The organism is Stenotrophomonas sp. 62841_Sma (assembly GCF_056482945.1).
Genome location: NZ_CM151224.1, coordinates 1378154 through 1434840, shown reverse-complemented (window position 1 = coordinate 1434840; position 56687 = coordinate 1378154). Strand labels below are relative to the sequence as shown.

The window sequence follows — 56687 nt, the reverse complement described above, 5'->3', positions numbered from 1 at the left end:
TCAATCAGGGCAAGCCGGCCATCCGCCAGCAGCCGGACGAATGGCCGGTGTACACCCGCGACGGCAAGCTGTCGGCGCAGTTCGAGCATACGGTGGCGGTCACCCGCACCGGCGTGCGGGTGCTGACCCTGCGCCCCGGCGAGACGCCGTTGTGCGCGGTGGATGCCGCCTAGAGTGGCCGTTGCTGCATCCCGGTACCCTCGTGCACGGCGCGCTTCCGTGCCGTCAGCGGTTCGCGTACCCGCTGTGCCACATAGCCGACGCTGGCTGCGAGAATGAAGGTGTAACCAAGGAGTTCGGTGGTCTCCTCGATGGTGTTCTTGAACACGCGGATGTACTGGTCACCCAGCAGTCCGGTCCACAACGACGTCATGCCGATCAGACGCGAATAGAACAGCAGCAGAACCAGGCCGATCGTCATCACGGTACCCGGCCGGGATACGAGAAAACGCACCAGCGCCGGCATGGCCCGGCGCCAGTCGCGGCTGGCCCAGGCCAGTGAGCCGATGATCAGCACGGCCACCGGGTACTTCCAGAAGCCGTGTGCGATCAGGTCCAGCGCCTCATCCATTTCACGCAGGAGCATGCAGGCGAACAGCGCGGCCGCCAGAACGGCAAAGGCCCGATCATCGGCACGTCGCAATGCAAGCCGGACGAAGGCAGCCACGCTGGCGACCAGGAAGCCTTCCTGGGTCAGTTCGACCAGCGACCACTCGCCGACTGCATTGCCCAGCCAATGGATGTCGAGCCAGGCCAACGCAGGCGGAAGCGCCATCATCAGGCCGAACAGGAAGGTGCGCCCCAGGTGGGACAGGAGCAGCTGTAGATTGTCTTTCATGCAACACCGATGCCGCGCCGTGGCGGTCGTACAACGAGAACACAGGCGACCGGGGGGCTGCCGAACGACGGCATGCGCGGCGGGGTCGCGACCAGGCGCGCATTATCCGCGCTGTATCCGGCCACGTGAACCGTACCGGTGGAACACATACGCAACACCGGCGTACGTCACGCACTCATGGCGATAAAGGACGCAGCAGCAACAACGTCGCCAGGCAGAACATGAAGATCGCCACGCCTGCATCCAGCACACGCCAGGCGCCCGGCCTGCGGAACACCGGCTGCAACAGGCGCGCGCCATAGCCCAGCGTGCAGAACCAGGCCACGCTGGCCAGGCACGCACCGGCGGCGAAGGCCCAGCGCAGATCGCCCGGATAGCGCGTGGACAGGCTGCCCAGCAGCACCACCGTATCCAGATAGACGTGCGGGTTGAGCAGGGTGAAGGCCAGGCAGGTCAGCAGCACCTGGCGCCCACTGCCGCCCCGTGCCTCGGCGGCGGCCAGCGCACTGCCACCGCGCCACGCGCGCAGCCCCGCCTGCAGGCCATACCAGAGCAGGAAGGCCGCACCACCAAAGCGCAGCACCTGCAGCAGCAACGGCCACTGCAGCACCAGCGCGCCCATGCCGCCGACACCGGCCAGTATCAACGCGATGTCCGCACCTGCGCAGGCCAGCACCACCCTCCCCACATGACGCTGCTGCAGGCCCTGGCGCAGCACGAAGGCATTCTGCGCGCCGATGGCGATGATCAGGCCGGCACCTGCGAACAGGCCGGCGGCGGTAGCGGCAATCCACATCAGGACGGGCCAGGCAGCGGGGGGACGCGCAGGGTGCGGCCAACGGCCATGTTTAGACAAACTGATTTTTCTTTATCCTGTGCAGGAAAACTGAAGAGGCACCGGCATGGACCTGGTACACCCGCAACTGGCCGCGTTTGCCGCGGTGCTGGAGGAAGGCAGCTTCGAGGCTGCGGCACGCCGCCTGTCGATCAGCCCATCGGCCCTGTCGCAGCGGATCAAGGCTCTGGAGGACAGGCTCGGGCAGGTCCTGGTGGTGCGCCAGGCACCGTGCCGACCGACCGCCGCGGGTGAAGCGCTGCTGCGCCGGGTTCGACCGATGCAGGCACTGGAAGCCGAGGCGCTGGCCGAGCTGCTGCCCGAGCGTGGCAGCGACGCTGCGCGCACGCCGATCCCGCTGGCTGTCAACGACGACTCGCTCGATACCTGGTTCGTACCGGCCATCGCCGACCTGCACCAGCGCCACGGTTACCTGTTCGACCTGCGCATGGATGATCAGGACCACACCCTTCAGCTGCTGCGCGATGGCAGCGTACTCGGCGCGGTCACTGCCGAAAGCCAACCGGTGAAGGGCTGCAACGTGCACCCGCTCGGCGCGATGCGCTACCACGCCATCGCCTCGCCCGGCTTCGCCCGCCAGTACTTCAGCGACGGCATGCAGGCCGCAGCCCTGGCGCGCGCACCGATGCTGGTGTTCAACCGCAAAGATGAACTTCAATGGCGCTTCGTGCGGCGCCTGACCCGCGCGCGACTGCAGCCGCCGCTACACTACCTGCCCTCCTCCACCGGTTTCGTCGAAGCCGCCGCGTGCGGACTCGGCTGGGGCATGGCCCCGGAAACCCTGGTCGCGCCCGCCGTGCGCGCCGGCCGCGTGGTGGTACTGGAACCCCGCCGCTGGCTCGACGTGCCGCTGTACTGGCAGCATGCCGCCGTGCGCTCAAGCACGCTGCAGCACATCACCCAGGCGCTGCGCACTGCGGCCAGCGGCACCCTTCGTTGAGGACAAACCGATGATCGCAGACCCGGGCTTCACGCCGCGCGCACTACCGTTTGCGCACTTCTTCACCACTGGGACGGCATGGGCGTGATCGGCCGACGTACAAGGATGCACGGCGCGAGGGCCGCGCTGGCGCTGGCAGCCTGCCTGCCACTGGCTGCAGCGGCGCAGACTCTCACCGATGCACCCGCATTGGACTGGGAACAGGCGCGGCAGCGGCTGGAGCAGGTCTCCGATGCACTGGCCGCCGCCGACGCAGCGGTGCGCAACAAGCAGGACCTGCAGGACGCCACGCGCCTGCTGCGCCTGCCGGAGATTACCGGCGAAGTGCGCCGGCTGCAGTTCCAGAAGACCCTCACCCTGCCACTGGGTTCGCTGGCGCCTGTCGCCGAGGCCTATGGCATCGACTCGCCGCTGTCATTCACCGAACGCGACTGGCGTACCCGGCCCGTGGTCACCGCGGTGCTGCCGCTGTACACCGGCGGCGTGATTCCGGCCGCGCAACGCGCGGCCAGCGCTGCCCACGAGCAGGCCAGTGCCGAGCGCGAAGCGCAGCGGCAATCGCTGACCGTGCAGCTGGCCCAGGCCTATTTCGGCCAGCGCCTGGCCGAGCAGGGGGTAGATGTGCGCCGCGACGTACGCGATGGCCTCAACCGCCACCTGTCCGACGCAGAGAAGCTGGAACGCGAGGGCTTCGCCACCCGCGCCCAGCGCCTGCAGGCCACCGTGGCCCGCGACAAGGCCGAGCGCGAATACCAGAAAACGGTGAACGACCTGGCCACGCTGAAGGCGGCGCTGGCCACGCTGCTGCGCAGTGGTGGCGAGGTACAGCCGGTGTCGCCGCTGTTCGTGCAGCGCGTGCCATTGGAACCGGTCGCCAGCTTCGAGCGCACTGCGCAGGCGCGCCAGCCGCAGATCGCACGCCTGCGGGCGATGGTGGCGCAGGCCGAACAGGGCGTGCGCGTGCAGCAGGCCAAGCTGAAGCCACAGATCTTCGCCTTCGGCCAGTACGACTTCCGCCGCCGCGACGAGATGCTGACCGATCCGGACTGGGCGTTCGGCATCGGCCTGAAGTACACCTTCCTGTCGCCGAACTCGCGGCCGGCGCAGATCAGCGCCGCGCGTGCACAGCAGGAACAGGCCGAAGCGGGCCTGCGCGAGGCCGAGAACCAGGTCGCACTGGGCGTGCGCAAGGCCTGGAACGAGCTGGAAACCGCACGCCAGCAGTACGTGCTGCTCGACAGCAGCATCGCCCAGGCACAGGAAAACCTGCGCCTGCAGGAGCTGGCGTTCCGCGAAGGCCAGGCCACCTCGCTGGATGTGATCGACGCGCGGCTCGGCCTCGGCGGCGCCCGCGTCGAGCGCGCACAGGCCGCCTACCAATACGATATTGCGCTGGCACAGTTGCTGGAGGTCAGTGGACAGATGGACCGTTTCGAAGAGTTCCGGCGGCGTGCGGACGAGGTGATCGACCATGAGTGATGTGCTGCACGACGATGCAACGACGCCCCCGGCCAAGCGCCGCCTGGGCCCGATCCTGATAGTGGTGCTGCTGGTCGTGGTGGTGCTCGGCCTGTGGCTGGCCTGGCGCAGCCCGGCCGACCAGATCCAGGGCATGGCCGATGCCGACACCATCAACGTGGCCGCCAAGATCACCGCGCGCGTGGCCGAACTGAAGGTGCGCGAGGGCGACCGCGTGCAGCCCGGGCAGGTGCTGTTCCTGCTCGACAGCCCCGAAGTGGCCGCCAAGGAACAGCAGGCGCACGGCGCATTGGCCGCGGCGCAGGCGGTGGCCGACAAGGCCGACGAAGGTGCGCGCAGCGAAGACATCCGCGCCGCCGAAGCCAACTGGAAGCGGGCTGAAGCCGGTGCGACGCTGGCTGAAGCCACCTACCAGCGCGTGCAGAACCTGTTCAACGAAGGGGTGATGACCCGGCAGAAGCGCGATGAAGCGCATGCCCAGGCCACCAGTTCGCGCGAACTGGCGCGTGCCGCCCGCGCGCAGTACGACATGGCCTTGGCCGGCGCACGCGAGCAGGACAAGCGTGCCGCGCAGGGCCAGGTGCAGCAGGCACAGGGCGCGGTGGCCGAGGTCAACGCAGCGCGCGTCGAAGTGGAAGGGCGCGCGCCGGTGGCCGGCGAGATCAACAAGCGCATGGCCGACCCGGGCGAACTGGTGCCAGCGGGCTATCCGGTGTTCACCCTGGTCGACATCGACCGCATGTGGGTGGCGATGAACCTGCGCGAATCGCAGATGCAGGGCCTGAAGGTCGGCAGCAAGCTGCAGGGCAGCGTGCCGGCGCTTGGCCAGGACGGCGAGTTCGAGGTTTATTTCATCAATCCGGCCGGTGACTATGCGACCTGGCGGACCACCCGCCAGTCGTCCGGCTACGACGTCCGCAGCTTCGAGGTGCGGGTGCGCCCGGTACGCCGCATCGAGGGCTTCCGCCCCGGCATGAGCGTGCTGTTCGCATGGCCCCAGCACTGAGCCCCGACAGCAGCGGCTTCGCCGCCAGCTGGCGGCGCGAGCTGCGGTCGCTACGCGGCAACCGCGCCGACCTGCTGCTGGTCACCCTGCTGCCGCTGCTGATGCTGGCCGTGATGGCGTGGATGTTCACCCCCTCGGTGATGCGCGACATCCCGATCGCCGTGGTCGACCTCGACCACAGCAGCGACAGCCGCCTGCTGCTGCGCATGCTCGATGCCAGCCCCGGCGTGCGCATCGCCAGCCAGCCGGTGGACCTGGAAGACGCACGCTCGCAGCTGCGCAGCCTGGACGTGTTCGCCATCGTGCTGGTGCCGCGCGATGTCACCCGGCAGGCGTTGCGTGGTCGCCAGGGCACGGTGTTCGCCTATTACAACGCCACCTACATGACCACCGGCCAGTCCGCGGCGCGCGATATCGGCGACGCGGTCTCGGCCTGGAACGCACGCCTGCTGCGCGAGCGCATCGGCCTGCAGGTCGGCCCGGGCAAGCTGCGTGCGGCACCGATCGCGGTGCAGTCGGACATCCTGTACAACCCGGCGCGCAGCTACGAGCTGTTCCTGCTGCCGCTGATCTTCCCGGCGGTGTTGTCGCTGGTGCTGGCACTTGCGGTGGCCGGCAGCCTCGGCAGAGAAATCCGCGACGGCAGCCTGCCCGCCTGGCTCGGCCGCACGCCGTGGCTGGCGATTGCCGGCAAGGTCGCGCCGTACATCCTGCTGTTCTCGCTGTATGGCGCGCTCGGCATCGGCTACCTGGCCTGGCTGCGCGGTGATGGTGTGGCCGGCAGCGTGCTCCTGCTGCTGCTCGCTCAACCCCTGTTCTATCTGGCCACCGCCGCCTACGCGCTGTTCTTCGTCGGCGTCACCCGCGACATGGGTACCGCGCTGTCCGCGGTCGGCCTCAGCATCGGTACTGCACTGGCATTTTCCAGCGCCACCTTCCCGGTGCTGGACGGGCCGTTATTCACCCGCGTCTGGCATCAGCTGCTGCCGCTCAGCGCCTATATCAAGCTGCAGACCCAGCAACAGTTCATCGGTTCGCCGCTGCAGGTTTCGGTATGGCCGATGGCCACGTTGCTGCTGATGTCAGTGGTGGCTGGCGGCATCGGTGGGCTGCGCCTGATCGCCTTCGCGCGTACGCCCGAAGCCGCGCAACCGACGGGGGCCGACGCATGAGCGCACTGTGGCGCAGCCTGCGGCAGACCCTGATGGCGGTACTGTGCGACCGCTATGCGATCGTAGTGATGGTCGGCGCGGTAATCCTGTACTCGTTCTTCTACCCGGCCGCGTATCGCCACCAGGTGGCCGGCAACCTGCCGGTACTGGTGGTGGATGAAGACCACAGTGCCACCAGCCGCGAGCTGCTGCGAAAGCTCGACGCGTTGCGGGTCGCACGCGTGGTCGGGCAACCGGCGGACATCGACAGCGCGCGCCAGCAGCTGGAAGCCGGTCATGCCGAAGGCATCGTGCTGATCCCGGCCAACCTGGAGCGCGACATCCTGCGCGGCCATCCGGCCAAGCTGGTGCTGCTCGGCAACGGTGCCTACCTGGGCCGTGCCAGCTGGGTGCTGGGCAGCGTGGCCGATGCACTGAGTGCGTTCGGACGTGATGCCGTGGTCGGCCAGGCCGCCTTCATGGGCGCGCCGCAGGCACCACCGGTGACCCTGGTGCAGCGCCCGCTGTACAACACCCAGGAAGGCTATGGCAGCGCCATCGTGCCCGGCGTGGCCGAGCTGATCGTGCACCAGACCCTGCTGATGGGCATCGGCGTCCTGCTCGGCGGCCGTCGTCTCGCGCTCGGCCGCCGCCTGCGCTTCGACCTGCCGACGCTGGCCGGTATGGCACTGGGCTTCGGCCTGATCGGCCTGTTCGGCCTGTTCTATTACGCCGGCTTCACCGCCTGGGTGCAGGACTATCCGCGCGGCGGCAACCCGCTGGGCCAGCTACTGGGCGGCACCTTGTTCATCGCCGCCACCGTGGCCTTCGGCCTGTTCGTCGGCAGCTTTTTCCGCACCCGCGAACGCGCCTTCCAGTACATCATCGCCACCTCGATCCCGCTGTTCTTCCTGGCCAACCTGTCGTGGCCGGCGGTGATGACGCCACAACCGCTGGTCTGGCTGGCGCAGCTGTTGCCGACCACCTCGGGCATCAACCTGATGGTGCGCCTGAACCAGATGGACGCCCGCCTGGCCGAAGTCAGCCACGAACTGATCACCCTCACCGTCCTGCTGCTGCTCTACGGCAGCCTCGCCACCTGGCGCCTCCTCGCAAAAAAGGGGACGGAGGGGATTAAGTCGTAAGCGGCCGGGTTGGGGGATTGCGACTTAATCCCCTCCGTCCCCTTTTTCCGTAACGTTCGAGTACTGCGGCGTGTAAGGGGAAGCGGGGTCTGACTGCGATCGATCAGCGGTAGACGCGTTCGCAGCGACGTTCCACCACGCGGTCGCCGTTCTTCTGCTGGCTGTTGCCCTGAATCTGGCGACCGGCCGCACCACCTGCAACGGCGCCTGCCACGGTGGCCAGCTTCTTGCCGTTGCCGCCACCTACCTGGTTGCCGAGCAGGCCACCGATCACGGCGCCGGTAGCGGTACCCGTGATGCGGTTCGGATCGCGCGAGTTGCGCTGCACTTCCACGTTCTTGCAGACCACGCGGCTGCCGTCGTTGAACTTGCGTCCCTCATCGCGCGGGCCATAGGTCTGCGCGCCGGCCACCGACGAAGCTGCCAGCAGGGTGCCCAGCACAAGCAATCGGGTCGAGGTCTTCATGGCCATCTCCTGAGTTCCGGTATGGCGCCAGTGTCCTCCCGCGGTTGGCAACCGGAAGTGAAATGCGCGTGTCCGCCACTTCATCGGCCATGGCACGTTCAGGAAGAAAATCCGCGCCCATCGCGACCAGCCGTCGCGATGGGCGCCGTCTCCCTGCCGGCGTGCTGCCTTGCTAGAACTCTTCCCAGCCACCCGCATTGGCGGCCAGCGTCGGCTCGATCCGCGGCGACAGCACCGCGGGCCGGCGCACCGGCGCAACCGATGCCGCCACGGCTGCCAGCGCCGGGCGCACCGCGGCGGCGGCGGTCACCGCCCCCGTGCGGAACACCGAAACCGCCTCGGCCAGCAGGTTGGCCTGCTCCTCCATCGAGCGCGCTGCAGCACTGGCTTCCTCGACCAGCGCCGCATTCTGCTGCGTGGTCTCATCCATCTGCACCACCGCCTGGTTGACCTGTTCGATGCCCGAGCTCTGCTCCTGGGAGGCAGCAGAGATATCGGCCATGATGTCGGTCACGCGCTGCACCGAGGCCACGATCTCGCCCATCGTGGTGCCCGCCTGGCGGACCAGCGCCGAGCCGTCGGCGACCTTGCCGACCGAATCCTCGATCAGCCCCTTGATCTCCTTGGCCGCACCCGCCGAGCGCTGCGCCAGCGTACGCACTTCGCTGGCCACCACTGCAAAGCCCCTGCCCTGCTCGCCGGCACGCGCAGCTTCGACCGCCGCATTCAGCGCGAGGATATTGGTCTGGAAGGCGATGCCATCGATGACCGAGATGATTTCGGCGATCTTCTTCGACGATGCCTCGATGGCCGACATCGTGGTGACCACCTGGCCCACCACTTCACCGCCCTGGGAGGCAACACCATGCGCGCCGATGGCCAATTGGTTGGCCTGCCGTGCATGCTCGGCATTCTGCTTCACGGTGGAGGTCAGTTCCTCCATCGATGCTGCCGTTTCTTCCAGGTTTGCCGCCTGCTGTTCGGTACGCCGCGACAGGTCGGTGTTGCCCGAAGCGATTTCACCTGCGGCCAGATTGATGCTGGAGGCGCTGGACTGGATGCGGCCGACGATCTGCTTGAGCTGGTCGACGGTGGCATTGCAGTCATCACGCATGCGCGCGAACACGCCATGGAAATCACCCTGCATGCGCACGGTCAGGTCGCCGCGCGAGATGGCCTGCAGCAGGGTCGAGACCTGCACCAGGTTCTCGTCGGTGGTCTGCATCAGGCGATTGAGCCCGGCCACCATGTCGCGGAAATCATAGGCGAAGCGATCTTCGTCGCCGCGCAGGCTGAAGTCGCCTGCCGCAGCCGCTGTCGCCAACCGGCGGATCTCGCTGTTGATCGCCGACAGGCTGGACTTGGTTTCGTCCATCGCCTGGGTGATCGCCGCCTTCTCGCCGGGCAGCGGGTCCATGTCCACCGACAGATCGCCGCGTGCGTAGTGTTTCATCACCTCGATCAGCCGGTTCTGTACCTGCACGTGCGATCCAACCAGCGCATTGGTCTCATGCACCATGCGCCCGTAGTCACCGGGGAACGCGCTCTCGTCCATGCGGTAGCTGAGGCTGCCGGCATCGTGCTGGCGGGCCAGCTCTCCCTGTGCCGCCATCACCGACTGCAGCTGTGCCTGCATGCGCTGCATCGACTTCAGCAGCTGGGTCACCTCGTCATTGCCGGTGGCGTCGATGCTGCTGTCCAGACGGCCACTGGCGATGCCGTCGGCCAGCTTCACCGCTCCTTCCAGCGGGCGGGTCAGGCTGCGGGTGATCGCCCAGGCCGCCAATGTCCCCAGCAACAGGCTCAGTGCCCCGAACGCGATCGACAGGGTGCCGGTCCACGATTCGGTTGCGCGGTACTCTTCGCGGCTGCGTTCGGTCAGTGTTTCCTGGTGGCGCAGCAGGGCCGAAATGGATTCATTCCAGGCCGTTGCCAATCCGTGCTCGGCCAGCAGCTCCTTCGCTGCACCATCGAAATCCCCCGCCTTCATGCGCTCATGCAATTGCTGGGTTGATGCATCGGTGGCCTTGCGGGCTGCCTCGATGCGCGCGACCAGGGTATCGCCGGTAGCGTCACGCGGAATCTTGATGTACTTGGCCCAGATACCGTCATAGGTCCGCGACAACTCCTGGGCACGCTGGTAATCCTTGTCGAACTCGTCACCCCGCTTGATCACCATCAGGCGACGATGCATCAGCACCGCGTTGTTGGTATCAAGCATGTCATTCAACAGGCGCATCTTCACCATGTTGACGTCCACCACTTTCTCGAACTGGGCGGATTTCAGCTGATTCCCATACAGCACCAGGCCGACGATGGCCATGATGAACAGCAGCAGCAGACCGAAGCCGGCGCCAAGCCGGGATCCCACACGGAGATTACGTAAGGCAAGCATCTCAATTCCCTTGATCGTGGCCGTACGTTCGATGGCGGCGCAGCGGAGGGAAACTTTACGGGACTTTATATATGGACCGATCCAAATATATGGAACTGTGCAGGCAGTCAGAAAATGCGGCGACCGATAATGGCGCCATATCCTTATCGAATAGCGCTGACACGCCAGCGCCCGATGAAAATCACGCAGGATTAACACCATAATAACGCCACCCCATCCAGGGCGGCCCGGATTATCTGCGCCGGTTACAACCGTCGCCCCGGAGGGCTACAGTCTGCAGATGACACGGATCCTGCACATCGAAGGCGCGTCCATCAACGACATCGCCAGCCTCTACGTGGAAATCAATCGTGTATTCATGGCCGACGAAGACTGGCAGCTGGGCGCAAGCCTGGACGCGCTTGATGATCTGCTGCACGGGGGCTACGGCGCGCTCGCCGGTCATGCCACCGCCACGGTGGTGTGGCGCGACATCGCCCACAGCCGCGAGGCACTGGGCCGCGAGACCACGCGCGCCTGGCTGCAGTCGAAACTCGATCAGGGCGGCAGGTTCAACGGTCCGGCCATCCACGCTCAGTTGATGGCACTGTCGCTTGGCCAGGGACAGACCTACTTCGAGATCGTCATGGAGATCTTCGGCAGCCATCCGCAGATCACCCTGGTGCCAGGCTGAGCACTCTGCAGCAACCAGCCCCCATCAGCTCAAAGCTTGGCCAGGGCCTCGCCCAGCCGGCGAGGGAACGCCACTTCGCTGGCCAGGTGCCATGCGCGTGCATTGGCGCCCAGCCGGGTCCACTCGGCCTCATCCATCGCCAGCGCACGCTCGACGGCCTGTTCCAGCGCCTTCTCATCCACATGCCAGGTCCTGGACAGATGGCAGGGCTCGCCCTCGTGCGCGGCAACCAGGATGCCGCGGCTGTCGTCGATCATCTGGTTCATCGGCGCGCCATCGCAGGTGATCACCACCGCCCCGCAGCTCATCGCTTCCACCAGGTAATGGCCCCAGCCTTCGGTCTGCGACAGGCACAGGTGGAACGCATGTTCGTTCTGCAGGCGCTGCACCTCCTGGTCGGGCAGGCGCTCGCGGACGATCCGCAGGTTCGCGGCCCCGCCCTCATCTTCGTCCGAAGGGCCGCCGCGCAGGATGGTCAGCAAGGGCCACTCCGGATGGCGCTTCCAGACCTCGACCAGCGTTGCCGTGCCCTTCATGCGACTGGTACCAGCTGCATGCAGGAAGCTGCGCGGTCTGCGCGGCACCGCCGGGTCGTAGCGGTCACGGCTGCAGAAACCGACTTCCAGCGCGCGCATGCCCAGCGCATTGAAGATGCGCGTAGCGTCTTCGGTCTTGGTCAACAACGCATCGAACCGCGGCAGGATCCGCAGGCTGCGTGCGGACACCCATTCCGGATTCGGAATCAACAGATTGACCTCGGCCAGTCCGAAGCTTGCCGGCCGGACATGCTCCAGCGAGATGTTGATGTCGAACCGGGCCGGCGTGCGCCCCAGGCTCAGCCACGAGGCCAGCAGCCTGCGCAGGCGCATCCCGCGGAGCTTCCAGGCCCCCCCATTGCGCACCGCGTCCAGACGGCTGACCGTCACCGTGTGCCCGAGCTGCTGCAACGAGCGCTCGATCACCTGGATGTCATGGGACAGGCCACGCTGGTTGTCGGCGGCCAGCAGGTGGATATGCGCCATCAGGAGGGACTCCCTGGCCGGCGCAGGTCGCGCGCAGGCAAGGCGGTCGCCAGCATGAAGCCCAGCACCAGGTAGAAATAGAACGAATGCGGCATCGCCCGGTAGAACACGTTGTCCGTGAACGCCGACAGCGCATAGACGATGACCACGGCAAGTCCGGCGGTGGCGATCATCGCGGTGATGTCGTCGGCGTGGCCGATGCGCCGCACGAAATGAATGCCGGGCAGGATGAAGACCAGCAGCATGATCAGCAGCAACGGCACGCCACCGGTCACCGCCGCTTCCAGGTACTCGTTGTGCGGGTGGTTGTAGCGGAAGATCGACTCGGACACCTCGCCGCGGGCGATGCCCTCACGTGCATAGGTACCGAACTGGTTCAGGCCCACCCCTGCCACGGGATGCTCGGCGAAGGCGTCGACCGCCACGCCCCACATGGCGATGCGCTCACGGACCGAGCCGACCTCGTTTTCCTGGTTGAAACCGGAGATCTCGCCACTGACCTCACCGAAGCGCTGGATCACCTCATGGTTCAGCACCGAGGTGGCACCGACCACGCCAATGACCAGGGCACCGACGAAGGCCAGTGCCCCCCGCCAGCGCCGGGTGCGCCGGACGTGCACCGCAATCACCATCAGCATGGCGGGAATGAACGCCAGGATCGGCCCGCGGCTCTGCGCCAGGATCGAACCGTAGACGCCGACGGCGATGGCCACGCCGTGCAGCCAGCGTTCGGCCGGATGCACATTGGGCTGGATCAACCGGATGACCGAGAACAACGCCATGCACAGCGTCACCATGGTGAACTCGATGGCCGTCCATTCGCCGCCACTGAAACCGTGCGCGCGTTCAAGGCCCATCACGTGGTGCTGCACGATGCACGACCCGCCGAAGACCAGGGTGGACACGGCGAAGATCTTCCAGATCAGGCGCCAGTCCAGCGCAGTGGCGAACACGGCAGCGGTACCCAGGTAGAGCAGTGTCTGCGCCGGCAGATCCAGCTCGTTCCAGCGCAGCCCGTGCCAGAGGATGCTGTAGAAGGCATAGGCCAGGCGCAGGAAGCAGACGATCACGATGAACCGGGCGATGCGGTAGCGCAGGCGGACATCGGGCTGGCGGCGGATCAGAACCACGCCGGTGACCAGCAGGGCCAGCAGCAGCACCGCCTTCAGCAAGGTGTAGGGTGCGGAGCCGGCAAGCGGAACGATGGCGACCAGGATGCTCAGCAGGACGGTACGCCAGGTGTAACGAGGTTCGGCGGCCATGCAGGCTGCAGTCATGCTTGTTCTTTCCATCAACGCCCGCCCGGGGGATAAGTCGCCCCGGTTTCCATGGAGGCCGCTTGGCGGAAATCGCCGGGGCTGACACTACCGTGGGCCCCTGGGGAAATCAACCAAAGTGCCGGCGCAGGGGCGCAGGCGTTGGCACACGGACAGCCCCCGGGCCCAGCGCGGGTGCCGCGGATCATCGACCGCCCCAGGTCGCTACACTAATGTCCTCTCCGGCCATGCCTGCGCGTGGCCACGCCCCGACGCCCTGCCAAGACGCGAAACGCCCCAAGTGACTGATACGAAAGACAACACCAGCAACGCCAAGGCGTCCAAGGAACACACCCCGCTGATGAAGCAGTTATAGCGTGGGGCGGGAGCGACCACTTATCTCATTGTTTTATATGGCGCTTTCATGGCCGCCAGCTTCGCAGACACAATTTGGCTACCCTCTGGCTACCTACGGCAGGCATAGATCCAGCCAGTGCGCTCACTCGCACGTTGTCAGATAGCATTTGGGCCCGACCATGCGGAACACCGCCCAATCATCCACGTGGGCAGAGTGCTTCTATTTTATTAATTCAAATACACGACTTGCGCTAATTTAAAATGGTGCTAAGAGTATAAGTGTCTGATTGAAAGAGGCTCCTCCTTCCTCGACGTAAATTAGACATTACGAGACGGTCGTGTCTCCAGCCCCCTCGAAAGAGGGGGCTTTTTTGTGCGCGCAATATTCTAATAACTGCCCCTTGCGCAAACCCAATCTCCTGTTATTTGTGGATAGGTAGAACCACAAATTTAAAAGGAGGCCAGGTAATGCCAATCATTAAACCCGCAATTGCGCTATTGCTTTTTTTAGCGACATTAAGCGCAAACGCAGCAACAGCCAAAGAAGATCTCGCCTTAATTAAGCAACTGGCAATCCAGCCAATAGCCTTAGTTGACGGGAATTTATGCCACATACGCGGAGCAGTCTGGCTTGATAAGCCATTGGCCGATGTTGAAGTGGAAATACTGGACGGCAGTCGCACTTGGAAAACAAAAACAAATTCAAACGGTATTTATTCAGCCTCCATTCCTTTCGAAGGAAATGATAAGGCTCTGCTTGAGAGGCCAACCAGCCTTTCTATTCCGGGGAATGCCAGCGAAGTAAACATTTTAAAACCCACATTCCTATGCAGCAAATCCACCACAACCAACATCATGGCAAAGCCCAAAGGAGCAAATTAATGAAAAGCAAATTAAACAAATCCAGGTTAGCAATTGCGGCGATGGCACTGCTTTCAGCGGGCCTTGCCAACGCCTCATTAATTCAGATTGGCGATGGTTCCACTGCGGCGGCACAAGGCGATGTTGCTATTGGCGATTTAGCCAGTGCCACTACAGGCATGTTCCAGAGAATGACCTGGAACGGCAATTCTTGGGACATTGAAAATATTACCGCGACAGCCGTTTCAATCGGCAAGCAATCAAAAGCAATTGCAGGCGGTGTCGCAATAGGTGAGCAATCACAAGCGGCAAGCGCTTCAGTTTCAATAGGCAGCAAAGCAATTGCAACCCAGCAAGGTGGAGTTGCTGTAGGTGAAAACGCTCAAGCTAAAGATCAAAACACAATCGCCATTGGATCCAATGCAAAAGCAACCGCAAATGGAGCAGTTGCTATTGGAGCAAATACAATCGCCGATCAATACGACACCGTTGCAGTCGGTGGCGGGAAACCAGAGGGAAAAAGAATAGTAGGTGTTGCCAAGGGAGTGGGCGACTACGACGCTGTAAACGTTAAACAGCTGAATGAAACAGTCGCTGCGGGAAGTGGCAGTAACAGAATTGCTGTTAACGGCCCCGAAACAGGCGGAGCAGCACGCGCAATAGGAAGCTATGACATTGCCATTGGCGCAAATGCAGAGACTCAATTTGATAACGGCGAATACGGACCGAACATAGCAATAGGTCGAAACTCAAAGGCATTTTATGGAAGCACCGTTGTGGGAGACAATGCGTCCGCAGGTCGAAAAGGTGTTGCTATCGGTAATGGCGCTTACGCTGGAGGCGTTAACGACGGCGGCGGGGTTGCAATTGGCCGAGACGCGAGAGTTGAAAGCAATGGTGTAGTTGGTGGAAATGGCGTTGCTATCGGCCCAAACGCTTATGTTACTGGCGGTGCAACTGCGGCAATTGGTCCTGGAGCTAAAGCAGACGCCCCGGACTCAATCGCCATCGGCGGTTCAACAGGTGGAAGGGCTAACACAGTAGCCTTTGGAAATCGCCAATTAACAGGCGTAAACGCGGGCACAGCTGATACAGATGCCGTAAACCTCAAACAATTAAACGATGCCTTGGCTGGCATCCCTACAACCCCCGGAACAGGCAATCCCTATTTCGCTGCTAATGGGGATCCATCTAAAAATGATCCAGCGCTAGCTACAGGCGAAAATTCAGTAGCAGGTGGCCCATCGGCACGTGCGGCTGGAAATCAGTCTTCAGCCTACGGTTCTAATGCCAATGCCAACGGCGAGGGTTCTCTTGCGGCAGGCCACCAGGCAAACGCATATGCCGACCAATCGACTGCAGTAGGAGCATTTTCATCCGCGACAGCGAAATGCACGTCAATTGGCTATGGCGCTGAGTGCTCTGAAGACGGGACTGTATCTTTTGGCAGAGCAGGCGATGATAAGCGTCTGAAGAATGTTGCTGGCGGCATTGAAGACAACGATGCGGCTAATACCGGGCAAGTTAGAGCAGTAGATTTGCGTGTCCGTCAAACTCAAACCGCAGTGTCCAGGCAAGCCGTGTGGTTCGGCGGCGGGGCTTCATATGATCCAACAACTGGGATTTGGACCAACCCAAGCTTTGCGATGCCCAGCGGTCCTAGTTTCAATAATGTGAATGACGCTCTTGTCTACTTAGACAACCGCATTGGCGCATCCTCCCCTGGAACTGGACCTCAAGGCCCTGCAGGTGCAAACGGCGCAGATGGCCGGAGCGCCTATGATGTTGCCGTAGACAATGGTTACAGCGGCACTGAAAAGGAATGGCTTGCTTCTCTCAAAGGTGTTGACGGAAAAGATGGCGTTGGCGGTGGTAGCGGCAGCAAATCTGTCGCAGGCAAGAACATCGAAGTCAGCGAGAACCAGGATGGCACTCAAACAGTGGGTGTGGCTGACAACGTAGTCCTCAGTGAAAACGGCAGCGTCAAGATCGGCGCAACAACCGTGGACGCCAAAGGCGTCTCCATTGAAGGTGGCCCATCAATGACAAGGGATGGCATCGATGCGGGCAACCAGCGCGTCACAGGCGTAGCAGCTGGGCGCATAGAGAAAGGTTCAACGGACGCGGTGAACGGTGGCCAGATCTATGACATGCAGACCGCTCTTAATGATCGTTGGGACGAAACTAACAGGCGCATTGATCGTCAGGACCGCCGAATAGACGCGATGGGAGCTCAAGTAGCGGCCATGTCGATGATGGCGGCGGCGAACGTTCCAGCTGCCGTAGGCGAAGTCCAGGCTTCGGCAGGCATTGGTTTCAGCGGTAGTGAAGCAGCACTCGCTGTCGGCTGGAGATCACGCATTACAGAGCGCACAAGCGTGTCGGGTGGTTTTTCGTATAGCGCAAGAGGTAAAGCAATGGGTGGCGTCGGAGTGTCAATCAACTTAGGACGCTAAAGAATGTGTCGGCAGAAAAGGAGGTGATCTGTATCTCGGCAAGGGTCCTTCGGGGCCCTTGTTCGTTGAACGCACTTGCTAATTTATTTTGAATCATATTAAATCCGATTCACCCTTAAAGAGCGAAGAAGTGATGACTATAAATTTCGACAAGGACACTGTAACTGTATTGCTAAGTATTGCAACAATCCTTATAGCCTTATCGCAAATGAAGATTGCCAGTTCAAAAGCGAGGCTGGATCTGTATAACAAGCGCTTCGCCATCTACACCACAGCACTGGAATATTACCAAGCCCTGTGGGGCAAGACCGACACGCCAATCAAAGCGTGCGAAGCAAACATGATTAAAGCATTCCGTGAATCGAAGTTCTTATTCAAGAGCTCTGATGGAATTTACGAAACGCTGGAGAAGATCAAAGATGCAGGAGCCATGGCTACAGGCATAAAGGACAGAATTGAAATAATGGAAAAAGAAGCTTCTGCAGATGGACGTGTGTTAACGAAAAGTCGGGAAAACAGGTCGGCCGCACTCCAGCGCTTTGAAGACAACCTAAAGACACTTGAACAACAGCTTGAAAAATACCTGCGATTCAAGACGGCCAGCGGGTGGTCTTTTTTACCCTGGTAAACCTCATATATAGCAAAGGGACCTCAGGGTCCCTTTTTTTTATTTCCGAATAACCGCTTGCCATATCTCAGTTTCCGCTTATGTATGAGTTATCAAACATACATAAGGAGACCCATGAGCTGGAAGCGAGATCAAAAGTATCACGTAAGACCACGAACACTCTACGCCTTAATTTTTGAAAATGGACACGTCTACATCGGCCAAACAGTTGACCTGGATCAACGTCAAAAGCAGCACAGAAGTTTAAGAGGCGGATGGGAAGGCAAGCCGTTCGACGTAATCAATCTCGGCTCTGTCAACGCGACAGAGGCTCAAGCGTCGGAATACGAATATGCGTGGAGGATCAATGCAGCGAAAGCAGGTTGGAAGATCTATGCGAAGCCTCCAGGCATTACATGTGATCCCTGGAAGAGAGCAACGCGGCAGAGACAGTATTTAGCCGGAACGTTGTCCTGGCAGATACCACGCAGAAGATTCCCTTTTTTTAAGCTCGCCGCTTTGATGGCGGCAGTATCAATCGGAGCGTCCCTGCTCCTAACTTTGACCTTGTGATTTCAGGAACCAAGCCCGAACACGTTGATTGTCTTTCTCGTCTTCTGAATATTATCAATCCTTTGTCCATCCCGCTTCTTATCCAGACCATTAAATGCCTCGATAGAGCTCCGCAGCTGGCTGAGAGCAATGTGATTTTTATCAATCTGTTTTGCGTCCTTTAAAATACCCTCAGTTGTGGCATTCGCCTTCAATCGCTCCATCCCCATGCGCTCATGAATGCGCTCAATAGTTTCGGTGTCGCCATACATCGTATATTTACCCTTTGTAAGGCGAGTGAAGGCAACTAGAGCACTGTGATTATCCATCATGCCTAAATGAGCAAGATGGAAAACATCCTCTTTACCTTGCCCCTGACTATCATGAATAGTGACGGCATAGTTGTGTCGAATATTATTGAACGAGTCCGTATTGAAACTTACCAATTTCCCATCTTTGGCAGGCGTTTCAGACCTCAACCTAACAACCATGTCATAGCCGCCAGACTTGCCTTTTTCCACACTCAATAGCGTCCCTGAATCGCCATTTACAACCCCTAGGCCCTTTTCATCATTCTTCGTGAAAGCGATACGATCCCCTGGCGACAGATCAATAAAATACTTATCACTCTTATTGACAACCGATACGCTGACCGCAGAAGAATCAACAATACCAGCGGAGGCCATTGCAGATCGTATTTTTTCGTTCAAGTCTCTTACATCTTTCCGCGTGCTGCCGAGAACGAGTCTTTGATCAACACTTGCGCCAGAGGACATGTAGTCTTCAACAAGCGCGTCAATAGCCTGATCGCGCGTATCGTAATCATCAATGCAGCCCCTTGCCTCTAGAGCATCAAATATTGCTTTTCCGTGCAGTAATGTTTCGCTGCGCGACTTTTCACCCTTTTTGTGGTGTTTGATTGATCCGTCAGGTCCCCGGCTATAAAAAAGGCCCGCGATCATCCGATCTTCAGCGTTTTTCTGTCTTCTGATTTCCGTCAACTGAACATCGTCAACAGCCACCTTTGCAAGTGCCATCCCAGAACCAGCCCCAATGGGCTGAAGCTGCATTTCATCACCTTGGAGAATTACTTTAGCTCCACCTATTTGAGCGTATGAAAGCAAACGCCTTGTCTGATCAGCATCTATCATTCCCGCCTCATCAATGACCAGCACATCCTTATCAGTAAGCATCATCATATTTCTGTCAAGCAACGATAACGCCTTGGCTACTGACTTACATGGCATCCCGCTTTCAGCTTCCAACTTTGAAGCCGCCTTGTTGGATACGCAAACACCAATCATGTTGCGTCCATCCGCCTTAAATACATCGCTATAGATATCACTGACACTAGTCTTTCCTGTGCCCGCACCACCTGTAAACACTGCAACTCCACCTGATTTTGAAGTCACATGGATGACGCTATTGCGTTGTTCGCCCGTGACTGTGAAATTCTTTTTCGACTCATATGCCGCGATACATTCCTCAACTTTATTTAGAGGAATTTTCTGAAACTCCTCCTCTTGCCTTGCCGCAACTCCACTTACTATTTCCCTCTCCCACTCCACCATCCACCCTGCGGCATATCTCACCTCCGTGTTACGCCGAGAAAGTGACTCCCCGGCATCGGCAGCTGCAATCCTCTCAGGCGCGATCTCGACCAGCTGCATGCGAGATTTAAATTCCTCCACCTTCTCGATTACATCAGAAAATCGCACTTTCCCTATGTTTTCTTTTGCGATAGCCTCAATAAGATGGCACTCAGTGAACACCGAATCTTTCTTATGAAGACGCTTTAATATTTCTTCATCCTCATCAATCCTCATGTTTTTATCACCCGTAGATTTTAATTGCTGTATAGACGGCACCAGTTCTGCGCGATCCTGTTTGATCTTGTTGAAGGTTTCGGTCCACATGGCCTGCAGTTCATCGAAGGCCGGTTCATCCTTATGTCGCCGGGTTGCCAGGCAAGCTGCTTGACGATCAACCCCATGCTCTAATTCATATTTTAGAATTTCAGCGCGGCGTGTCGAATTGATCTCAATCAATTCTCGACTAATACCTGATATTTCAAAGGACACGTTGCCCGTCTCCTCACCTAGATCATCGACCTCTCGCAACTGCTCAATTCCATACTTAAGCTCTCGCAAGTTCATTGCGAGCTCGCTCTTGTAAATTTGATCAGCAGCTTTTTGATGACGGTATATTTCTTGAGAATCAAAGGTGCCGTATTGGCCATCAACACCTTTCGTAATACCAAAACAAAGATTATGAGTATGAACGCAACAATTCAAATTTCTATTTCCCATGTGATCCGCCTGCATGATGATCATACCTTCGGTCCCGATCACATTGACTCCCTGCTTCCCCCTGCGAGTTTCAATTTTGCTCTCAAGGAACTTCATCGCAACATCGTTTGCTCGCCTATGCGCCTTGAGTATTTCCAGCTTTTCATCATCGTTGCCAAGCGCGAATGCGATAGACACACTATTAGGTGGCGTCGTAACAAGGTCAAAGCCGACCCTATGCCCTCCCTCAGACTTTAGAATTACATTCCCATTCTTATCGAGCTTGGGCTTCCCAGTCTTTCGATCAATCTTTTCAACCTCCCTGGGCTTCTCTCCCGCGTTCTTACAAAGCGGCTCCCCCGTGTAGGGATGAAATCCTTCTGCGAGCTTCAACATCGCCTGCTTATCAACGGGCTTTCCTTCCAGTCCCAAGTCAGCAGCCAATTTTCCTGACCATCGTTGGACAGCATCTGCCTTCTCATCAAAGTAATAAGATGCAAGACCATCTGACGCTGCGAGAGAATTAGCCCTCTCAGCTGCATTCCTCATCCCTTGCGACAGTTCCTCTACTGCGAGCAGGTAGTCAACCACCGCCTCACCATTTTGTTTTTTTCCACGAGCATTGATACGAGCAATAGAAATCATCTTTATCTCCCAATACGCCGTTGTCGAAGCGGCAAACGCGACAACTTCAGTAAAAGGCAAATGACGTTTTTGTAAAGAACTGAATCAGTCTTTTGACTTGTATATCCGCGATGCCTCTCTAGCCAACACGTCAGCTATTGAAAGGCCAATGTCCGCCCCTTCTTCAATCATGCCCGTTGGGTTGGAGGTGACTATTTTTGGCGCTGATCGAGGACCAAGCGTCCACCTTGCTGGAACTTGTCCTGGACGCTGGTTTTCTATTTGGTTACCGGGGAAGTTGAGCAACAGTGGATCTCCGCCCATCTGAACAATTGCGCGAATGCCCCAACCACTGGGCCCAAATGCCTTTCCCTTCCTGAAGCCCAGACGGTCTGTCAGCTCAGGCGAAGAAACGATGGCCCGTGTTTCTTCATGAACAGTTGCGTTGTCGTCATACGTCCTCCAAGCAACTTTGTGCTTACCCAGTGTTGAGGCCAGGTAGTCCCGCGTATCACCGGCCTGCACTTCACAAATAATTTTTGTTGCGACAGTGCTAGAGAACGTCTTAGCCACTTCTCTTGAATAAACAGCTTCCATCTGACTGAAGTCTTGATAGCAGAGCACTGCACACACGCCCTTAGAACGCCCCAGGGTAAGCAGCTGATCGATGTTCAGACGCCCGATGCTCGGCAGCTCGTCAAGAATGAAACCTAGGAAACGGCCCTCCTCGTTGTCTGGGAGCTGTGCTGAGATGATCGACGGAACAGCAACATTGATCATTGCTGCTATGTAGGCCTTGGTAAGGCTCGGATCTGGGCCAGCCTGGACGATGACTTGCTTGCGTCCCTTGTAGCTATCCTTGACCCAGTCAGTCATAGCAAACATGCGATCTGTGCGTGTAGGCCACGCTAGTGCCAGGTCATCAATGACTCGCGTGTAGCCTGCCAACGTAGCCAGGACTGAAGCAGTTGACTGGCTTTCCTCATTCGCGATCAGAGGCGCAGCTTTAGCGTAGTGCTCCTTGAGCATTGGCAGCATTGCAGGAGCGCCCTGGGAGACGGCATGCGCTAGATCCGTCCAGGTCCACTCTGTTCCCCTCGTATTTTGAAGAGAGCGCAATGCACCCGTCAGCAGCTGTTGGGCTGCTATGGTCCAGAACTTACCGTTGCCGCTTTCCTCAGGGATGAGGCTTGCTGCGAATGCTGCAGCCTGGGTAGGTGATCGCACGTCACGCGCAACATCCCACACGTATGACCGCTTATCGAATGGGCTAACAATTATGGGGCGATGACCGACTCCGAAGTCGCCCTTTGCTGTGAAGTCACCCTTTACGTCGTAGATGAAGCACTTCAAGTTGCGTTGAAGCATCTGACGTATCAACGCCATCAAGATGACGGTTTTTCCACTACCCACGCTGCCCGCGATCAGCAGATGCCTCGCCCATCGCTTCTTGGGCAAGATCAGCGCTGGGTGGAGAGCCAGGGGAAAGCTGTCAGCTTCGATCTGCTTCTTGTTGAGGCTTCTTGCTCTGGCTTCTCTCAACGCTTCCTTGCCGTCTAGCAAGCGAGGACCTGACAAATGCCACGTGTTTGAGCGAGGTGTCAGGCCTTTAGCAAAAGACCAGCATGCACAAGCCATAGAGAGTGCTAGCGGGATCCCTACCCTCAAGATGACATGTAAGGGATCGTTGACCTGGCTAAGGTAGTCAGACGCCGCCGCCCCTGCTGATACGCCAAAGGTTGACCAGTTGAATGCCACCGCAAGCGCACCTGTGACATGTAGTGTCCATGGCCCTATCTCAGGTCCTGGAAGCTTCAAGCCTACCCACAGAAGAGACGGCCATGCCGCAAGGAACGTAGCTCCACTGGCAATCAGTGCCTGATCCCAGCGCCTTACAAGAACACTAGGAGCTACATGCGGGGGGACACGCCCAAAAGCGTCAAAGACCTTTTCATTCACAAGTGTTCCCAGGTCTATCCACCATTACTTCTTCTTTTTCTGAGCTGACGCCCAGTTCGCCAAAATAAAGCTAATTGCCGCAGAGATGGTGTATCCATTCTTAGCTGCATATCTTCTAACAGCTGCCTCTGTTTCAGGGGCAACTTTAGACTGCATCAGAACTGATCGTATTTGCTTGTAGTTATTTGTCTTCATACAGACAACCTAAGGCCATGCCTGGATCTGTCAATGAGGCATGCCGCCTCAGTGTTGATAATTGGCGTTGAGATAAATTCACTATCAGGCAAGGCCCAGCTCAAAAATCCAGAAGAGGCTGCAGGATCATTAAAGATAAGGCTTACAGCGAATAGCCCATAGCTATCTTCCAGGCGTCGCGTTGCCTCAGCTAGTAGTCGAGCACGCCTCTTTTCAGCACAAGCGCTGACAAGAGATTGAAGCTCTTCATCTTGACCATCGATGTAAAGATAGGCATTGCTGAGACCTGCCTTTTCCAGCTTGTCCATGGTCCGCTGATTGACCGCAGGGCAGCCTTGACTCCTGCCCACATAGTCATCACGAACGTAGTTAGAGGGATGCAATACCACGGCGCGGTCTCGCGCCTTGCTGTTGAACCTTGCAAATAGACCATCAAGCCGCCTGCTCCATCCATTTTTGCCTTGATATTTTTCAGCGATGCGGTAGAGCCCGAGACTCGTCATGTTGGAGTCCGGGATATTTGAGAATTTTGCTGCCCTACCCTTTGCTGAAATGTCAGAACCAGACCCGTGGGCGACGTAATCCCTTGTGATTAGAACTGGATTGTCAAGGTCACTCACATCAAAAGCCCAAAGCCTTTTAGTGCGAGCTGGCATGTTCATATCTACAACAAGCAGCTTGTCAATTTGCTGTCCTTCTTCTGTAGCGCAGGACATAGCGTCTAACGCTCGCTTGGCAACGCCTCGATCTATTTCTGGAGCAATACTTGTAAGACCAAGTTCTTCAGACTGCTGAAAAATGGCGTTGATCAGATCCTGCGAAGCGATTTGACTATAGGGGTCATTGATAGTGATTGTGCTTGAAAAAGATGCAAATGGCATCGCCAACAATGTTGCGACTATTATTCTCAGATACCTCTCTTTGATCATGTCGTGTCCTCCAATTTTTAAAAGATAAAGGGATAGGGACTTAACTACCCATGTATCTATAAAATCAGAGAATCACGTTTGGTCAAGACACTGAACCAATAAAAAGCCCCGCATCTGCGGGGCTTCTAGTAATCACTGTATTTGTTGCTTAAGCCTGACCTCAGAAACATCCTTTTGCCTCTGTTGTTTCTGCTGTTCTCTGTGCCAGTCTTCAACCTGGCCCAGAGTGGGCTGACCGCTGCCCAGGTGTGCCTGCATGTAGGCATCCTCTTTCTTCTGATGCGCCTTCCAATAATCACTTTCGCTTTGTGCCGTAGCTGCATAGTCTTCTCTTCCGTGTGAGGTTCTTATACGCGCCCTGTTTTCATTCCTATTCTTCCATTCATCTTCCACTTCACTCAATTGAAAGGGAAGGCTGTCACCTTCTTGCTCTCTGCGAGCAGACAACAGTTGACTAAAGCTTTTGCGCTGCGAGTTCTGAACCTCCATAGTTTCCTTCATCTTCCCTTGAAGCCTTTCGATATCCTCAGGACTAGCCTTATTAATTTCTCCAAAAAACTTCTCTTTAGCACTTTCCACTGAAGCGCTAAGCTCAGAGCTTTTTTCAGCCCAGGCTTTGTGTTCGTCTTTCATGAACGCACTGGGCCGATCTGACCTTAAATGCTCATCACGCTCTTTACGAACTTCCTGAAACGCTGCCGCAGCTTCAAATAGTTTATTGCCACCTTTTACTTCATCATTCATAGTTCCTCCGATTTTTGAAATTAAATTCTATAATTACCTACAATTGAATTTGCGCAAGAGGAGGGGAAAACCACCTCCTCTTTCGATCAGGCCACTTTATCCTTCCGCAATTCGTCCGGACCTACATACTGAAGCTTCACAAGGTCAATTCTCTTGCCACCTGCGCGACGCAAGGAAACAATCGCCTTACCCCTCGTTAGCAATGAATTGAACTCTTGATCCTCAAACACATCTACAGTCTCAAGGACTCCCCCCACAGGAACTGTTATATCAGTAAGCATTGAGTTCTCATCAAGCTGACGGGTCTTATTTCCTACCCACTTTCCACCCGCATATATCATTGGGGCAGAAGGAGCGCGAACAATTAGCTTGCCAAATCCACGCTTCAATAGACTTTCCATGCCTGCCCTGTTGGGGTGCTCAGGATCATTTAGCGGACTAAGCGCATAATTCTTCAAAGCTCCAGAGTAATCAATGCCGTTTGAGCGTTGTTTGAATGTAATCAAATCCGCCTTACCAAGCCTTGTCTTTACATATTCATACGTCCCGCTTGATGCTTCTAAGCATAAGAAAGACTGGAATGTATTTGCGAATTTACGCGCCGTATTATCATCATTAAACCGCTCAACAAAACTTTCATATGACTGCGTGGCACAGATAAAGGCGGCTTCCAATGACCTTGAAATGTCGATGAGCTGCAACTCAGCATCACCAACCACGCCCTGGGCCTCATCAAAGAAGAACGCAACACGCGACTGACCCATAGCCTTCCATTCCGCCTTCTTCATACCACCCCGCTTCTTCACTTCGTCATACACACACTGTTTAGCAAAAGCGGTAATTGCTAAACCAGCACGACCATGAATTGTTTCAGGCAAGTCAATTCCAACATTTTTCCAGTATAGACAGGATCTAACATCCTCGCCCTTTTCTAGCATTTTCCAGTGAACTCCATTTTTTCCAGTTAAATACTTACCTCTGGACAATGGTTGAATTCGATCATTGACATTAGACATCCACGAGGAGCGTTGTTCTCCCGCGTTAGGCCAGGTATTCGTGAAGTATGCAATTGTTCCATCCAGCAATGTGCCTTTACCAATATCTGGATGAATTGACTCAGGCATACGTTGCTTCCGCTCGTCTGATGCTCCATAGCCGAGCTCTGCCAGCGCAAACAACATATCCTCAGATGCAACTGGCATTCCATCAACAACGCGAACTTGATTACCCATTACAACTATTTTTGAAAGGGTATCAATGTTCCACAACCACTTCCGCTCTGTAACTGCCTTTGATGCCCAGTATCTAGAGCGTTCAAGAGCAAGCTCCTCCTTGGATTTTGCCTCAGTTGCGTCAACGCCAGCCTTCTCTAATCGAACAGCTTCAAGCCTGTAATAGAGCGCAGCATCTTCGTTTTCAATTGAAGCGTTATGGGAATATTCCAGCATCGCAAGCTCATGGTCACGCAGCGCCTCATGAAGGACAGTCACGTTGTCAATGTAATCCATTGCTCCGTTATCCCAGATTGGGTCAGAACTTGATCTTTTGTTTGAAACCTTGATTGCCTTTAGAGCGTTGTAAACACCTTGAGCATCAAGCCCCTGCATAGGAGCGTAGTCCACACCCGTTCCAATCATTAGATCAATGTAAGCCGATACCTCACCGGCAAGAGCGCCTTTTGCGCAAGCAATGAAGGCTGAGCCCATTTTATTTTCAGTCCACTGCTTGATCCACGGGCGCAGCGTAGACGATGTTTTACCAACGCCTGTAGCTCCGAAAACCAGAATATGCGATGAAACATCAATTGCCGAAAGAATCATCTCCTGGCCCTCGTCGGGGGCATTGGGATGGTGTTTTGCTGTCAACCAACCTTCCGCGTATCCAACTACCATAGTGGGCGATTTATCTGCAAAAGCCTCTTTCGCCTGCAGAATGCGTGGTTCTACATGAACTGTGCTCAGCTTGCCCATGCGGCCCAGTTTGAATGTAATGCCAAGCGCCTCTAGCTCTTTAGCCCTAGAGTTGTAATTGCTCTCAGTGTGGATCATGGGATACAGACTTGCCATGAAGAAAAACGCGAATGGCAACATTGAAGTGGGAAGAACTGCTAGAGACAAAGTCATCACAAGTGTGAAAACAAATGCCAGTTTTGCGCTATAGCGAGCACGCGCCCAGAAACCGCCTATTACTGACGCCTTATATTTTGAGTCAAGCATATTTGAAGCAAGCATCAAAACAAACGCGACTCCCATCACTATTGCTGATAGGGTAGCTAGACTCAAAGACGCAGTTACTACTGACTGAATTCCACCTGCTCTGATAGATCCCAGGAGATTCAAGCTCTCAAGCTGACGCGCCCCGTTTGCGGCCATGGCTGCCAATGCAGCAGGCCCAACAAGCAAGACAAAGAAGCTTTTGACAGCATCAATAATTCCCTCGCCCTGGGCAATGGTTATGAGGAATGGGACCGAGAGAATCATGATCAGGAGCGCGAGTGTCGGGCTAAAGAGCGAAGTCAGGTATGACAAAGCGCCTATGACTGGCAGTGCTCCATACATGAGAGGGGTAGCTGTCGAGTCCCCTCCCCTCACAATGTCATCTGGGCGCAGATACCCTTCAATTGGGTCACCATGCTTTGTCGTAGTGTTGCGAGAGGCCTTATCGCGTAAATCAGCTGGAATCATTGGCCAAAACTGACTGAATTTCTGCATATCCATCCCTTCAGGGACCGTCCAGACGCCATCAATCAACTCAGCCCCCATGCGCTTAACAAGCTCCTCGCGCTCTGGCTCAACGACAAGCTGATTTGAAGGAATGCGATCAGGCACGTCATGGCGGCCAGTAATCAGATCTGCCACCTTGTAAGCCTCTTCAAGCATACGTGTGTGAGACTGCGGCCCCTTGCTTTCTTTTTTTGACAAAAGCAGCTCAGTTTTATCAAGCAATTTGTAAAGTAAACTCATTTATTCCTCCTGCTAGTATTTTGATTGGCACGATTTAGCAAGCGACATAGTTGCCGGATTTTTCTTATCTGCAGTTCCATCAATCAAACTTCGCGCGAGTGCTTCGCAGCTCTGAGTTGTAGGCGCAACCTGACCGTTGTTAGAAGCCATGACCCTCATCTCATTCCGTGCTCCGCCCTTAATTGCTAAAACTCCAGATGCAGCAAGGCAAAGCGCGAATGTAATTAGCGCTGTTGCGATGAATTGAGCTTTTCCTGCATAGCGTTCTTCTGCGTAGCGAGTTGGAGCCACGAGCCTGCTACCCTCTTCCCATTGCTTTAGTCCGAGTTCCGTCCTGGGAGGCCGCCTATCAATCACTAGGTGGTAGTAGCTCGACTGCAAGTCAGGGTGAACGTCTTCTATTCCCTTTGTTTCAACAGGGCCCAGCAGCAAGGTTCCCCAGAAAGCAGAAAAGCGACTCCCGAAGCGTGGCCGGAAATCGCTTTTGTATTGAGTAAAAATTAACGAAAGCGCTCTATCTAAAACTGACATTCTTTAATCCTCCATTTTTCTGGTAAGTGGTTTACCTATCCAGAAATAGCAGAGAATTTAAAGTGCGCAAGCCCTTCAATTAAAGATCCAACTCTTTAATTTGGTCAATCTTGCTCTGCCAGGGCTTCCCAGCCTCCACTCTTTCAACCTCAGCTTTAATTTCTTTATCAGATGCAGGAGGCGGTTGATACCGTTGAATGGCACGAGGTGCGGCAGCAGGTGCTGGGGCAATTACTTGAGCAGGAACAGCGTTTTGAGCACTCCCTTTATCCTCATCCACTGAACTGCGAGGAGGTTGCGCAGGTTCAAGGGGTGGAGCTTCTTCTATCGCAGGAAGTTCCTGAGGCATTGCTTGCTCTGGATGTTCAACGGGCTTCCTTTCCTCTTCCTGCACTCGCCCTGGCACTTGATTAGTGACAGGCGGAATGTATAGGCCCTGCGGTGGAGCAATAGCGATAGCAGGAGCAGGCGCAGCTGACCCCGATTTATCGCGCATGAGATTGAATGCGATAATTCCAGCGCCCGTCAACAGAACAGCTCCCACGCATATATATAGACTCTTCTTACGAGCTCTACTCAGAGTTATGTTTGGCAATCCTTTGAGGGAGTTGTCAGCAGCCTCTGGTGTCTGTTTGATTATTCGCTGGCTTGCTTTAGCAACCTTCTTCACCACCGGCTGGGCGTGTTCCATCACACGCTCTGGGACGACAGGAGCTGGCTCAGTTATCGAACTACCTTCAACACCTCTATCTACTCCCAGACTCGCTTCTAACCTGCGCAGCTCTCTTTCACGCTGAATGTCGTTCATCACTTGCCTCCCTTTGCTAGCGAAGTGATTACGAGCTTGTGCGATGCGCTGCGCCCGCACTGGTTGTCTACTAGATGCCTATCAAGAGCTCCGCGCTTATCCAGTTCACTTAGAAGCGCAAGACAAGCCGGATTGGTCCCTTCAATCCTGATATCAAGCTGACCCTTTGACCCCTTGAAGAGGTTCGAGAGCTTTTCCATTGTCTCTACTGTCTTAGCGTCCATCGCTAAAAGATCAGATGCTTCATATTCAATTTCGATTGACTTCATTGCCTCCTGCTGTCTTCCAGCTCTGTCTGTATGCTGTTCGGTTTCAACCTTGGCCTTCATGCCAGCCCGCTTTGCTGCCTCCTCAACTTGTCTTGCCTGCGCAAGCTGCTGCTGAACTGATTGAACTCCAGCTCCTACAGCGGCAGCAGCACACGCGCGTAGATCCAGGCCACCTGAAAGCAAGCTCATCACTGCTCCAGCCGCACAGCCTTTGGCTGCATCAGCAGTGAGCCTTTTCCCATCCACCCTCTGTGCTTTCTGCTGTTGCTCATGAACCTCAACAGGAGGCAGCTCAGTTGGCGATGCAACTTGCTCCGCTGTGTGTTGCCCTGTGAGCCGTTCCTTTTTATCCCGCATCCAGTCTTTGACGCCTGCATTAGCTATGCAGGTCAATGACAATGAAATTGAAAGACCAAGTAGTGCTGCTTTGTATATTTTCATATTCCCCTCCAGTGTTAGTTAGTTAAATTTGTTTTCCATCGCCGGGATAAAATTCAGTCCCAGGACCTCTGGGTATGTTGCGGCCAGGAGTCGTAGTTGCGCTTTTATTGCCTTCGAACAATTTAGACAGCTCCTTTACGAGCAGCTGCAGGAACTCTTCATTCCTGGCTAGAGATGTTGAAGCTTCATTTCTCTGCAACTCCAAGTGATTGCTGGCTTGCGCTGCCATATCTCTTCTTGAGCGAGCTGTCTCCATCCTTATCTCAGCAAGCACTTCATCAAGCCCCGACCTCGCCAGCATCATTTGATCCAGCAATTTCTCTCTATCAAATTTTTCTAAAACAGCCTCTCTCGCAAACTCAGAGAATGACTCGCCCTTCGCCATCAACTCTGCAGTGATGCGCGAATAGTCTTTAGGCTGCATGTATATTTTTATCGCCCTCATTTATTTAATCCTCCATTTACCCTTTTACAATCAATAACCCAAAATCAGAATTGCGCAAGGCCCTCCGAAGAGCGTTGACATTAAAGGGAAATCAGGATTGAAAGAGTCCAGCAAGGGCCTTTGATGTAGGCCCGCCGCGCAGCATTGGCTTCCAAAGGCTTTGGAAATTAAAAGGGCCCCTTGAGGGGCCGCTTTTCAGAAACACTTCAGTGCGTGAAGTGTATTATTAGTTTGCTCTTGGCGACGATCCATCAGACAAGAACACAGGCAAACCAAACGACAACCTCCGGTGGCCCCAAGAAAAACTAAAAGCCATCCTCTTGCGCATATGGGAACCCCTGCTATCAATGAATGTGTAATCCAATTGATAGCTCGGGAGGAAAACCACATGTGCCACGCCTTTGCTTACGCCCTCACCCTTGATGATGGCTCACTCAATTCTTCAAGGGGCGCTAACATTTTTTATGTTTGCCATTCAGCACTCAATGAAGAACGCGCCTTACGATCATTAAAATCAGCTTTGGATGGAAAGCAGGTGGTTCTTTTATGAACTCCGCAGCCTCGCTTCCTTCAGTAGTAGCCGAAAGTATTTTGAAGGCCGCCGCTCCTTCTAAAGTTCAAACCGCTCCATGGAAACGCAGGCTGGTCAACATGTCAGAGGGCCGCGCTTGCCGCTTCTGTCTAGTTCATGGGGATGCTGAGGGCGTGCGCCTGGTCAACTCGTTCTTGCTGCCACCGGCTCTTGGCGGGCAAGCTTTTGATGAGAACCGGATCGTCACTTGCCTGAGCTGTGCGAAGGCGCGAAGCAACCGCGATGTGTTGTCCTGGGACTCGTTCCTCAATCGTGGAACTGAGGAGTCCAGAGCCTCTGTGCTTCAACAGAGAGACGCTGTGCTCAGCACTGCCAGCAATCATTTGACTGCTACGAGAGCCGGTGCGAGCAAGGCTCAGGTTCTCGCCTGCCTGCGGCAAAGGTGGCAACAACCTCGCGTGAAGCTCTTCGCTCATCACAGCGCTGAGCGTGGCTATGTGGGCTGGGCTGTGAGCGGCGGCGAAGATCAGGCCTATGGCGAAGCTGCGGCGATACTTCGGTTTGGCTTCCTTGCTCAGCCGATGGCGAGCACCACTGACGTTGTCGTAATGGAACTGGCGGAGCCAATGTTCCTTGATGCAGTGTGGGCTCTAGTAGAGAACGGAGCGCTTGTTGAGCCATTGTCTCTTGATGATGCTGTCCCTGTGGATCCACACAACTGGCAGCACTGGTGGCGCTACACATTTCATAATATTGATGATCTCGTGCGCCGCAGGCCGCGCCTTGTCGGCAACAACTCGCGCACCAAGGGAACGCTGGCCTACTCACTCGCACGCTTGCGTGATCGTCTCCCAGATGACCTCAAACATCTGAGCGCACGGCGGACGGCCATAGCCGCACCATCGCCTCCTCGCAAGCTTTCCGACAAGCCTTCAGCTATCAGCGAGAGGCAGGCCTATCGCAAACGTGTTGAACAAGAGAGGGAGCGCCAGTGGCGCACTGCACGCGATGATCTCGACGCCTACAAAGAGAGCGTGGCTAGTGGAAACGCCCACCCAGCGACAGCACTGGAGCTACTAGAGATGGAGTTCCATGTTTTAGATCTGTTCGATGCGATCAAGAAGTGGTGACAATAAAAGGCCCCGCGAGGGGCCTTAACTATTGCTTCAAGCCGACTCGTCGTATCAGCGTTCTCACTCGCTTACGTTCCTCAGCCTGCGGATCGTCTGCAGGGCTCACAACGAGCATCTTGTCATCTCTCTTGAGAGCCATTGCACCATAGTCGGCCAGGGCAATCAGAGCCGTGGTGAATGGGAAGTCCTCGCCGTCAGCGGCACCAAAAATATCTTGGATGCTCCGCCTCAGCATTGGAGGGAGCGTAACCATACTTCGGTGATTTCGCTTTCCTTGACGTGTTCTGTAGTCCGGCAGTGCCGCACCTCTCTCTAGAACAAGGTGGACCTTCCTGCCTGCTTTCAAACGCGGCGCGTTGGAGTCATCAAGATCAAAGAATGTAGACCGCTCTGGCTGATCGCCAGCTGCAAGCAGGAAGCTGTCATCAGCTTGTTGAAGTTTGCTCTGGGCTTCTTCAAGGCTTGTCAGCTCTTGCTGCTTGATGCGAGGCCTGCGCGGAGCGTGGACCTGTTGGGCAACCACACTCAGGTCACGTGACCCGGCCCGCGAGCCGATCTTCTTCAAATCGCTAGTCATGCGGCCACCTTCCATAATTTCAGGCGGTCCCGGACAGCCAGAGCAACAGACTCAATTTCGCTTCTAGCACCGCCAATGTGACGACCACTCATGTCAAAGACTGTTCGGCCTTCGGCATAGTAGGCGGCGAAAGCCGCCCTCTCTCTCATAACAAACGCATCGCGCATGGCGGGGCTGGACAACCGCTCTCTGTGCTCTGCGCGCAGCGGGTTGAACCTGTTGGCGATGACCAGATATGGCTTCTGATGCTTCTGTAGCAGAGAAATGGTCCGTAAAAAAACTACGAATGACACGCCATCGAGAAGCGTTGGAACGAGATAGATATCAGCTTCTGGCAAGTGTTCGTTTTCCGGAATCTTAGGTGGCAAGTCCAGGATTTCTACATCAAAGCCTCTGCTACGGCTCCTGCCGACAGTGAACGGCGTTTCATCTGCCAGGGAGGCCCAGGCCAAGGCAGAGCCTTGTGGGTCACAGTCAGACACCAGGACGCGCAGCGCAGGGTCTTGAGCGAAATAGCCTGCGAGATTGAGCGTAGTCGTGGTTCTACCGACACCTCCCTTGGCATTGAAAACACAAATTCTCATCAAATACTCCTTATATCTGGATAGGCAACTAACAATCCAGAAATAGCAGAAGATTGGATTTGCGCAAGCGCCAATTAAAAGCCCCGCAATTGCAGGGCTTCTTTACTCTTGGCCAGGCATCTCATCGCGCCACCCTATTGATTAAATTATTTCAATTTACATCATTAGCGCGACGCTTATATTTTTTTTGACGCAATCCTGCACGCGAAGCAAATAAACACTTGTCGAGATACGAGCCTGCCTGAGGCGCATAAGCTTGATAATCACGACTAATTCTAACGTCGCACTTTAGCGCTGCGAACCATTTGACAAGAGCGGGCGGGAACTTTTTATCACAAACTTCAGCGACCGTTTTACCCGGATTCTTCGTGACGATGATCCTATTGGGACCCAGCGTTCCTTTTCGATACGTCTTGCCCATTGCAAGCACAGGACTAGCTCCGTTTGTCAAAAGAATTTCGACCATTGCATTAAATTTTTCTGATCGCACAGAATCACGATGATTTATTGAATAAAGCCTTGCCGCTACATGTAAGGCACTGATTCCAGATCCAGGTAGCTGGCCGTTTAGCCAGAGTCCTGGGTATGCCCCAGCAGCGAGGCCCGCTGCCGTGATGTTCTGCACCAGGGTTCTGAATGCGTCCACATCTTCTGCTTGAATTGCGGAAATAAGCTTTTCAGTTGTCTGTGAAAGTGTATTTGTAGTCATGATGTTCTCCTTAATTGTGTTGTATTGAGAGGTTGTAAAAGAACGAATGTTAAAAGCCCCAGCGCTCCTGCTGCTTGCGCGCCCTAGCCTCAGCACGCGCCTGCATCTCATCGTGCTTTGCTTGCCGCTTCTCCTGGCGCTCTAAGCGGGCTCTACGCTTCGCTTTTGTCGCGAGACAGAGAGAAGGATCAAACGACTTGTAAGAATCCCTCTCTAGTTTTGGGAATGCCGCAAGAAGCCCTGAGTGATCAAATGAATCTGAAATTGAATTTACACGCATGCTTTTCTCCTGTTTGGTTTAGTAAAAAGGTATTTGTTTGTATACCTTTAAATACATGCAAACAGAAGTCGAGCACTTGTCAATAGGAAATCGACAATTTATTCAACCATTTATTTCAGGCAATAAAAAAGCCCCCAATTGATGGGGGCTTGGTATTTTTCAATGCTCATTATCGTTGAGCCAGACTCTCAGCCCGCTCACGTCTTTGAGCATCTACAGCATCCAGCTTCTGCAGTATGGGAGCAGCCTGGCTTACAGTTGACATTTGATTTACGAGCGACATTTGCTGATCAATACTCTTAGAAGCTCCAGCAGCAAAAAAGACAACTACGCAAACAAATACAAAAACTATTGTGCCATATAAGAATTTTTCTGATGTATACATAGCAGCTCCTTAACGCTTAACGATGATCTGCTTTGCTCTAGCAGCAAAGACCTGGGCGTCCTGGATGAAATCTTCCCTATGCTCTGAATACTGCTTGTCAGAATGACGCTGATGTATACGAGCAATATTCGCAGAGATGATGAGAGCAGATCCAGCCAAAATTAGAAAAAGTTCAAATGTCATACGTTTCTCCTGATAGTTAAATGGGTAGGGGATTACCTATCCATATATTTAAATTAGCTCAATACTGAATATTGTCAAGAACATAGTGCGCAAATGGTTTAATTTATTTTGATTAATATATACCGCGCAGAAAAAAGGCCCCCAATAAAGAGGGCCCCCAAATCACAAATCATTTTTCAATCTATCCTAAGCGAACTGCGCTTTTGCTGACTCTCTTTCAAAGCGCAGCTCTCTTCATCAGAGCTTTTTGGAACTTGGCAAATTAGCTTACGCTCCCTAGCCATGATTTCATCATACTCGTCGGGTTGAACTCTCGCCGAGATGCCTGGAAACTCATCTCTAAAACTTTTCTCTTCCTCTTCCCGCAACCGCAGCTGCCCTTTGTCAATAAACTCATCATCAAAATCGCGAATGACTATGAACTCTTCATCATACCAGCTCTTCAATTCTCTTAAGTCGCCAAGCGTTGCCTCGGTGTAATCAGCCCCATGCCCAATTACAACGTCATATCCAAGCTTACCTGAATCAAACTCAATTACATTGACTCCTATCTCAACATCCTTGAATGACTCTTCCATATCCTCGTAGTCTTCAATATTTTTATGCTGATCTACGATTGCTGAAATCAGCCCAGCCTCTACGGTGTCGGCGTAACTTACATGCCAGTCGCCATCAACATTCACAGCATCCAAGCCACCCGTCTCGACCAATCGTCCCATAATTGCATCCTTATTACTCCACACGTATTCAAAAACATCACGCGCCGGATCGCCCATCCTTTCGGTCAAATTTAATACGTTATCTTTTAGGTTTTCCATATTTTTCTCCTGATTAGTTGATTATGGGTAGCAAATCAGCTATCCATACATTTAAATTAACCCCAGTAAATTACTTGTCAAGCATAGCCGCACGATATTTATCAATGTTTTGCGCCTATTGATTTATTTCCATAAAAACGTAATAATGCAGGCCACACCCAGACAAGGACAGTTTTATGCCAGACTTCGACCATGTTGATGCCACTGACTTCGCTGATGTTGAACGCGTTACGAACTCTGCACTAGTTGATCGTGAGCTTGAAAAGCTTGGAGGCGGCGGTTTTGAAGGCGTCGGCTTTTTAGATGCAGTTCGTCGCCACCTCGGCTTTAGCAACAAGATTGAGAAGATGGATACAGCGAAAAGCATCAGGGTTTACAATGAAATCGTTGATGCGCTGAATTCAATCTCAAAGCCTCGCACGAAAGAAGCATTGATGAAAAAGCTTGGCATGTGAGCCAACGTCCTTAAGGCAAATAAAAAGGCCCCCTCTCGGGGGCTTTCTTTTTTGGATTTATCCAAAACCTGATCTTGCTTTATTGCTTTTGCTTCTCTTCTTGTAGCTGATCTGCAAGAACACTCTCACGCAGCACCTGCCTCACGTAATGTGATAGCGCGATGCCTTTTAGTTCAGCCACTTTCTTAAGTTCCGCTAGGAACCAGCCCTCGACGCGGATAGGCGGTATTTGGCTTGAAAGCGCACGTTGCGGGTCAGATAGACGCGACATGCTGGACCTCGCTGATGAGATTGAACACTGCTGAGCTCGCGACGAACACTGTTGCAAGACCGCAGGCGAAAGCTAGCGGCGGGCGTCCTGGCATGGCCCCTACACTCATCACTGCGTTCTTGGCAACGCAGAGTGCGAAAGCAAAGACTGCGAATGCGGAGAGCACGTTGAACACATCACGGCTTGCGAAGTAGATCACAGCTACGGCTAGCAATATTCCTCCCAGGACATATCTATTTCCGGCATCCAGCACATTGGGATAAAGCTTCAAGAGAAGCCACGCCATGCTGATGCCTGCCAGCACGTGATATGACGCAATTAAGATATTCTCAAGCACATGACCTCCTCCGGATTTATTGCTATACATCCAGTTAAAGGCAATTCGCGCTTTGCGCAAGGGGCTATTGAAACCACATCACAACCAGTGTGATCAGAACGCCTAGCCAACCAATTCCAACCCACGGATTGTGGGTCGATGCGGCCTTTTCATAAGGGTTTCTTTCCATCACAAACGCCCTGGTGGCGTTCCCCGCCCCGTTGCGGGGCCGGTGTTCTTCTCTAAGTCGCGTCTTTCTTTGCGCTCATCCCAGCGTCTCTGGATCCATTTCGCCTGTTCCTTGGTCCGCTTTCTATCGTCTTCATAGACGACGCGGGAAGCACCCGGATCCCATATGTATTGTGGTAGACCATCATCCTCCATTAAAGCCTCCCGGGACGTTTAGGAGCACCCTTAGCTGGCGCTGTATTTTGGCTCAAGCGCCGCAGAAGGCGGGCGTCCCATCGCTGCTGGATGCGTTGGCGGCGGTTCTCAATCAACATCCGATAACCGCCGTTCTCAAGTCTGCAAGTTGTCAATTCAAATCGTTCCCTGACGGACACTACCTCCTCCCGATCAATCGATTGATCAGGCTTTCGTCCAAATGCCCTGGCAACTGCCCCATCTCGTCCCGTATTACAAAGAAGCCGCTTTTAATTAAGTAGCTATTGAAGAAAGAGAAAAGATAGGAACGGAACCCTTCAACATTCCTGTAACCCGACCGCTCTGCGCAGCGTTTTTCTGTGCTCATGTGTGGGAATTGAACAAACTCCCACTTACCCACGTCATCTGAATAAATATAGTGAGCACAAGACCCAGGCAAATTCACAAAAGCCATAATTGCCCTGCTACCCTTGTTGTAGCACTGGCCTCTATCGTATGGATAGAACGTAATCTGCCCCTTTGACTTTAAGCTATCGTGCTCAGCAAGAGCCGCAGCTTCAATCTCCTCCTTAGTTTTAGGCCGCTCCAACTTGGCTGGCGCTGTTTTAATTGGCTTAATCCACTCATTGGCTACCCATCTTTCTGCTAATTTTTTCATTGACATAATTTTTCTCCTATTGTTTGCACCCCCGTGCATTTTAGAAATGTTTTTTAGTTAGCTTACTGCTACCAGCATGCTTCCTGAGATGAAAGCCAGACCGGTGACCGCAACCATCGCTACAATCGCGATCAGTCCGCCAATGGCGTAGAAGAAGGCACCAGCTGGGCTACCGGCGTGAGACCTGCTAAAACCAGCCTTGCGATAGCAGAAGCGGGCAAACAGGAACAGCAAGGTCAGCTGTGTGAGATAGACGGCGATGAAGACTGCGAGATTGATAGCGCTCATGTTGAATTCCTCATTTTCTTGTGATTTCACTGATTGAGTGCGACATGCTTTCCATTGTTATCTGAGCAACTGGAAGAAAGTGATTGGCCAGGGCCATACCTGCCACCAGGATCACTACGTTGAAAAATGCTTTGATTGGTCGTGTCATTGAATCCTCCTGTTTTGTTGTTTATTAGCAATTTTTACTTGCTATACATCATATTTAGCATGAATCCCAAAAGAGTCAACATCCTCGCACATGACATTTGCAAATAAGAAAGGGCCCCAATTGGGGCCCTTATAGCGTTCAAACATCAGCATTAGTAGTTGAAAGTGATTTCCACGTTTGCCCTGTAGGTATCTGGCTTAGGGATGTTTAATGATCTACGGCCCGTTGCGTCGGTGTTAGGTAGGAACTGGAACGTAAGTTCATCTGGACCACCAGTCGCTACTCCGCTCAATGCTTCTCCGTTGGCAACGGTTGACCATGGAGTGCCTCCTTTGTAAGGGTCCGCAGTAAACAGATAGGCCGGAACTTTTTCTCCCGTAGCATCACCTGTGAGTTCTACGAACCCACCTGACCCCACTCCTGCCTCAATGGTATAAGCAGCCCCCTGGTTGCATTCAACATTGATGTAGCCCTCGGGTGAAGTTAGGACAAAGCTCCCACCCTGGTTATCTATCCGCCCTGTTAAAGAGTTTTCAGTCAAACTAAAAATGCAGGATGATTCAACATCAAGTGAAAGCTGCAACTGATCATTTAGGGTTGCGGCACCAGCCGAACCAGCCAAAGCCATTGATAGCGCCAAGGCAGCCGCAATTGAAATTTTACGCATAGTTTTATATCTCCTATATTGGGAAAGGTCGAAAGGCAAGATTCGCCCATCTCCTTTATTTATAGCCCCAATCGGAAGTTTCGCAAGTCACTTCAAGCAAATAACTTCAATTCTATTTTGGAATTCAGGCAGAAGAGCTGGCAGCTGAGCTTTGCAAATTCCTCCATCCGGAAATTCAACTGAAATTTTTTGACCAGGCATAGGAGTCATAAGCACTGCGATACCCTCATGACCGACGATCACCCTTTCATTGCTTGTGATGGCAACAGAAGAAGACCGAACAGGCTCCCCATTCGCCGAAAGCTGTATTTCGACCATGCTCATGCTGGCTACATCAAAGTTGACCTTTGCTCCACCATTTCTACGCGCTGTGTAAGGCATGGCATTGGTTTCTATCCCCACTTCAAACGGAATAGCCGTTGTGTCAATTGATACCCTGGACTGAGCAAGAGGCCTGACATTTGGCAGGACAGCGATACCCCGGCTGTTTGTTTTAACATTGAAACCTCCGGAGCCCGCTACTGGCACGCCCTGCTGCCCTGGGACCTCAACGACTGCGAATGAGCCTGTTGAGTAGCGCTGAGCTGTGACGCCGCCCTCCCCGATCCATAACGATCCTCGTGTGCGAGTGCGGATCTCTGTGCCTCGTTCGTCATCAGTGATCGAACCTCGAACATCCAGGCGTCTTGTCGATGTTGATGCCTCAACCTGGCTACGTGTGCCGCTGTCCCTCTCCTCTAGTGACGCTGACCACCGCACCCGCTGATTTGCGATATCTGCCTGACCTTGAGCGTTGGCCCGAACAGTCAGATCAGTTGACTGGCGAGCTGAAATTGATGCTGAGGCGTTGCCGAAGTTGTGGCGGAACGACACGTAGACCGCATCTTCTTTTGTTTCAAAGTCCCTTCCCACGCCAAACCCAAATTCGCTCATGTTGCTCCTGTAGCGCCCTGCAAGGTCGACTCGTTGACGACTGGCACCTGTTGAGTAGTCGATGCGAGCGGCAGCGAGAGAGAGTGACCATGGCTTGCCAAGTGGATTCAGCGAAAGGCTTCCAGTTGTCGTTGTAGACAGCGTTGAACCAGCGGGCTTGTTGGCTTGTGATAGCTGCCAGTAGTTGTCGCTGTAGCGCGTGTGGCCTACTTGCGCTGACCAATTCCGGGATCTGTATTCGTATGAGGCGGAGAGAGCAGATCCCTCTCCTCTTGCAGAGGTGCTATGTGCCGCTTCAACAGCAACAGCACCCGCAGTGCCCAGAATGATTCGATGTGAAAGGCCAACGTTCGTGTTTGTGCCGTCAGTCTGCATAGTTGCGCCTGCTGTCCAATAATTGCTTACGCCTTGCTCCAACTTCGCAGCAACAGCAGGCGTCCTGTATGTATCACCATCAACACGCACAAGCCCGGCAGCAACGTCCCATTCTCTCTGACCCTTGGGCAAGTTTGAGTTCGTCATGTAGAAGCGCTGGCTAACAACCTCTTCTCTTCCGAATTCGTCGCGGATGACAACACGAACATCATTCGATCCTGGCGACACTGGCACACGGCCAAGATCCCACGGGCCTGCGGCAACATTGCGGGATCCCATCTTGTCGTTGTTGACGAATATTTCTGCAGCACTGCGTGTGTCCGCCACACCGCCTATCAGCGGAACTGGCGTAAATTCCTGATCGCGGCGAAGCATACGATCTGATGCGATACGGACACCGGCAAGATTGACAGTGCCTGTCATTGCAGAGCGAGGAGTGAACACATCGCCTGCCTGGATGGCAACACCTCGCTTCAAATTATCAACGTTCCATGTGCTGATGCCGCGTCTGTAGTCAGTCAAGTGGTTGGTTGTGTTCAACTGCCCCGTCGTGATCAACGTGCCGGGCCCCACGCCAACGCGAGCATCATGAGCACCGCTCACAGCGTAGGATCCAGAGTCATTCGTGCGCGTAGCAATGTCGTAGTTAAGCAGCACGCCCTTTGGCTGCGGATCCACTTCTGTCACTCTCGCTGCGCGAACTCCTGAGAGGTTCTGACGCGTCATCAAGGATGCTGGAGCCGTGATCTTGAAAGCCTGCTCTGCATCATCGAAGGCCACTGAGAGACCAAGATCATCTGAAGAAATGAGGCCTGTTTTCCCCTCCAAGGGAAGCGTCAGGTTCGGAAGTGCTCTCCAGTCTTCAACAGACAAGTAGATGGATGAGTTCTTTGCTTTGATCAGTCGCGCAGGTAGAACCTCTCTCCCTGAGAGGATCACTGATGCTAGGACAGTCGTGTCTTGTGGCTCATTTGCGTTGGCGTCGATGTTGAGGCAAGCAAGAGCCAGGGCGAGGGCCTTGGCTCGATACTTCATCTAACCGCCAGTTCTTGGGCTACGCCATTTACAACTACATTGACTGAAGCGGGCGGTGTTTTCGCCTTCAAATTCAGCCTAAACGTCTGTGTGGGCAACACATAGCCAACAAGCCCATTCTTGATCTCGGCACCCGCTGTCAGGTTTGTAAGCTGGGCTGTGGCAGTGCCCGTGTTTACAACCACTAGGCGGCCTCCTTGCCAGCTTGCCGCTAGCTTCGGTTGCGCGTCCTTGGCCCGCCAGAACCAAGGCGAATCAATCTTTACGGTCTGGTGCAGGCCCGGAAGCTTCGCCACCTCTGGATCTATAATTTCTTGCACACGAACGCGATACGCCTGCTCGTCGCCAGTGCTGTTCGTTTTCAGATAGCGGATGACCTGGCGCTTGCCCGGCTGGATTGTCACAAGGCTGGGTCTGAAGATCAGATCACTGGTTGCAACTCGTGTCTGTTCGCCGTTTTCCACGGCCCAGGCTTCTGCGGAGACTTGATAGGTCTTCGGCGTTGAGTCGGTATTTGTGAGCGCTAAAACACCCGTCTTTTGACTGGGGCTGAAAACGGCAACCACAGGCGATACTTCTATAGCGCCAGCAGCAAAAGACGTAGCAAGTGCGGCGGCCAATACAATTTTACGCATTTATCAAATCTCCGTTTGTATTTAAAGGTATACCTTTCATACAAACAGAGAATTAGAATTACGCAAGTCTAACGTGATCTTTTTTGCCACCCCATGGCCTGACTTTAGGATTATTCGCGCCCATCGACATCAGTAAGTTATCCACCATGGAACGCAGATGATCAGGCACGCGGCGACAATCGACAGGTAAATACAAAAGAACTGATGTTTTCTACGACGGGCAGCGTCCGCTCCTGCTCTCTCCATTCCCGCCCTTTCCATTGCATCCCTTACAGCGTCCCTTACAGCGCCCCTTAGAAATTCAAGATCCTCAGCTGTTAGTGCTTTCCTTTCCTCTTGACTGGAATCACTCATTGTTATTCTCCATTTGTATTTAAAGGTATACCTTTCATACAAACAGAGAATTAGAATTACGCAAGTCTCCGGCGAGCTATGCTGCCATCCCATCACCTGACTTTGGGCTCATTCGCTCTCACTTGTATCAGCAAGCTGAGCAGCAGCTTTGTCTAGATGATCAGCAATGTTGTCTAGATGATCAGCAATGTTGTCTAGATGATCAGCAATTTTGTCTAGATGATCAGCAATTTTGTCTAGATGACGCCCCATTGAGTCATATTTCTCATCTTGCCTTTCCAGCATCCGATCAACTTTAATTGATCCAACGAAATACATTAGTGCCGCAGCAACCGCCAGAGTCAGATAGATTACAAAAAGCTGGGGCTTGTTGTTCATTGTTATCCTCCATTTGCATTTAAAGGTGTATCTTCATACAAACAGGGAATTTTAATTGCGCAAGTTATCTGCTATTACAGGAACAAAAAAAGGGCCGAACGGGCCCTTTTAGGTGGAAATGCATAATACTAAAAACTAAAGATAACACAGTTTTTTAATTGAGGCGTTGACGCTATCGTGCCGAAACCTTCGCACTGCAGTGTAACCTCCTGATCTCTATTCAATCGAACCGCTTGCGCAGCAGGAATATCGCGCGCGTAAACGTCTTCGAAACGGCCACCGCCAACAAAGATGATAAGAGGTTGATCCCCCACACCTGAACGAATTGAACGTATCTGACCCGTCACAAGCATTCTTTTGTGCTTGTATTGCTTGTCAGCCCTCACTTCATTATCAGAATATGCCTGGAAGAGCTCGACGGGTGTGGTCCTTATCGCCACAGATTGAGCCACTGGAGCAACTTCGGAATCCAATCTGATGATCTGGGCTTTAACATCACTACGCAGCGTTAACCCCTTTGCTTTCGCATCCTCTGCTTGCTGCCACGTTGAAAAAGGCCCTAAACGCACACGCCAAGCTGGCCGACCATTAATTACCGCTGGCTCGCTAAAACTCGGGATTTTTGATCTTTTCACATACGCCATTACGGCGTCAGCATCTGCTTGATTGGCATAGGCTCCATACGTGACCGCAAAGTCATTAGATGACCCATCCGCAATTCTGGAATTGCTCAGGCCCTGACCTGCGCTAGCCAGGGGCAAAGCTGTCAGGCAGGCAGCAAGCAGAACTCCCTTAAAAATATGTTTCATCTTCACTCCCGATCCATCGAATTCAAGATGATAGCGCTACAGGGCGAACCCAAGCCAGCACAATTATTTCCAATTTATCGACTCATCTGCGTTGAATCAGTGTAGGTTACGACTCGCAAACAACCAGCCAGGGAGAGTGTTATGCGAACCGTCATTTCCTTTTGCATTGCAACAGCATTCCTGTCGTTCACGGCCCATGCCAAGCCGGGCCTTGGTTGCCAGGACGCAATCAAACAGGCAAAACATAGTCAGATCGTCTGGAACTCAGCGTCGCCGGAGCTACCGGCGACGGAGCATGTAGACACGTCTGCGGGCCGATTGATGCTGGCAGCGGGAGAGGATGGGTTCACTGCCCTGTCACTCAATGGCAAGCATGTCCAGGTTCCATCCAGCGCCGCTGGAACGTTGGCCTATGGGCAGGTGTATGACCTGGGCAAGCAGATCCTGGTGGCAGCGTTCGTGGAGCGACCTGGTGACAGTAGTGCGGTTCCGAGCGAAGTCCAGTTGCTGTTGTCAGGTGATGGGAGCGTGCTGGACAGCGCAGTTCACTCTGGGACGGCTCCCAGCAAGGATTTCTGCTCGCGAGCTGAAGGCTAATATCCGCACAATCCTGCTGGTCGCATCTACAATGCGGTCGGGCCAGCGAGCCTGTGTGCTCATAGAAGAAAAGGATGTCTCTTGAAGATTGCGAAATTTTTAATTATTGCTGCCGCGCTAGCTCCCGGCGTTGCAATCGCAAGGCCGAGCTACTTGATGTGCGAGCTTGTGAGCGCACCTAAGTATCAGCAATTTACTTCACAGCGCCAGAAGGACGCGTTCCTAGCTGGCATCCTCGACAAAGGAATGATGGGTTTCGTTGTTCCACCATCTGCGACCTGGAAAATTGACCTTGATGCAGGTCAGGTCGAGGATCTTGAGAACGGGCCACGCTGGGCAGTGAAGGACCTCAAGGTAACGGAGGGGTTCATTGAAGGAAAAACACAGTTCGGAAGTGAATTCCTACTGAGCCGCGTTACGGGCCAGCTGTCGTATATCAAATACTCTGGAATAGATAGCTTTGCCCTGGAAGGGATCACCGTTCCCACCTACGGCGTTTGGGTGTATCAATGTAGCGCCACTGACGAAAGAGTTGTATAGCGCCATATCCAGATCAAAAGAAAAGGGGCCCAAGGCCCCTTTTCTTTTGCTTGGTGTTTGCGCCACCTGCGCAATAAGCGTTTCCTTTACAACGGCGTCACCACAGCTTGCTCAGCCTCGCTTTCACTCACAGCTTGAACGGGACGCTCGATAACCGGCCAATTCTTCAAAGAGTAATCCCTATGGGTTCCATCATATTTGATTACGTCAAAAATGATCCGCTTGAATGCCTCGTAGCACTGGAAGAACCCATCAAGGTGGGTCTGCGTTGCATCACTGGTCGGCTCTAGAAGCCCGCCGTGCGCCGCTTTGTTCCGCACTTCGTCCCAGGAATCCAACATCTCTTTAGTCAGGACTCCGTTAGCGATTAGACGACGAAATGCGACCTTCAATTTGGGCAATTTGCTGTTCTTCAGAGAGCTTTTCAGCACGCCAAGCGCCCTATCGTCTACTGCAAGATCGCTCGTGGAAATCTTTTCGATAGCATCTTCAAGAATGGTTACAAAGCCCTGATCAATGTCGGTGTCAACATGATAGAGGGTGTTGATAAGGCCTTCGATAGAGGATGCGATGACCTGAACGCTGTTTTCCATGTCATTTTGATATGTCTTCAAAATTCGATGAAAATAGTGATATAGAACCTCTTGAACATCTCTAGTTGTGGACTCGTGCGTAGCCCTGATCCACAGATTCAGAAACAAGTTCCAGTATCCGCGATACACCCATTCCCTCGGAATGAACTCAAGCAGTCGGCCACCCTGAGGCCGCAACCCCTGAGGCAGAATGCTTATTTGCTCCCTATCCCCCTTGATGTGCCAACTGCAGGAAGGCACGGGTGATTGACCAGCGAGCAAACTGATACCCGTCAAAAATGAGCGGCTATTTTTTTCAAACTCATGCGCGAGCGAGTTGAACCGAAGCTCGACATTGCCATGATGGTCTTTGATCGCTTCCCAGGTCCAATCTTCGAGCTCACACTTGAATTTATCCTCGTGCGGACGAAATGGGAGCTTTAATTCACCAGTGAAATACCAGCCACAGTATTCCTTTCCGTTCTTGTTCTCGTGGACGGAGCGCTCTGTCTTCAAATCGCTTAGTGAGGCAGTTATTTTTAAGCTATGGCTGTGGCTCTGGTTGATCAGTTGACGCTCAGAAATCCACTCTTGCCCATTATGGTCGTGGCCTTTAATTGAAAACAGACCTGCATCCCCTATCAGCTTTCCAGAGACATAATTGTCAAGAATAGCGTAAGGGTCGTAAGGACCTTCTGTGCCTTGACACACAAGAACAAATTCAAGCTCTCCGTTCTTGTTTTGAGAGACGACCCCGACACCTTTGAAGATGATCGGATCGTTGTCAACGCATTGGGTTACTTGACAGTCAACGAGCTCCAAACGAAATTCGCCCGACTGCAAATTGTCTCTAACCTGTTCGAACACATAGCCCCCTGAAGGTTCTTTAGTGACTAGCGCAGTGATCTTACGTCAAGCCGCGAGCCGATGCTGCTAGTAGGGATGACGGCGGTCATCAAAGATAGCGAACATCGCTTCCAGGTTGTTGGGATCGGGTGTTAGCCAAGCATCATCGAATTCCGATCACAGTTCCAACTTACGGCGTTTGGATCTATCAATGTAGCGCCGCTGGAGAACGAATTGTGTAGTGTGATACCCATATAGAAAAAAGGGACCAAGGCCCCTTTTCTTCAATCTTTGTGCCACCCGGACCAGCGGAACGTTTCAGCGATCTTCGATCCACACGCTCCATTGCGCCAAGGATCGTTGGGATTTTTCGTTACGCACTGCACCCTCTTAAGCGCTCCATCATCGATGTTCCAGATGACGCGAAGGCTATATGGGATTTTATCAGCTGACGCATCAATAGACGTGTCAAGCTCTGTAATGTAGACAATGTGTCCAGATTCTTCGACTCGCATCGTGCTCGCGGTAACCTTCACCGCGCTGACAGCAGCCTGATCTCCCCCGGATCGCGTAGATACGTTGTCCTTGATTTGCTGGATGTAGTGCCCTTCAATCAGCCGTATTGTCTCGGGCGTCACGGTAGCATCGAGCTTGTCAGGCGGAAGTAGCTCTACTGTGGAGTTGACGATAGGCAAGCGCTCTTCCGCTACATTCTGCGGCGAGCTGATAGGAGCCGCCGCTCTGGCTCCTTCATGCTGTGGCTGGACTACATAGCCCAGGTAGGCTCCTCCCAAGATCATGACAACCCATGCAATGACCCGACTCTTGATCATGACCAAAGCGGCAAAAATCAAGGGGATCAAACTGTATCCCAGCCAGTGCGCGTAGCTGAGCGTGAGCATGTGGAACCCGGATCCGAGCGGAGCAAACCCATGCGCAATTCCAGCAGCTACATAGGCAACGAATGGGCCTAATATAAGAAGCGCAAGATAGTTCAGCGTGCGAACCGGCATGCGCCGTTTCTTTACTGCGGTATCGTCCATGTGTCCCCCTGTGAGATGACTTGCGCAGGGATCTTACTTCATGCCGCAAGCCGATGCTCATAGTAAGGATGACGGCGGTCATCGAAGATAGCGAACATCGCTTCCAGGTTGTCAGGGTCGGGCGTTAGCCAAGCATTCGCGAATTCCGATCACAGTTCCAACTTAGGGCGTTTGGATCTATCAATGTAGCGCCACTGGCGAGCGAATTCTTTAGCCTGATACACAGATAGAAAAAAGGGGCCTTAGGCCCCTTTTTAATAGCCCCTACTAACTGGCGAGAAAAGGCTTACCTCCGCTTCATGCCTTCAACAAGACCGGGAGCCTCATCTGCTGGAACTTGCCCATCCCAGCACAGTGCCTTCTCATCGTGCAGATAGGCCTTCCCATAGTCATCCTCCGTCCTTGTTGGCTTTTTATTAACCACAGCCCACAGGAATCGACAACTACACTGATCAGCCGCATCTTGATCACTGATTTTTGAATAACCCTGCTTCCGTGCGCTTTCTTCATAATGAAGGCAAGATTTGACAAAGGGTGTATCCAAGACTTCTTCAGGAGTCATCCCATGCTCGTCTCCTCCCCATTTTTTTGAGGAGCCGCACGCAGTGATCAACAAGAAAACGACTGAAACGATAATAGCTCTTTTCACGACAGTCCATATCCCCCAATATAAAAGCACAACACAATTAAAATTTACAATCAGAAGGACGGAGCGGCCTTCTTCTTGCGCTCAAGCTCGTCCTTGGTAAATTGCAACGCTCGCGGCGTAAATACAGATATATAGCCAAAATCGAGCCTATTCACCATTCCTGAAAAATTGACCTCAAAGGCAGGCAGCTTCCATACAGCCTCATGCGAGCTAAAGGAAGCCCCCATCCTATTCTCCATAACATCTTCCTTTAGAGAACTAGGCTTGCCAAATTTATCTTGCAGAGCACGCAGCAATGCGTCCTGGTATTCCAACCCAGCCGTCCCCGCATCAACACCCTCAATCACACCATTGACGACGACCAAAGATGTTGAATTAGCCCTCACCCCTGCAGGGCGTTTGCTGCCATCTGCCACGAAATCGACCTTGAAACTCCCTTCTGTGTCCAAGTAATCACCTGGCTTACCCTTGAGGATGCTGTGTTGCCAACAAGGTCTTACAGGCTGGTCCATGTCAAAAGCATAGCCCGATGAATACCTGGCTCGATCCGCCTGACACTCTGGAAGATCAAACTTAGCTCCAATTTCAATGCCCATAAAATCCGCACCGTGGACAACAACTGGTGATATCAGCGCAGAAATTATTGCAGCCATCTTCATTACTTTCACCACACCCCCCTTTTTAGGATCCCGAGCCGCTTTGCGGCATATCATCAAAGATGGACCAGTCATTACCCGAGATCGCGGATACAATCTGCTGGTATGTCAGCGGCGTTGCCGACGACAAGTTCCAAGTCCATATCAATCCCTCTTGAATTTCAGCTGCCCTGCCAAGAGATATTTGACCACTGGTGGCGGCGATCACGAGACCTTTTCGCACCTCCTCATCCACCGCGATTTTCTTTAGTTCTTTGAGGTAGAGGTGAGCTAGCGAATAGTCAACCAAGCCGGGAGCTTTCTGCTTCCCAAGCTGCTGATTAAGAGCGTAGAGCTCCAGAATGAGAGGTATTTCAAGCTCGATCTTTGCCAAGTTTTGCTTAGCGTTAGAATGGCCTTGAGCAGCGGCTAGTTCAAACCATTTTTGTGCCTGCCCAATATCTCGCTTACAGCCCAGGCCTTGATAGTGGAGAACTCCGAGATTGAACTGCGCGTTGGCGAAGCCTTGCTCTGCAGACTTCCCATACCATTCGTGGGCTGACTTGTAATCGAGGGCAACACGCACTCCTTTACCGTAGCAGAAACCGACTTCGTTCTGAGCTTCGGCCTCCCCATCAGCAGCCCTTTCCAAAAGCACCTGGAATGCTGAATTACTCTTCTGCCTAGCCAGGGTGCTGGTGTTCATCGACGCGAAGTCAGGATCCGGCTGTTCTCGGCCGCGAGCAATAACGGCATCCACGTCCTCGTGAAGCGCACGCGATACTTCTGCATGGTCCTGAAGAGTTATCGTGGTGCCCCCGTCCCGCTCTCGCAGAAAAACGGCAAAGTAGGCCTTCCCGTTGAGCATAATTGAAGCGGATGCCGACTCATGATCTGAGACCGTGCAGCCCTTAGATACCGCATAGGACCGAGCAGCTTCGTAGTAGAGCTCAGGGAATGTAACCATCTCCCGCTTTGTGACTATCATTCCGCGAATGCGTCCCTCCACGGCTTCTTCCTTCCGTGTGTGCCGAGAGGCATACAAGTATATGAGATAGCCTACAAGACCCAGCCAGAGCGGCGGAAAGAAAAAGCCAAGCACTAATAGTATTAGGATGACGACGATCATTTTTCTGTCACCCAAACAGTTGGTGATGCATTGCACCACAGTGCGAAAATACTTGAAGATCCCATGACATTCCCCCGACCCTACGATTGAGACAATTGTAGTGGGAATGTGAAGAAGATGGTGTCAGAAAATTCTTACACCCAGCTTTGATCCAAAAAAAAAGCCCGCCAGTGGCGGGCTCTAAGTGAAACAAACTGGCTAGATTAGGCAGCAGGCCACTTCTGGCCGGGGTTGGCGTCACGCCACTTCTTTGCCTCATCCGACTTTTCCCACTCCGCAAAGGTCGTGGGGGTGCGGCCACGGCCACTCCAGGTGTCGCCGTTCGGCAGCTTGAACTTGGCAGCCACCGGGCCACGGGTGCCTGCATTCGAATTGGACGAACCGGCCTTACGGCCAGGACGCGAGGCACCGCCAACAAAACGGGCGATTTCGTTCTTCTGGCGAGCATCGAAGTAATCAGCGAAGTCAGACAGCAGGCTCACGATGTTTGCGTGTGCGCTTTCAGCTTCCGCCTGAAGCTCCTGCTTTTCCTGAGCTTCAATTTTCTGGAGTTCTTCCAGCAACTTCTTCTTCTGAGCAGCCAGGTTATCCAGCTTCTTACCCTGAGCTTCCGTCTTCTGTGCCGACATTGAATTACCCCTTGAGAAATTAATTACGATTTAACCACACCCGAATCGTAAAAGGTCGCAACAGGGAAATCAATAGGCCAAGAGCTATTTTTTAAAAGAAATATGCAATTTAACGATCAATTAAGGCGAAGGGCGTCAAGAGAACGCCTCTGTTCCTCGTCTACAAGTTCAAGCGATAGAAGGTAGAGGCCCGCTGGCTGAATTTTGATGATCGTTGATCCGGGCATGTAAAAGATAAGGCCGGCTTCGTCAGCGGCTTCCAGGGCGGCGGCGCAATGTTCTTCATCTTGCCCCGCCTCCTCCATGAGGTATTCCAACAGAGTTCGTGGAGCGGTAGAACGACGCATCAAATAGTCGAACTTGCGCCACTCTGTGATTGTCTTATGACAAGCACGCAAAACCGCACCTGGACTGATCGCGGGAAGGCATGTAACACCATTACCCTCGAAATCAAATGAAAGTTGAAGACTCATAATTACCTCCCTGGATAACCGTATTTAAACGTATACCATCAGGCTAATTTGGATTAGCGTCTTGTCAACCTGTCAGATGACCAGCTCAACACCCCTGCTCTTAGATCTTTGCTTGACGACCAAGACTGGTGGACTGTCTAGCTCAGCGGATTTCTCAAGCGGCTTTGTAGGCTCGTGCTCATACTTTGCAACACCCAAGTGAGTAGCAATAGCCTCAGCGTCTTTTGCTGCTAATAATATTTCGCGGGGATGTTCCTTTAGGATCTTGATCCATGACGCTATGTAAGCGACATGCTGTCCTGGATCGTGCCCTATACCAAGTCGCTCGCCTATCATCATGGACGCCATTTCCGCACGCAGCTCTTCTTTTGCGTAGCTCTCACTGCCGAATGCCCCTGTTAAATCGCGGTCAAGACGGGATTCATGCCCTGTCCAGTGGCCCAGCTCATGCAGTGCGGTGGCATAAAAGTTATCAGTTGACTTAAACGCTTCACGGGAAGGCAAATGAATGCTATCTCGATGCGGCGAATAGAAAGCTCTATCGCCACCATCGTGTCGAATTATTGCACCTGACTCCCTTAGAAGCTCATCACATTGAGCATGGCGCTCGGCTTCTTTAGGCATCTGACGGACGGGCGCTGCGGGCATTCCCTCAATCTGATTTCCATTAAAGACTGAGAACAGTATGGGGATCATTCGCTTTTTCTGAGCGGGATCAGCCTCCTCGTCTTTTTCCAAGGCCTCAATCCATTTGACGCACGTTGTTGATTTTTCCCCTTTGCGGACATGGCAACCAAGATCCGCAGCTTGCTTGAATGTGAGCCAGCGGTCGTCTGTGTATCCATTTGCTCCCTGCATCATCAGCAACATCATGGCATTTGCGCCGGAGTATCCCTTTCCTGTGATTGCGTTGTAAGGCATCCCCTCGCCATGCCCTGGCGATACGCCAGGCTTCCACGGCCTAATCCAAGGAGCTGTTCCTTCCTGAAGAGCTGCAATCACGCGGTCAGCGTATAGCTGCGCATAGTCATCATATTTCGTCGCCGTGCTGCCCCTCGCTATATATTTCTTCTTAGCAGACATGCTGACCTTCCACTTCGATCAAAACACCGCTATTTATCAACTCCTGAAGATCGTGGAAGGATACAAGGTGAATTCCTGTGTCGTTGCCTGTATAAACGGACGCCGTGTATCCCGATGCTGCGGGACGCAGCAAGTAGCATTCGCTAGCAGCAAGAGCATCAGCGACGCTTATTGCATCCTCATCATATGCCTCTTGAACAAATCCCATTGAACCCTCATCGTTTAATGCCTAGCAATAACTATGCGGCACTTTCGAAAGTTAGCAATAGGACATTGACAAAATCCCCCGAGCCATCATATTAATTTCGTAATATCTTAAAATTCCCAAAATGAACTTGAAGATATTATGGAATTACTTGGTTTTTTTAGACTTCTTCGAAGGTCGTTTCGGTGGTGCCCGAAACTTCCAAATGGAACATGCAAAGCCCCTCCCAGGAGGGGCTCATCTCTTTATTTGACGAAAGCAAATATTGGGGCTATTCATAATACATGAACATATCAAATATTTATGAAGCACTGGTTTTTGGAATAGCTTTCGGGCTACTCCACTTCTCTCTTGTGTGGTTTTTCATAAAGTCACTCAACGATAGGCACTTGCTAGTGTTCGCGGCCGCCGCGTCCGTCGTTAGTGCCATTGCGGGAATTGCAGCGTGGATGATGAGACCACTGGCATTTAGCGATTCGCTGTTGGACGCTCACATAGTGACGTGGTTCGCAGTGCTGGCGATATGCGTTGTAGCGTCAACCATAAGCCGCTACAGACAGCTGAGCATGCAATGAAACAATCAGGTAATTCACTGATTGAGTTTTTGCTCGTAACAGTTGTGATACTGGCGGTAACCGCAAGCATTCTGGCTCTAGCAGGTCAGACTGACAAAAAGAGGGTCAATGAGGAGCTAAGCGACTTAGCGACTCTGACCGCCACTGCAGAGCGAGCCTTGGGATTGCCACAAGGTCACTATGAAGGGCTGCCTGGCAAGCTGATTGACGAAAAGCTTGTGCCAGCAAAAATGGTGGACTCAGCAGGCCACTTGCAGAGCAGATGGGGGCCAGTGATCCTGGTTCCTATCGATGTAGGCGCGAAGCGCCTTGCGGGCTACAGCATCACCTACACAAACGTTCCGTCGCCTGCGTGCCCACTACTTGTCAAAGGTGGCCCAAAGAACAAACGTTCGATCAGAGTTGATGGTGTTGAAGTAGGCACCTTCGGAAACATCAATGCAACTGCGCTTGCGCAAGCCTGTTCCAAAGAGACGGTAGAAATCACCTTTGAACATCATCTCAGTGAGCCGGGCAAGCGTCCCCTTTAGGTCCATTGCCCTGCCTCTGCGTCTGTGAGCTTTTCATACTGCTTCGAACCCAGGATTTCCAGAGCGCACTTTGCTTCATCGCCAGCACTTGAAGGCTGATAGCAGATCATTCCAGAATGCACCATTGCTTCCCAAAACGCCGCTTTGTTCAATACTTCTGATGGCTTCATAAGCGATAGCTCTACCCTCTTCTGGCTCCAAGCCTGATATGAAGCGAAGACAACACTGCGCTCAACTTCTGCTTTGTCACTAGAAGAAACTTGCTCTGTCGTTGCCCACTCCCTGATCTGCTCAGTGGCTCGCCCGCAGATCATCACTTCATAGAAGTCTGCTTGCTTACCTCCTACCCTGCGATTTGATTTTTGAGCCGGGTTGACCAGCCCAGCTTCTGACATACCGCGCCAGAATTGCCTTGGTGTGAGAATTTCAGCGGCTTGATACCCCTGAAGACCGCACCAGGCTTCATACCCTGCGTAGATTTCTGTCAGCTGCACCCAGTGCCCAGGCTCAGACACAACACGCATTTCATCTGCCCAGGCACGGACACTGTCAGAGCCGTTGCGAGCTCTCTTCTTAGCGGCTCTCGCAGCTTCAGGTAGCTCATTGTCGGACAGGGGACGACCGCGAGCTACAACACGCCTAGCCCCTTCAAGCATCCAGTCCAAAACCAGCTTTCCTTCAGTCTCTAAAATGGTTTTTTGGAAGTCAGGGATGCGCTCGCTCTCAGGGATGACAACGTTCCACTGCACGACAGTAAGACGACGCCACACACCATCTGATTTGTCGCGAACAAAGGGCGCACTGTTGCTGGTGATCAGCCACTTCGCTTTAGAGTGATAGCTAGCGAGGGCTTTTTCATTTTTACGATCAATGCCGATGCCATTGCCTGAAACGAGGGTTTTGAAGCGTCCTTCTGCCCAGCGCTCGCACTCAACCTCATCAACGAGGATCAGGCTTGCGCCCACGAGTGGTTCAAGACTGAAGCGATCACCCAACGCTTCTAGACTTAAGCGAACAGACTGCCTGTGCATCGCTTCAACGAGCTCTGCTAATGTGGATTTGCCTGAACCGGCAGCGCCATACCACCACGCTGCTTTCGAATAGTTTCCTGGCAACAGGGTCATTCCGCATTGTTCCTGGACTAATGCGCGAACTTCAGGATCAGGCAACGCACGCTCCAGGAACTGCGCAAACAGTGAAGTTTTAGGCAGTGAAGTGGTGTTGTAAGGGCGGTGTCCTGAAGCACCACAATTGATGCGCACTGCATGTGTCATCCCCAGCGCTGGATCTGGCTTCAACGCCTGAAATCCTGTAGGCAGAACTTCAATGTAGTAATCAGCGCAAGGAACAATCGCGCGCTTGTCGCTCGGGACAGGCAGGGGGTTTAGGCTTCTCAGATCAACAGTTGCATGATCCCAGCATGATGCGGCCCTCTTCTGACTTACAGCGTGTTTTGCGTTGTTCTTCAGCCATTGAGAAGCTACGCCGACTCCCACATCTGTGCTGACAGCCTTCCAAAAAGTTCCGTCCCATTTGTGAATTATTGCTCCTGAAGCTTCAGTGGACTGGCAAGCCCATTTCCCAATTTTGCCAGATGAGATTTGGGATCCAAAAATATATTCGAGGGATGGAGGCTTGACCTTTCCTCGCGAATCTAATTCGTGAGCACTAACCCACTCCTTTTCGACCTTTTCCCTTTGCTTTATTCTCGCCTCTTCCAAGGAGACCGTATTTGCGTCGTTTGGGTCGTTTGCGTCGTTTGCGTCGTTCTCCATGGCAACGGTCGCACGCGCTGGCGCACCGCGCACACGTGAATAGCGCCTGGTTGGTTCAAAGTGTCCTGAGGTGTTGACAGAACTCCCAACTAATGGAATATTGTCTATACGCATGTTTTCTCCTTAAATCCCTCGCCCTGCCAGGCGGGGGATTTTTTATTGATTAATTGGGCAGCGCAGCATCTAAAATGCGCCTGATTTTGTCGCTTGTAGATATAGTTGACCGCTGGGCCTCGGCCTGGAGTCTCAGCGCCAACGCACGTTCTAGCCGCAGATTGATATGAACATCCTTGCGAACTGGAACTTTCGCTCCGCCAGCGGAATTCTCTTTATTATTTTCCACAAAAGCTCCCGTATTACAGTTGGAATACACTCAATAAAACATAACTCCCAATTTCGTCAATAGGCTCTTTTATTCTGAAAGATGCCTGCTGGCCTTCTAAGGCTAAAAACAGAAGACCAGCAGAAGACCAGCAACAAAGACCAGCAGCTGAAACCATTGGTATATAAGGGTTTTGAACCAAATATCATCCTCTGCTGGCCTGCTGGTCTTAGAAATGCATATTTTTCACTGCGCATATTTGCTCTACATGCATGCATATAGAAAAAGTGGAATCAAAGGCCAGCAGGCCAGCAGAGCCAGCAGCAACTCCGAAATCCGTTGCGGGACAAGGCTTTCGGGCTGCTGGTCTTCCTGCTGGTCTTCCTGCTGGTCTTCGTTTTGCCCGCTAGAAGACCAGCAGAGAAAAACAACAAAAAAGCCCCCATTTAGGGGGCTTTTTAATCCTGTTTTGAAAATAGTTAAAGTCTGCCAGGCCCTTTAACACCAAGGGGTTTTGGTGTATTAACATCCAAAAACCGCTCTTCATCAGCGGCTCTTTGAACCGCCCCTTCCCTCTCAATCGAGGCGATGAGGGAGTTCAACTCAAATTGAGCAACTTCAGAGTATGGTTGCCTATGTGCATCGCTCTTCCAGGGGAGAGCCAAGGCGGAAATTAATGAAGTTTCAATCACATCATCAAGATCAATTTCCACAATTTGTTCTTCAGGCAGAACCCAAAGATGGCCTGCTATCCGCCCCTCGACAATGAGCCAAGGGTGGATATCTGCAATTCCTTCAATACCATTGAAAGAGAGGACGCCGAGCCTTCTTGCTTTTTCCCTGGCCTTGGCAAGAGCATCCTCAGCCATTTTTAATTCAATCATCGCTTGAATGCGATCTACATCACGCAAGACGGATTCAACCTCGCTCCTTTTCCCTCTTGTGACCACTGAGCCCTCCCGAGATTTTAGGAAGCGATCAAGGGACTGCAGGGTAAAACCCATGTGCTGATTTACAGCCGTTGTGCCAGGGCGTGAGGGATTTTTAACTGGCTCAGGCCCTTCCCCTGCCCTCACCCAAGCCCTTAGGGTCGTGTAATGAACACCCAAGTAAAAAGCGGCAGCTTTCGTGCTGACCTTTGCTCTAACGCCGCTTTTCGCCTCCTCTATTTCCTGTTGCCACTGCGCCTTGTCAGGCGGTGGCGACACGGATAAGGGATCACGCGACAGTGGGAATACATTATTCATCCACTCCACCCTTTTCCTTTTCAGGCAGCAAAGGCCAGTCAACTGGTTTCAGCTGATTGTAGAACGTGGGTGCGCTGGAAGCCATCAGCTGCTCAACGCGAGACAGCGCTTCCTGCAGCTCATACCACTCCGGTTCCTGATATCGAATTGTTGAGGCGGATCCTGCATCAGGGTCCGTTGGGTCTTTAGGGGCAAGGTGATTAAAGAGCCTGCTTACGATGCGATCAGGGATTTGGAGCTTACCTGCGTAGCGTCCCAGCGTTCTGCGCAAATCATGAGGCGTTGGTCCAAATTCAACAGACAGCTTTTCGCCCAGGCCTTTCATAATGGCCTTGCTGTCTTTGTAATGCCCTTCGGCAGCCCGCGCGCTACGGGCGGGGTATACCCAGCGGGCGCGGGGATCATCCGCCTCCAAGCGCCTCTCAAAGCGGTGACGCATGAGGGCGGTGGAAAACGGGCCAAGTGGCATGTTGTGATCGCGCCTATTTTTGGTCTGAGCGAAGAATACTTGCGCGCCTTCCTTCCCTGTCATCGGGTTGATCGACGTTCGGCCCTCTTTCCTGGCCTTTGGATCCATCGCGTCCAGCCATACCCAAGAGGTTGTTTCACGCTCGCTCTCTGGCACGCGGTCAAACCACGCCAATTCTGCGGTTTCATTTCTGCGAGCGCCCAAG

56 protein-coding genes and 1 pseudogene (2 of these 57 running past the window's edge) are annotated in these 56687 nt (G+C 53.8%); 16 read left to right on the top strand and 41 right to left on the bottom strand.

Going from position 1 to position 56687, the window contains the following annotated elements:
• A protein-coding gene (gene map / locus ACZK5G_RS06740; RefSeq protein WP_478466495.1) for a type I methionyl aminopeptidase crosses the window boundary here: on the top strand, positions 1-173 show its final stretch. Its footprint begins 610 nt before the window's first position; only the last 173 of its 783 coding nucleotides appear in the window; the start codon falls outside the window, past its left edge; its stop codon occupies positions 171-173.
• Here the strand turns inward: map and ACZK5G_RS06735 are convergent.
• Positions 170-838: a hypothetical protein gene (locus ACZK5G_RS06735; protein ID WP_180845141.1), complete on the bottom strand. Its 669-nt coding sequence runs from the start codon at positions 836-838 to the stop codon at positions 170-172. The two genes, map and ACZK5G_RS06735, sit on opposite strands and share 4 nt — an antisense overlap.
• 175 nt (positions 839-1013) lie before the next feature.
• Positions 1014-1634 (bottom strand): LysE/ArgO family amino acid transporter, encoded by a 621-nt coding sequence (locus ACZK5G_RS06730; RefSeq protein WP_478465781.1) that lies wholly within the window; start codon positions 1632-1634, stop codon positions 1014-1016.
• Positions 1635-1740: 106 nt separating this feature from the next.
• Between ACZK5G_RS06730 and ACZK5G_RS06725 the strand changes: the two genes are divergently transcribed.
• From ACZK5G_RS06725 to ACZK5G_RS06705, 5 genes are all read left to right on the top strand, one after another.
• Complete coding sequence (locus ACZK5G_RS06725) at positions 1741-2634, top strand: LysR family transcriptional regulator ArgP (RefSeq protein WP_071228490.1); 894 nt, start codon at positions 1741-1743, stop codon at positions 2632-2634.
• Between the two features lie 78 nt (positions 2635-2712).
• A complete protein-coding gene (locus ACZK5G_RS06720) occupies positions 2713-4113 on the top strand; it encodes a TolC family protein (RefSeq protein ID WP_478465780.1) in 1401 nt (466 codons plus the stop codon).
• On the top strand, positions 4106-5119 hold the full coding sequence (locus tag ACZK5G_RS06715; RefSeq protein WP_032127538.1) for an HlyD family secretion protein: 1014 nt from the start codon (positions 4106-4108) through the stop codon (positions 5117-5119). Before ACZK5G_RS06720 ends, ACZK5G_RS06715 begins: the two co-directional genes overlap by 8 nt.
• On the top strand, positions 5104-6291 hold the full coding sequence (locus ACZK5G_RS06710) for an ABC transporter permease (protein WP_478465778.1): 1188 nt from the start codon (positions 5104-5106) through the stop codon (positions 6289-6291). The genes ACZK5G_RS06715 and ACZK5G_RS06710 overlap by 16 nt, the downstream gene beginning before the upstream one ends.
• Entirely contained in the window at positions 6288-7415 is a 1128-nt protein-coding gene (locus tag ACZK5G_RS06705) for an ABC transporter permease (protein ID WP_478465777.1), read from the top strand. The genes ACZK5G_RS06710 and ACZK5G_RS06705 overlap by 4 nt, the downstream gene beginning before the upstream one ends.
• 103 nt (positions 7416-7518) lie before the next feature.
• On the opposite strand, the gene ACZK5G_RS06700 is transcribed toward ACZK5G_RS06705, so the two are convergent.
• Together ACZK5G_RS06700 and ACZK5G_RS06695 are read right to left on the bottom strand one after the other, a co-directional pair.
• Entirely contained in the window at positions 7519-7887 is a 369-nt protein-coding gene (locus tag ACZK5G_RS06700; protein WP_032127541.1) for a glycine zipper 2TM domain-containing protein, read from the bottom strand.
• A 166-nt stretch (positions 7888-8053) separates the two neighbouring features.
• Positions 8054-10276: a methyl-accepting chemotaxis protein gene (locus ACZK5G_RS06695; RefSeq protein WP_121503890.1), complete on the bottom strand. Its 2223-nt coding sequence runs from the start codon at positions 10274-10276 to the stop codon at positions 8054-8056.
• 280 nt (positions 10277-10556) lie between these two features.
• Between ACZK5G_RS06695 and ACZK5G_RS06690 the strand changes: the two genes are divergently transcribed.
• On the top strand, positions 10557-10949 hold the full coding sequence (locus ACZK5G_RS06690) for a barstar family protein (protein ID WP_049424493.1): 393 nt from the start codon (positions 10557-10559) through the stop codon (positions 10947-10949).
• A 29-nt stretch (positions 10950-10978) separates the two neighbouring features.
• Here ACZK5G_RS06690 and ACZK5G_RS06685 read toward each other — a convergent pair whose 3' ends face one another.
• The gene (locus ACZK5G_RS06685; RefSeq protein WP_121503891.1) at positions 10979-11971 is read right to left on the bottom strand and encodes a glycosyltransferase; all 993 of its coding nucleotides are present in this window, start codon (positions 11969-11971) and stop codon (positions 10979-10981) included.
• Positions 11971-13248 carry an O-antigen ligase family protein gene (locus ACZK5G_RS06680; RefSeq protein WP_478465775.1) on the bottom strand — a complete coding sequence of 426 codons (1278 nt, stop codon included), beginning with the start codon at positions 13246-13248 and terminating at the stop codon, positions 11971-11973. The genes ACZK5G_RS06685 and ACZK5G_RS06680 overlap by 1 nt, the downstream gene beginning before the upstream one ends.
• A gap of 804 nt (positions 13249-14052) precedes the next feature.
• Here ACZK5G_RS06680 and ACZK5G_RS06675 point away from each other — a divergent pair.
• The 4 genes from ACZK5G_RS06675 (at position 14053) to ACZK5G_RS06660 (ending at position 18081) form a co-directional block, all read left to right on the top strand.
• Entirely contained in the window at positions 14053-14466 is a 414-nt protein-coding gene (locus ACZK5G_RS06675) for a hypothetical protein (protein ID WP_478465773.1), read from the top strand.
• Positions 14466-16901, top strand: coding sequence for a YadA C-terminal domain-containing protein (locus tag ACZK5G_RS06670; protein WP_478465771.1), 2436 nt, complete (start codon positions 14466-14468; stop codon positions 16899-16901). Before ACZK5G_RS06675 ends, ACZK5G_RS06670 begins: the two co-directional genes overlap by 1 nt.
• 133 nt (positions 16902-17034) lie before the next feature.
• Entirely contained in the window at positions 17035-17529 is a 495-nt protein-coding gene (locus ACZK5G_RS06665) for a hypothetical protein (RefSeq protein WP_478465770.1), read from the top strand.
• Between the two features lie 114 nt (positions 17530-17643).
• On the top strand, positions 17644-18081 hold the full coding sequence (locus ACZK5G_RS06660; RefSeq protein WP_157806594.1) for a GIY-YIG nuclease family protein: 438 nt from the start codon (positions 17644-17646) through the stop codon (positions 18079-18081).
• Between the two features lie 2 nt (positions 18082-18083).
• Here the strand turns inward: ACZK5G_RS06660 and mobF are convergent, their stop codons facing one another.
• The 9 genes from mobF to ACZK5G_RS06615 all read right to left on the bottom strand — a co-directional run bounded on the left by mobF (position 18084) and on the right by ACZK5G_RS06615 (position 30256).
• On the bottom strand, positions 18084-20993 hold the full coding sequence (mobF, locus tag ACZK5G_RS06655) for a MobF family relaxase (RefSeq protein ID WP_478465768.1): 2910 nt from the start codon (positions 20991-20993) through the stop codon (positions 18084-18086).
• 84 nt (positions 20994-21077) lie between these two features.
• Positions 21078-22730, bottom strand: coding sequence for a helicase HerA-like domain-containing protein (locus tag ACZK5G_RS06650; protein WP_478465767.1), 1653 nt, complete (start codon positions 22728-22730; stop codon positions 21078-21080).
• A gap of 392 nt (positions 22731-23122) precedes the next feature.
• Positions 23123-24055, bottom strand: a complete 933-nt coding sequence (locus ACZK5G_RS06645; RefSeq protein WP_478465765.1) for a murein L,D-transpeptidase catalytic domain family protein — start codon at positions 24053-24055, stop codon at positions 23123-23125.
• Positions 24056-24187: 132 nt separating this feature from the next.
• Entirely contained in the window at positions 24188-24799 is a 612-nt protein-coding gene (locus ACZK5G_RS06640) for a hypothetical protein (protein ID WP_478465763.1), read from the bottom strand.
• Positions 24800-24885: 86 nt separating this feature from the next.
• Positions 24886-27762: a type IV secretory system conjugative DNA transfer family protein gene (locus ACZK5G_RS06635; RefSeq protein WP_478465761.1), complete on the bottom strand. Its 2877-nt coding sequence runs from the start codon at positions 27760-27762 to the stop codon at positions 24886-24888.
• 12 nt (positions 27763-27774) lie between these two features.
• Positions 27775-28293, bottom strand: coding sequence for a hypothetical protein (locus ACZK5G_RS06630; RefSeq protein ID WP_478465759.1), 519 nt, complete (start codon positions 28291-28293; stop codon positions 27775-27777).
• Positions 28294-28372: 79 nt separating this feature from the next.
• Entirely contained in the window at positions 28373-29101 is a 729-nt protein-coding gene (locus tag ACZK5G_RS06625) for a hypothetical protein (protein WP_478465757.1), read from the bottom strand.
• Positions 29101-29811 (bottom strand): hypothetical protein, encoded by a 711-nt coding sequence (locus ACZK5G_RS06620; RefSeq protein ID WP_478465755.1) that lies wholly within the window; start codon positions 29809-29811, stop codon positions 29101-29103. The genes ACZK5G_RS06625 and ACZK5G_RS06620 overlap by 1 nt, the downstream gene beginning before the upstream one ends.
• A 22-nt stretch (positions 29812-29833) precedes the next feature.
• Complete coding sequence (locus ACZK5G_RS06615; RefSeq protein ID WP_478465753.1) at positions 29834-30256, bottom strand: hypothetical protein; 423 nt, start codon at positions 30254-30256, stop codon at positions 29834-29836.
• Between the two features lie 546 nt (positions 30257-30802).
• On the opposite strand from ACZK5G_RS06615, the gene ACZK5G_RS06610 reads away from it, so the two are divergent.
• Positions 30803-31918, top strand: coding sequence for a hypothetical protein (locus tag ACZK5G_RS06610; protein ID WP_478465752.1), 1116 nt, complete (start codon positions 30803-30805; stop codon positions 31916-31918).
• Positions 31919-31946: 28 nt separating this feature from the next.
• On the opposite strand, the gene ACZK5G_RS06605 is transcribed toward ACZK5G_RS06610, so the two are convergent.
• The 5 genes from ACZK5G_RS06605 to ACZK5G_RS06585 form a co-directional block, all read right to left on the bottom strand.
• Positions 31947-32498, bottom strand: a complete 552-nt coding sequence (locus ACZK5G_RS06605) for a hypothetical protein (protein WP_478465750.1) — start codon at positions 32496-32498, stop codon at positions 31947-31949.
• Positions 32495-33082: a ParA family protein gene (locus ACZK5G_RS06600; protein ID WP_478465748.1), complete on the bottom strand. Its 588-nt coding sequence runs from the start codon at positions 33080-33082 to the stop codon at positions 32495-32497. The genes ACZK5G_RS06605 and ACZK5G_RS06600 overlap by 4 nt, the downstream gene beginning before the upstream one ends.
• A gap of 151 nt (positions 33083-33233) precedes the next feature.
• On the bottom strand, positions 33234-33791 hold the full coding sequence (locus tag ACZK5G_RS06595) for a hypothetical protein (RefSeq protein ID WP_478465746.1): 558 nt from the start codon (positions 33789-33791) through the stop codon (positions 33234-33236).
• A gap of 674 nt (positions 33792-34465) precedes the next feature.
• Positions 34466-34639 (bottom strand): hypothetical protein, encoded by a 174-nt coding sequence (locus tag ACZK5G_RS06590; RefSeq protein ID WP_478465744.1) that lies wholly within the window; start codon positions 34637-34639, stop codon positions 34466-34468.
• A 176-nt stretch (positions 34640-34815) separates the two neighbouring features.
• Positions 34816-35457, bottom strand: a complete 642-nt coding sequence (locus ACZK5G_RS06585) for a hypothetical protein (RefSeq protein WP_478465742.1) — start codon at positions 35455-35457, stop codon at positions 34816-34818.
• A 176-nt stretch (positions 35458-35633) separates the two neighbouring features.
• Between ACZK5G_RS06585 and ACZK5G_RS06580 the strand changes: the two genes are divergently transcribed.
• Positions 35634-35912, top strand: coding sequence for a hypothetical protein (locus ACZK5G_RS06580; protein ID WP_478465741.1), 279 nt, complete (start codon positions 35634-35636; stop codon positions 35910-35912).
• Between the two features lie 254 nt (positions 35913-36166).
• On the opposite strand, the gene ACZK5G_RS06575 is transcribed toward ACZK5G_RS06580, so the two are convergent.
• From ACZK5G_RS06575 to ACZK5G_RS06535, 9 genes are all read right to left on the bottom strand, one after another.
• Positions 36167-36520: a hypothetical protein gene (locus ACZK5G_RS06575; RefSeq protein WP_478465739.1), complete on the bottom strand. Its 354-nt coding sequence runs from the start codon at positions 36518-36520 to the stop codon at positions 36167-36169.
• Positions 36521-37061: 541 nt separating this feature from the next.
• Positions 37062-37547: a hypothetical protein gene (locus ACZK5G_RS06570; RefSeq protein ID WP_478465737.1), complete on the bottom strand. Its 486-nt coding sequence runs from the start codon at positions 37545-37547 to the stop codon at positions 37062-37064.
• A gap of 51 nt (positions 37548-37598) precedes the next feature.
• On the bottom strand, positions 37599-37829 hold the full coding sequence (locus ACZK5G_RS06565) for a hypothetical protein (RefSeq protein WP_100468013.1): 231 nt from the start codon (positions 37827-37829) through the stop codon (positions 37599-37601).
• A 10-nt stretch (positions 37830-37839) separates the two neighbouring features.
• Entirely contained in the window at positions 37840-37977 is a 138-nt protein-coding gene (locus ACZK5G_RS06560; RefSeq protein ID WP_157806575.1) for a hypothetical protein, read from the bottom strand.
• A 151-nt stretch (positions 37978-38128) separates the two neighbouring features.
• On the bottom strand, positions 38129-38683 hold the full coding sequence (locus tag ACZK5G_RS06555; protein WP_157806574.1) for a Csu type fimbrial protein: 555 nt from the start codon (positions 38681-38683) through the stop codon (positions 38129-38131).
• A gap of 48 nt (positions 38684-38731) precedes the next feature.
• Positions 38732-40987 carry a fimbria/pilus outer membrane usher protein gene (locus ACZK5G_RS06550; protein WP_478465735.1) on the bottom strand — a complete coding sequence of 752 codons (2256 nt, stop codon included), beginning with the start codon at positions 40985-40987 and terminating at the stop codon, positions 38732-38734.
• Positions 40984-41622: a fimbrial biogenesis chaperone gene (locus ACZK5G_RS06545; protein ID WP_100468011.1), complete on the bottom strand. Its 639-nt coding sequence runs from the start codon at positions 41620-41622 to the stop codon at positions 40984-40986. Before ACZK5G_RS06545 ends, ACZK5G_RS06550 begins: the two co-directional genes overlap by 4 nt.
• Before the next feature lie 462 nt (positions 41623-42084).
• A complete protein-coding gene (locus ACZK5G_RS06540; protein ID WP_478465733.1) occupies positions 42085-42354 on the bottom strand; it encodes a hypothetical protein in 270 nt (89 codons plus the stop codon).
• 128 nt (positions 42355-42482) lie between these two features.
• Complete coding sequence (locus ACZK5G_RS06535) at positions 42483-43163, bottom strand: SPOR domain-containing protein (RefSeq protein ID WP_157806572.1); 681 nt, start codon at positions 43161-43163, stop codon at positions 42483-42485.
• Positions 43164-43304: 141 nt separating this feature from the next.
• Between ACZK5G_RS06535 and ACZK5G_RS06530 the strand changes: the two genes are divergently transcribed.
• Entirely contained in the window at positions 43305-43760 is a 456-nt protein-coding gene (locus tag ACZK5G_RS06530) for a hypothetical protein (protein WP_100468009.1), read from the top strand.
• Between the two features lie 81 nt (positions 43761-43841).
• Complete coding sequence (locus ACZK5G_RS06525; RefSeq protein ID WP_100468008.1) at positions 43842-44300, top strand: hypothetical protein; 459 nt, start codon at positions 43842-43844, stop codon at positions 44298-44300.
• Positions 44301-44386: 86 nt separating this feature from the next.
• On the opposite strand, the gene ACZK5G_RS06520 is transcribed toward ACZK5G_RS06525, so the two are convergent.
• The 9 genes and pseudogenes from ACZK5G_RS06520 to ACZK5G_RS06480 form a co-directional block, all read right to left on the bottom strand.
• Positions 44387-45739: a hypothetical protein gene (locus tag ACZK5G_RS06520; RefSeq protein ID WP_157806571.1), complete on the bottom strand. Its 1353-nt coding sequence runs from the start codon at positions 45737-45739 to the stop codon at positions 44387-44389.
• 263 nt (positions 45740-46002) lie between these two features.
• Complete coding sequence (locus tag ACZK5G_RS06515) at positions 46003-46761, bottom strand: hypothetical protein (RefSeq protein ID WP_478465730.1); 759 nt, start codon at positions 46759-46761, stop codon at positions 46003-46005.
• A gap of 38 nt (positions 46762-46799) precedes the next feature.
• A pseudogene (locus ACZK5G_RS06510) lies at positions 46800-46907 on the bottom strand (SOS response-associated peptidase family protein); the annotation flags it as partial.
• A 140-nt stretch (positions 46908-47047) separates the two neighbouring features.
• Positions 47048-47410, bottom strand: a complete 363-nt coding sequence (locus ACZK5G_RS06505; RefSeq protein WP_478465729.1) for a hypothetical protein — start codon at positions 47408-47410, stop codon at positions 47048-47050.
• A 50-nt stretch (positions 47411-47460) separates the two neighbouring features.
• Positions 47461-48069, bottom strand: coding sequence for a hypothetical protein (locus ACZK5G_RS06500; protein WP_180855484.1), 609 nt, complete (start codon positions 48067-48069; stop codon positions 47461-47463).
• 22 nt (positions 48070-48091) lie between these two features.
• The gene (locus ACZK5G_RS06495; RefSeq protein WP_180855485.1) at positions 48092-49174 is read right to left on the bottom strand and encodes a tetratricopeptide repeat protein; all 1083 of its coding nucleotides are present in this window, start codon (positions 49172-49174) and stop codon (positions 48092-48094) included.
• Between the two features lie 203 nt (positions 49175-49377).
• The gene (locus ACZK5G_RS06490) at positions 49378-49803 is read right to left on the bottom strand and encodes an H-NS family nucleoid-associated regulatory protein (RefSeq protein ID WP_100468001.1); all 426 of its coding nucleotides are present in this window, start codon (positions 49801-49803) and stop codon (positions 49378-49380) included.
• Between the two features lie 116 nt (positions 49804-49919).
• Positions 49920-50276 (bottom strand): hypothetical protein, encoded by a 357-nt coding sequence (locus tag ACZK5G_RS06485; protein WP_478465726.1) that lies wholly within the window; start codon positions 50274-50276, stop codon positions 49920-49922.
• A gap of 72 nt (positions 50277-50348) precedes the next feature.
• On the bottom strand, positions 50349-51359 hold the full coding sequence (locus ACZK5G_RS06480; RefSeq protein ID WP_478465725.1) for an ArdC family protein: 1011 nt from the start codon (positions 51357-51359) through the stop codon (positions 50349-50351).
• Between the two features lie 776 nt (positions 51360-52135).
• On the opposite strand from ACZK5G_RS06480, the gene ACZK5G_RS06475 reads away from it, so the two are divergent.
• Positions 52136-52669: a type 4 pilus major pilin gene (locus ACZK5G_RS06475; protein ID WP_478465723.1), complete on the top strand. Its 534-nt coding sequence runs from the start codon at positions 52136-52138 to the stop codon at positions 52667-52669.
• Here the strand turns inward: ACZK5G_RS06475 and ACZK5G_RS06470 are convergent.
• The 3 genes from ACZK5G_RS06470 to ACZK5G_RS06460 all read right to left on the bottom strand — a co-directional run.
• Positions 52666-54558 carry a DNA primase family protein gene (locus tag ACZK5G_RS06470; protein WP_478465722.1) on the bottom strand — a complete coding sequence of 631 codons (1893 nt, stop codon included), beginning with the start codon at positions 54556-54558 and terminating at the stop codon, positions 52666-52668. The genes ACZK5G_RS06475 and ACZK5G_RS06470 overlap by 4 nt on opposite strands.
• Positions 54559-55245: 687 nt before the next feature.
• Complete coding sequence (locus ACZK5G_RS06465) at positions 55246-56013, bottom strand: helix-turn-helix transcriptional regulator (RefSeq protein WP_478465720.1); 768 nt, start codon at positions 56011-56013, stop codon at positions 55246-55248.
• On the bottom strand, positions 56006-56687 hold the 3' portion of the coding sequence (locus ACZK5G_RS06460; RefSeq protein ID WP_478465719.1) for a tyrosine-type recombinase/integrase. It continues 1049 nt past the right edge of the window; the window shows 682 of its 1731 coding nt (coding positions 1050-1731); its start codon lies beyond the right edge, outside the window; the stop codon is at positions 56006-56008. Before ACZK5G_RS06460 ends, ACZK5G_RS06465 begins: the two co-directional genes overlap by 8 nt.

Bases quoted from the DNA above. Each gene is read 5' to 3' on its own strand.
- ACZK5G_RS06645 (WP_478465765.1), bottom strand. From the start codon at position 24,055: ATGATCAAAGAGAGGTATCTGAGAATAATAGTCGCAACATTGTTGGCG.
- ACZK5G_RS06480 (WP_478465725.1), bottom strand. From the start codon at position 51,359: ATGTCTGCTAAGAAGAAATATATAGCGAGGGGCAGCACGGCGACGAAA.
- ACZK5G_RS06625 (WP_478465757.1), bottom strand. From the start codon at position 29,101: ATGAACGACATTCAGCGTGAAAGAGAGCTGCGCAGGTTAGAAGCGAGT.
- ACZK5G_RS06710 (WP_478465778.1), top strand. From the start codon at position 5,104: ATGGCCCCAGCACTGAGCCCCGACAGCAGCGGCTTCGCCGCCAGCTGG.
- ACZK5G_RS06675 (WP_478465773.1), top strand. From the start codon at position 14,053: ATGCCAATCATTAAACCCGCAATTGCGCTATTGCTTTTTTTAGCGACA.
- ACZK5G_RS06475 (WP_478465723.1), top strand. From the start codon at position 52,136: ATGAAACAATCAGGTAATTCACTGATTGAGTTTTTGCTCGTAACAGTT.
- ACZK5G_RS06535 (WP_157806572.1), bottom strand. From the start codon at position 43,163: ATGAAACATATTTTTAAGGGAGTTCTGCTTGCTGCCTGCCTGACAGCT.
- ACZK5G_RS06485 (WP_478465726.1), bottom strand. From the start codon at position 50,276: ATGAGTCTTCAACTTTCATTTGATTTCGAGGGTAATGGTGTTACATGC.
- ACZK5G_RS06495 (WP_180855485.1), bottom strand. From the start codon at position 49,174: ATGATCGTCGTCATCCTAATACTATTAGTGCTTGGCTTTTTCTTTCCG.
- ACZK5G_RS06660 (WP_157806594.1), top strand. From the start codon at position 17,644: ATGAGCTGGAAGCGAGATCAAAAGTATCACGTAAGACCACGAACACTC.
- ACZK5G_RS06615 (WP_478465753.1), bottom strand. From the start codon at position 30,256: ATGAGGGCGATAAAAATATACATGCAGCCTAAAGACTATTCGCGCATC.
- ACZK5G_RS06545 (WP_100468011.1), bottom strand. From the start codon at position 41,622: ATGCGTAAAATTGTATTGGCCGCCGCACTTGCTACGTCTTTTGCTGCT.
- ACZK5G_RS06605 (WP_478465750.1), bottom strand. From the start codon at position 32,498: ATGACTAGCGATTTGAAGAAGATCGGCTCGCGGGCCGGGTCACGTGAC.
- ACZK5G_RS06550 (WP_478465735.1), bottom strand. From the start codon at position 40,987: ATGAAGTATCGAGCCAAGGCCCTCGCCCTGGCTCTTGCTTGCCTCAAC.
- ACZK5G_RS06705 (WP_478465777.1), top strand. From the start codon at position 6,288: ATGAGCGCACTGTGGCGCAGCCTGCGGCAGACCCTGATGGCGGTACTG.
- ACZK5G_RS06685 (WP_121503891.1), bottom strand. From the start codon at position 11,971: ATGGCGCATATCCACCTGCTGGCCGCCGACAACCAGCGTGGCCTGTCC.
- ACZK5G_RS06585 (WP_478465742.1), bottom strand. From the start codon at position 35,457: ATGGAAAACCTAAAAGATAACGTATTAAATTTGACCGAAAGGATGGGC.
- ACZK5G_RS06470 (WP_478465722.1), bottom strand. From the start codon at position 54,558: ATGCGTATAGACAATATTCCATTAGTTGGGAGTTCTGTCAACACCTCA.
- ACZK5G_RS06595 (WP_478465746.1), bottom strand. From the start codon at position 33,791: ATGACTACAAATACACTTTCACAGACAACTGAAAAGCTTATTTCCGCA.
- ACZK5G_RS06570 (WP_478465737.1), bottom strand. From the start codon at position 37,547: ATGTCAATGAAAAAATTAGCAGAAAGATGGGTAGCCAATGAGTGGATT.
- ACZK5G_RS06735 (WP_180845141.1), bottom strand. From the start codon at position 838: ATGAAAGACAATCTACAGCTGCTCCTGTCCCACCTGGGGCGCACCTTC.
- ACZK5G_RS06725 (WP_071228490.1), top strand. From the start codon at position 1,741: ATGGACCTGGTACACCCGCAACTGGCCGCGTTTGCCGCGGTGCTGGAG.
- ACZK5G_RS06680 (WP_478465775.1), bottom strand. From the start codon at position 13,248: ATGACTGCAGCCTGCATGGCCGCCGAACCTCGTTACACCTGGCGTACC.
- ACZK5G_RS06600 (WP_478465748.1), bottom strand. From the start codon at position 33,082: ATGAGAATTTGTGTTTTCAATGCCAAGGGAGGTGTCGGTAGAACCACG.
- ACZK5G_RS06640 (WP_478465763.1), bottom strand. From the start codon at position 24,799: ATGAATGATGAAGTAAAAGGTGGCAATAAACTATTTGAAGCTGCGGCA.
- ACZK5G_RS06730 (WP_478465781.1), bottom strand. From the start codon at position 1,634: ATGTGGATTGCCGCTACCGCCGCCGGCCTGTTCGCAGGTGCCGGCCTG.
- ACZK5G_RS06700 (WP_032127541.1), bottom strand. From the start codon at position 7,887: ATGGCCATGAAGACCTCGACCCGATTGCTTGTGCTGGGCACCCTGCTG.
- ACZK5G_RS06670 (WP_478465771.1), top strand. From the start codon at position 14,466: ATGAAAAGCAAATTAAACAAATCCAGGTTAGCAATTGCGGCGATGGCA.
- ACZK5G_RS06565 (WP_100468013.1), bottom strand. From the start codon at position 37,829: ATGAGCGCTATCAATCTCGCAGTCTTCATCGCCGTCTATCTCACACAG.
- ACZK5G_RS06540 (WP_478465733.1), bottom strand. From the start codon at position 42,354: ATGAACAACAAGCCCCAGCTTTTTGTAATCTATCTGACTCTGGCGGTT.
- ACZK5G_RS06560 (WP_157806575.1), bottom strand. From the start codon at position 37,977: ATGACACGACCAATCAAAGCATTTTTCAACGTAGTGATCCTGGTGGCA.
- ACZK5G_RS06610 (WP_478465752.1), top strand. From the start codon at position 30,803: ATGAACTCCGCAGCCTCGCTTCCTTCAGTAGTAGCCGAAAGTATTTTG.
- ACZK5G_RS06465 (WP_478465720.1), bottom strand. From the start codon at position 56,013: ATGAATAATGTATTCCCACTGTCGCGTGATCCCTTATCCGTGTCGCCA.
- ACZK5G_RS06515 (WP_478465730.1), bottom strand. From the start codon at position 46,761: ATGGACGATACCGCAGTAAAGAAACGGCGCATGCCGGTTCGCACGCTG.
- ACZK5G_RS06665 (WP_478465770.1), top strand. From the start codon at position 17,035: ATGACTATAAATTTCGACAAGGACACTGTAACTGTATTGCTAAGTATT.
- ACZK5G_RS06630 (WP_478465759.1), bottom strand. From the start codon at position 28,293: ATGTCAGTTTTAGATAGAGCGCTTTCGTTAATTTTTACTCAATACAAA.
- ACZK5G_RS06580 (WP_478465741.1), top strand. From the start codon at position 35,634: ATGCCAGACTTCGACCATGTTGATGCCACTGACTTCGCTGATGTTGAA.
- ACZK5G_RS06635 (WP_478465761.1), bottom strand. From the start codon at position 27,762: ATGAGTTTACTTTACAAATTGCTTGATAAAACTGAGCTGCTTTTGTCA.
- mobF (WP_478465768.1), bottom strand. From the start codon at position 20,993: ATGATTTCTATTGCTCGTATCAATGCTCGTGGAAAAAAACAAAATGGT.
- ACZK5G_RS06715 (WP_032127538.1), top strand. From the start codon at position 4,106: ATGAGTGATGTGCTGCACGACGATGCAACGACGCCCCCGGCCAAGCGC.
- ACZK5G_RS06620 (WP_478465755.1), bottom strand. From the start codon at position 29,811: ATGAAAATATACAAAGCAGCACTACTTGGTCTTTCAATTTCATTGTCA.
- ACZK5G_RS06590 (WP_478465744.1), bottom strand. From the start codon at position 34,639: ATGACATTTGAACTTTTTCTAATTTTGGCTGGATCTGCTCTCATCATC.
- ACZK5G_RS06720 (WP_478465780.1), top strand. From the start codon at position 2,713: ATGGGCGTGATCGGCCGACGTACAAGGATGCACGGCGCGAGGGCCGCG.
- ACZK5G_RS06490 (WP_100468001.1), bottom strand. From the start codon at position 49,803: ATGTCGGCACAGAAGACGGAAGCTCAGGGTAAGAAGCTGGATAACCTG.
- ACZK5G_RS06500 (WP_180855484.1), bottom strand. From the start codon at position 48,069: ATGAAGATGGCTGCAATAATTTCTGCGCTGATATCACCAGTTGTTGTC.
- ACZK5G_RS06530 (WP_100468009.1), top strand. From the start codon at position 43,305: ATGCGAACCGTCATTTCCTTTTGCATTGCAACAGCATTCCTGTCGTTC.
- ACZK5G_RS06690 (WP_049424493.1), top strand. From the start codon at position 10,557: ATGACACGGATCCTGCACATCGAAGGCGCGTCCATCAACGACATCGCC.
- ACZK5G_RS06695 (WP_121503890.1), bottom strand. From the start codon at position 10,276: ATGCTTGCCTTACGTAATCTCCGTGTGGGATCCCGGCTTGGCGCCGGC.